Here is a 56,146-nt window from a genome sequence, read left to right on the forward strand (position 1 = left end):
CATTGAGTTCGTTGGCCGGACTGCCCTCGGCCCAGTCGTTCAGGCGCATCCGCTCCGCGTTGCCCAGCATGTCGGGATCGTAGTTGGTCATGATCACCCGGCCCGTGACCTGGCGCGAGACATGGTAGACCCGCTGCGCGGCGTTCCATTCCACCTTGTAGTCGGCGGCCAGCGTGTTCAGGTGTTCGGGCGTGACCTGCTCGCGGCTGAAATCCCAGGACTGCTCGAAGCGCAGCGGCTCGATGTAGAGGGCGTTGCGGTCCTGGATCGAGGAGAGATGCAGCACCAGCCGGCGGAAGACCGAATAGCCCGGATCGGTCGGCCGGTTGTGGTAGACGGTCTCGCCCGCCGCGCCGAGGCTGCGGAATTCCCCGGCGATCAGCCGCAGCGCCAGGTCGACGTCGGCACCCTGGCGGATCAGCAGGGTCATCATGCTCTCCGCCACCGGCGTCAGCAGCCGCTTGGTGAAGGCCTCGCCCTCGATCGGCACGATGGTGATGGTGGGGTTCTCCGCCACGCTGCCGCCGAAGGTCGGCACCAGCATGCCGCCGGAGCTGCCGGTGGCGGCCGGGCCAGCGCCGGCATTGAAGCGGAAGTCGAAGGTCGCGGCGATGTTGGAGACGGCGGTGAAGTGGATCGGCTGGTGATGGCGCGCGCGGGCGATGTTCAGCAGCAACTGCTGGGAGAGGAGGTCGGTGGTCACGCGGTCGTAGCTCATGACCGAAACGTCCAGCGCCGGTGGCGACAGGCAACCGCCCAGGCCGGTGGCCAGCAGCAGCCCGCCGGCGGCCGCCCGGGCCACGCGCCATGCCTGGCGCGGCCACGATGCGGGGCGCCGCGCGCCGGGGGAGTTTTCGTTGCTGGGCATCTGGCGTATCGCGCGGGCAGGCCGGGTCAGGGTGCCGGGATTATGCCCGAAGCCCCCACGCTGGCGTCACCCGCTGGCACGCTGGCTCAAAAGCTCTCCAGCGTCAGCGCCGCCCGGACCTGTTCGTCGGCGGCAATCGCCAGCCTGACCTCGCGCAGGAACAGGCGCTCGTCGGGTACGCCCTCCTCCTCGATCAGATAGCCGCGGATGCTCTCCGCCCGCGCCATGGCCAGCGCGCGCAACGTGGTCTCGTCGACCGGCCATTCGCCCAGGACCTTGCGCTGGGCGGCGTCGAACAGCGGGCCGTCGAGGGTCGTCTGCCGGCGGTCCTCGAGTTCGCGCAATTCCGCCGCGAAGGGATGCTTTTCCCGGTAATAGGTCGTGAACAGCCGCCGGTAATCGGTGTCCGTCAGCTCCGGCACCGCGTCGCTGCGCAGGCGCACGCCCTGGGCACGCAGCTCGGCGCGCCGTGCCGTGATCAGCTGCTCCCGGAGTGCGCGGCCGGCCAGCGCCAGGCGGTCGTGGCGGGGATCGGCGCTGCCTTCGATATCGAGGCTCGCGCCCAGCCGCAGCGCCATCGCCCGGGCCACCTCGGCCAGTGCGGCGGCCCCGGTATCGGTCAGCTCGATCCTGCCGGGCGGGAACGCCACCGTGTAATGCGCGGCCGCCTCCCGGCCGATGACCTCGTCCACCAGCAGCATGGGCGTGTAGTACACCTGCGCGATCAGGTTGGCGAAGACATCGCGGTAGAGCGCCCACAGGCTGAACTGGGGGTTGCTGAGATCGCCGTAGACCGGCAGGTTGACGTCGATCTTGCCGTCGCCGCTCTTCAGCAGCTGGATGGCGAAATCCACCAGCCAGGAGCCGTTGTCGCCGACCCGCTCGCCCAGGGTCAGCTTGTCGAGGATGGCGCGGTTCTCGATCTCGACCTGGCCGGCCCGGAGCCGGTAGCGCAGATCCATGTCCAGTTTGCCGCGTTCCACCCGGTAACCGCCGAACTGGCCGGAATAGGCCGAGAAATTGGTCAGGTTCAGCCCCTTGAACTGCGCCGTGATGTCGGTGTGGTCGCGGTATTCCATGGGATCCAGCTCGCCGAACACCCGCACCGGCGCATTGCCGTTGAGCCGGCCCTCAAGGCTCAGGCTGGCCTTGGCGTCGGCGCGCGAGGACAGGCCGGTGATCGTGCCGTCGAACTTGCGGACCTCGGCGATGAAGCCCGGCTTCATGCTGCGGTCGCTGAAGTTCACGACGCCATCCTTGATGCGCAAGAGACCGATGGAGGCCGACGGCAGCTGGTTCGCGGGCGTCCTTTCGACCTGCAGCGCCTCCAGCCCGGCCGGGATCGCCGCCTGACTGGGCGGCTCCAGCGCTTCCAGCAGGTTCAGCTGGCCGTGCTCGTCCACGGCTACGCGGGCGTAGGGCTTTTCCGCCGTGAGCGCGCGTGCCACGAAACGCGAGGGGCGGTTGCTGATGGCCAGACCATCGACCTTGAGCAGGTCCCATTTCAGCACCGACTGGCGGTTGCCGCGTTCGACGGCGTCCACCTCCAGCACCTCGGCGCCGCCGGCATAATCGAGGTGCAACCCGGGATCTTCGCGCACGACCACATCGCCCCAGAGGCTCAGGTTGCCGCGTTGCAGGTCGACGTTGGTGAGGGGCTTCCAGTAGGGCTCGATGCTGCGCAGGCGCAGCTTGTCCAGACCGAAGCGAAAGTTCAGCTGCAGCGGCCGGAATTGCGCCCGGCCCTCGGCCTCGAAGCGGCTGCTGCTGCCGATCTGGGTGCGGAGCCGGAATTCCGTGGCGTTGTCGCGCTCCGTGGTGAGGTCGTAGGCCTTCAGCGTCAGGCCGTTGAAGCGCAGGCGCACCGGCGGCTCGGTGGTTTCGTCAAAGGCATGGATGGACGAGTCGCCGAGCTGGAACTCGTCGATGGCGAAGCGCCAGGCCGGGCCGGCCGGGCCAAGGGATCCGCGCCCGAAGGCGGGCAGCCCGCGGATTTCGAGGGTCTGCGGATCGCGACGGATGACATCCAGCGCGGTCTTGCCGGTGACGATCCGGCGGATGGCCAGCTCGCGCGGGCGCAGGCCGCCGCGGATATCCTCCAGGCGCAGCTGGCCCAGTCTGGCGCGGCGCGGTTGATAGGGGTTGGCCGCGGCATCGGCCGTTGCGCCGGCGCCGGCCGGGAGCGGCTCGCTCTGCGCCGGCGGCGGGCTGGCGGCCTCGGCCTCGATCCGGCCCAGGGCCAGGGCATCGGTGAGTTCGGCCGCCTGCAGGCGAAAGCGCTGGCCGGCCAGGTCCAGTTCCAGGATGGAGACAGTCAGGCCGGCGGCCTGCACGTCCTCGGTGCGGATATCCCGCGCGCTGGCATCGGCCAGGGTCAGGCGCCGCCCGGCTCCGTCAAGGCGCAGCTGGCTGCCTGTCAGCAGGGCGAGCCGGCCCGGCGCTGCAGTGATGTCCTGGCCGATCAGGCGCCCGGCACTGGCTGAACGGCCGGCCAGGTCCACGCCGAGCTGTTCCAGCGCGAGAGTGTCCACCCGTCCCCAGCTGGTAGCGAGGGCCCGGACCTCAAGGCGGGGTGTCGTCAGCCGCGTCAGTCCCGGGTCCAGCTCGACCGGGTCGACGCGGAGGGTGCCGGCATGGCCCCAGGCTCCCTCGGCGGCGGCGACAACGAGGGGGCCGGTCTTCAGGGCACGTTCGGCCAGGCGGTAGTCGAGCGCTTCCAGCCGGGGCGACGTCAGGCTGCCCCAGGGCGAATCCAGTTGCGCCGCGGACAGGTTGCCGATGCCGAGCCGCCCCGGGTTGGTCTGGTAGCCGATGGCGTCCGCCGCCAGCTGCCGCACCCGTCCGGAGCGGAACTCGGCGCTGTCCGCCTGCAGCGAGCCTGCCCGCAGCCCGGACAGGCGGGCGCCCTCCGCCAGGCTGCCTTGCAGGCCCGCGATCCTCAGCCCCTTCGCGGCGAGGCCGGGCGCCTTGAGGGCGGCGATATCCACGGCTTCCAGGGTGAGCGCGCGGGTCTCGCCCGCGTAGGCCAGCGGGCCGGCCTTGAGTGCCGTGACCTGGGCGGAGGCAAGGTGCAGCTGTTCCAGCTCGATGCTGGCCAGCGTGGCATCGCCGCCGCCGGTACCGGCCAGCAGGTTTTCCGCCCTGAGCCGGTCCAGCCGGCCCCAGGGGGTGGTGGCGCCCGTCAGCGACAGCCAGGCCAGGCACATGCGCCGGGCCGGACCATCCCAGTCGAACGGGCCGCTGTCCAGGCGCTCGATGGCTATCCGCCGGTTTTCGGCCTGGCCCTGGACGGCGACCAGCCCGGCCAGGCTGGCCTGCGACAGGGTCAGCTTCAGGCCCGGTTGGCTGCCGGCCACAGACCAGGCGAAATCGCCCCGCAGTTCGGCGCGGCCGCCGAGCAGTTGCCAGCCGAGCGCCTCGGGCAGCAGGCCGGACCAGCCGGCCAGGTTCATATGATCGGTTTCCAGCCGGCCATCGAGACGCAGCGGATTCCGTGTCAGGGTGCCGGTGACGGCCAGCCGTTCCCCGTCGGGTCCCAGCGCCGTCAGCGCGAAGGCATCCCCGCGACCGGCATGGCCGGCGCCGTCCGCCAAGGTCAGCGTGATGTCGTCGTAGCGGGCCGTCGTCCGCCGGTTGTTGGCGAGATCCTCGAAGACCAGGCTGCCGCCCCGGACGGCCAGCCGGCCGAGGCCGACCGGCAGGCCCGGCGCCGGATTGCCGCTGCCGCTCAGCGGGAAACCGGCGAGGCTCAGCCGCCCCTGCTCGTCGCGCCGCAGCGTCACGACCGGATTTTCCACGCTCAGGCTCATGACCGGGCGGCCCCGGCGCAGCGTGTTCAGGGCCTCGAGGTCCAGATGTGCGTCGCCGAGGGTGAACGGGGCATCGCCCGCCGCGTCGCGGACCGTCAGGTGCCGGAGTTCGAGATCGAGGCGGAAGGGATCGAAGCGCAGCCGCTCGGCTGCGAGCCGCAGGCCGCTGGAGCGTTCCAGTTCCGGCAGCCAGTAGGTCCGGGCCAGATGGGGCAGGCCCAGGAAGCCGGCCATCGCATAAAGCGCCAGCAATGCCAGCGGCGCCAGGATCAGGCGCCGGCGTCTGGCGGGGACATCCGGTGATGGGCGGGGTTCGGGCACGGGAGGGGACAACCAGACGGTCGCGGCCAAAGGCGCCATTCTACGTCAGCCGGCAGCGGCGAAAGCCTGTGCCGGCGGTGGTGGCGACGGGTCGGAAAAGCCTGCCGATCGGGTGTAGACTCCGGGCTCTCCGGGGCCCCGATCCCGGAGCTCACCGAGACCGTCATCCCATGCGCCTGCCCTGCCTCCCCAGCTTCCCGTTGCCTTGCCTGCTGCTGGCGAGCCTGCTGTTCTGCACCGGCAGCGGCGCAGAGGCCGGCGTCTTCCGGCGGGCGCAGCAGCCGGTTGCCGGGCGCTATATCGTGCTGCTGCGGGGGCAGCCGGCCGATGTCGATGTCGATGACGCCCGCGTGGCCGGCCTGTCGGCGCGGCATGCCCTGCGCCCGGGGCGGCGCTGGCGGCAGGCGGCGCAGGGCTTCGTCGCCGAGATGAGCGAGGCCGAGGCGCAGGCGCTGGCGCTGGAGAGCGAGGTCGCACTGGTCGAGGAGGATGGCCGGGTGACCACCGCCCTGGTGCAGCCGGGCGCGCCCTGGGGGCTGGACCGCATCGATCAGGTCAGCCTGCCGCTGGACGGCAGCTACCAGTTTTCCAATGACGGCGCGGGCGTCGCGGTCTATGTCGTCGACACCGGCATCCGCGCCACCCATCAGGATTTCGGTGGCCGGGTGGCGGCGGGCTTCAGCAGCATCGGCGATGGCCGGGGCACCGCGGATTGCGATGGGCACGGCACCCATGTGGCCGGCATCATCGGCGGGGCGCGGTTCGGCGTTGCCAAGGCGGTCCGGCTGGTGCCGGTGCGGGTGCTGGACTGCGACGGCGAGGGCACGGTCTCCGGCGTCATCAGCGGCATCGAGTGGCTGACCGCGGAGGTTCGCCGCCAGGCCGGCCCGGCGGTGGCCAACCTCAGCCTGGCCGCCGGGGATTCGCTGGCGCTGGATACGGCGGTGCGTCATTCCATCGATGCCGGGGTGGTCTATGCGGTCGCGGCCGGCAACAGCGGCGCCGATGCCTGCAAGGCCTCGCCGGCGCGGGTCGCCGAGGCCCTGACGGTCGCCGCTACCGACACCGGCGACCAGCGGGCGGATTACTCGAATTACGGCAGCTGCCTGGATCTGTTCGCGCCCGGCAGCGCGATCCCGTCGGCCTGGGCGAGCGGCGATGCGGCGGCGGAGATGCTGAGCGGCACATCCATGGCCACGCCTCATGCGGCCGGCGCTGCCGCCCGGTTTCTCGCCGCGCGGCCGGGTTCGGCGCCGGCCCAGGTGATGGCCGCCCTGCTGGCTGGCGCCATGCCGGGCAAGGTGCTGGCCGCGGGGCCGGGATCACCCAACCGGCTGCTCAACACCCGCTTCCTGGAGCACCTGCCGGGCGATACCGCGCCGCCCCGGGTCGCGTTGCTGGAGCCCCTGCCCGGTACGGCCCTGTCCGGCCCGATCAGGTTGGTGGCCGAAGCCGCCGACACGGTTGGCGGCTCTGGCGTCGCCGACGTCGCCTTCCTGGTCGATGGCCGGGTGGTGGGCCGCGTGACCGGGCCGCCCTACGCGCTGGCCTGGGATTCCTCGACGGTAGCCGACGGCATGCATGTGCTTACCGCCACGGCCACCGATCAGGCCGGCAACCGGGCGGATGCCGGCGAGGTGAGCGTGACCACCCGCAATCCCGGCGCGCCCGCCAACTGCCAGCCGCAGCCATCTCTGCTGGCGAACGGCGGGTTCGAGGCCGGCGCCCAGCCGCCCTGGCGCGGCCTGCTGGCGGCCATCGCCCGCCCCGGGGCCGGCCTGACTCATGCCGGCGACTGGGCGGCGAGCCTGAATGGCCGTGGCCGTGCCAACCAGCAGCGGCTGTTCCAGCAGCTGACCGTGCCGGCGGATATCTGCGCCGCGGAGCTGCGTTTCTGGCTGCGCATCGATACCGACGAGCCGGCGGCGGCGCCGGTTCGCGACCGGCTCAGCCTGACCCTGCGCACGCCGGCGGGTGCTTTGCGCCAGCGGCTGGCGGTGTATTCCAACCGCGATGCCGGACCCGACTATGTCCTGCGGGCATTCGACCTGAGCGCCTATCGCGGCAGGACCTTGCGCATCCAGTTCACCGGCAGCGAAAACCGTTCGCGGGCCACCCGTTTCCTCATCGACGACGTCGAGCTCATCGTTCGCCGGTGAGCTTGTTGCCGGCACCCCGGGCGTGCCGATGGCGCCCGGACAGAAACCTTGTGGTTTGTACGTAGATTTACGAATTTACGCCGCTGCCGGGAGCCAGTAGGATTTTTCGCACCATGGAGGGTGTGTCTGTATCTCGCTTTCGAAACCCGGCTAGCCCGGGTTTCTTTTTCAAGCCGAGCGCAGTCCAGGATCGATTTTGGAGCCGAATCCGGGCAAGCAAATTCTAATAACGCGGGGGGCGTCCGATCGGCTCGATTGACAGCCATGCCTGGCAAAACCGGCTGCGGCCGGTTTTTTTTGCCTGCGGCAGGGCCGGCGCTGGCCGAGGCCGGTTTTGCCTGGTCCGGCGGTCTGTGGTTCACTACACCCACTTTTCGACCGTCCCTTGCCCATGAAACAGACCTATTTGCCCGTTCTCGCCGTGCTTGTCCTTGGCAGCCTGCTGCAGGGATGCAGCCACCGCAACCGGACCGTGATCGGCGGGCCCGACGCGGAAGAGGCGGCCATCCGCCTGGAAGAATCCGAGCAGGAATACAACGACTGCATCGCCGCGCGCCACGTCGGCGCGGCCAACTGCGACAGCCTCAAGGCTCTGTACGAGAAGGACAAGGCCGAATACGAGGCCCAGGTCCAGTAGGCAGCCCGCCCCTGCCGTCGCCGGGGGCCTGGGCGTTCAGAAGCCCAGCGCCCGGGCGCCCTGGTAGAAGCCGAGGCAGACGATCCAGGCCAGCAGCAGGGACCAGACGATGGATGCCAGCATGAAGCCGGTGCTCTTCGCCTCCTGCCTGAGGGTGGCGATGGTCGACAGGCAGGGTACGTAGATCAGCGTGAACAGCATGAAGCTGTAGGCCTGCACCCAGTCCAGTTTTTGCGCCATCAGGCCCATCAGCGCGTCACCCTCCAGTCCATAGATGGCGGCCAGCGAGCCGACCACGATCTCCTTCGCGACAAAACCGAAGATCAGCGCCAGGCTCAGTTCGGCGTCGATGCCGATCGGCGTCAGCACCGGCGCCAGGAAGCGGGCAATGTGGCCGGCCAGGGTCTCCGCGCTGCTCGGCGGCACGTCCGGCGGCAGGTTGGTCAGCAGCCACACCGCCACTACGCCCGCGGTGATGAACTTGGACGCCCGCCGCAGGAAGTGCCGCACCTCGTGCCAGCCGCGCAGCGCGACCTGACGCCAGGTCGGTAGCCGGTAGGGCGGCAGTTCGATGACGAAGGGCTCGGTGCTCACATAGCGGCGCTTGAACAGCAGCGCCGTGCCGAGGGCGGCGAGGAAGCTCAGCACATACAGGCTGAACAGCACCACCGGCGCCGCCCGGGCGCTGAACAGGGCGGCGGTCATGAACAGGAAGACCTGCAAGCGGGCCGAGCACAGCGAGAACGGCACCACCAGCATCGTCAGCAGCCGCAGGGGACGCGAGCGCATGACCCGGGTGCCCATCAGGGCCGGGACGTTGCAGCCGAAACCCATCAGCAGCATCACGAAGCTGCGGCCATCCAGGCCCAGGCGGGCCATCAGCGCATCCATCAGAAAGGCGACCCGGGACAGGTAGCCGCTGTCTTCCACCAGGGTCATCACCAGGAAAAACAGGATGATGATCGGTACGAAGGACGCCACCGTGCCGACGCCGTTGTAGATGCCGTCCAGCACCAGCCCCTTGAGCAGGGGAGGCCAGCCGCTCATCCAGGGTTCCAGCCCGCGGTCGCGCGCTTCCGTCAGCAGCCAGGCCACTCCGTCCTGCATCGGTTTGCCGAGGGTGAAGATGAACTGGAACAGCAGGAACATGAACAGGAAGAACAGCGGCAGCCCCAGCCAGGGGTGCAGCAGGAAGCGGTCCAGCCAGACCGTCCGGCTGCGTGGAAACTGTCGCGGCAGGTCGACGGCGGCCTTGAGCAGGGTGCCGGTTTCCGTCTCGATGGCGTGATCCTCGGCAAAGACCTGGGTCAATTCCGGCGGTCGCGCCGGCTGGCCGGCATCCAGCGCCTGGCCGATCAGCTGCCGGGCCTCGTTGAAGCCCTGGCCGTATTTCGCGCTCACCAGCGCCACCGGAAAGCCGAGGGCCTGGGCAAGCCGGGCGGTATGCACGCGGATGCCGAGCTGGCGGGCCTCGTCGGCCATGTTCAGCACCATGACGGCCGGCAGGCCCAGCTTGCGGATCTGTAGCGCCAGCGGCAGTTGCCGGTCGATCTGGGTGGCGTTGAGAACGATGACGACCAGGTCGACCGGGTTGTGCTCCAGGAAGTCGCGCACCACCTTCTCGTCTTCCGAGAAGCCGTGAAAGCTGTAGATGCCCGGCAGGTCGACGACCTGGGTCAGCGAGGCGCCGAGCAGGGTCTTCGCCGCCATCAGGTCGACGGTGATGCCCGGCCAGTTGCCGACCCGCGCGCGGGCCCCGGTCAGGCGGTTGAAGAAGGTGGACTTGCCGGTGTTCGGCATGCCCAGGAGAGCCAGGCGCTTCATGACGGCAGGGCAATCTTGATCTTGGCGGCGTCGCTGCGGCGGAGAATCACGTCGGTCATGCCGACACGCACCTGCAGGGGGCCATGGAAGCGCCCACGGCGGATCACCGAGATGGGTTTGCCGGCGCTGAATCCCAGCGCCCTGAGGCGGTGGTGCAGGGCCTCATCGGCCTCGATGGACTGGATCACGGCGGATTCGCCCTCGCCGAGGCAGCTGAGATCGGATTTCACGATGGCAAGTGTGGCAAATGATAGTCATTCTTAATTTATCACAGCTACCGTGAAACCTCGATGTCGCCGCGTGCCGCGCACGCCTGCCCTGTGGCGGCATGGCCGTCCGGGGCGCTGCCCGGACGGGCTGTCGTTACCAGGGGATGCGCCAGCGCCGGGTGGCGAATGACCTGGACCTGGGTGGCGAAGGCCCGGCTGAGCAGGGCCTCGGTCAGTATCGTGGCGGGCGGGCCTTCGGCCAGCAGGCGCTGCTCGGCCAGGATGGCCAGGCGGTCGGCGTACTGGGCGGCGAGATTGAGGTCGTGCAGCACGGCGCAAACGCCGCCGCCCTCGCGCCGGGTGAAGGTATGTGTCACCGACAGCGCCAGCTGCTGGTGGGCGAGGTCGAGGCTGGCGGTGGGCTCGTCGAGCAGCAGCAGGGGCGGTTCGGGCGTGTCGCTGTCGAGTACCTGGCAGAGGGCGCGGGCCAGCTGCACGCGGGCCCGTTCGCCACCGGACAGGGTCGGATAGAGCCGCTGCGCGAGATGCCCGATATCCAGCGACGCCATCAGGCGCCTGGCGAGCTGGCGGTCGGCGGCGCGCGGATAGCCCTGGTGGTGGGCATAGCGTCCCATCAGCACCACGTCCCGGGCGGTGAAAGGGAAGCCGAGCCGCTGGTCCTGCGGCATCACCGCCCGCCGCTTGGCCAGCTCCCGCAGGGGCCAGTCGCCGGCCGGCCGGTCGCCATAGCGGATTTCACCCCCATCGGGCGTCAATTCGCCGCTCAGCATTTTCAGCAGGGTGGATTTGCCGGCGCCGTTCGTGCCGGCCAGTACCAGCAGCTCTCCCGGCCTGACGCGCAGGGAGACATGGCGCAGCAGCCAGCGCTCCCGGTAGCGCTTGTCCACATCGATGGCACTCAACATGATGCGGGTGGCTCCTCAGCGGGTGCGGTCCGGAAAAAATCCGGGGCATCCGCGCCCCGGAACCCAAGGGTCAGGCCAACGCCGTCGCCGCGGGGGACGATCCCCGCCCCGGCACAGCCGCTCATGGCGTCGCTCAAGACTCGAGGCTGCCCGCCTGGCGGCGGATGAGCCAGAGAAAGAAAGGCCCGCCGATCAGCGAGGTCAGCAGGCCGATCGGCAGCTCCGCCGGTGCGGCCAGGGTGCGGGCGCCGAGGTCGGCGCCGCCCAGCAGCACGGCGCCCAGCAGGGCCGAGCCTGGCAGCAGGAAGCGATGATCCGGGCCGATGGTCAGGCGCACCAGGTGGGGCGCCACCAGGCCGATGAAGCCGATGCTGCCGGTCACGGCAACCAATGCGCCGATGCCGAGCGCCGACAGGGTGATGACGCGCTGTTTCAGCCGGGCCACGTCGACGCCGGCATGGCCGGCCTCGGCCTCGCCCAGCAGGATCATGTTGAGCCCCGCCGCCTCGCACCAGAGCAGGGCGGTGGCGGGCAGCGCCAGCAGCGTGACGGGTATCAGCAGCGGCCAGGTGGCGGAGGCGAGACTGCCCAGCGACCAGAAGGTGAAGTTGCGCAGGGCGGTATCGTCGGCGAGATAGGACAGCAGGCCGATGCCGGCGCCGGCCAGGGCATTGACGGCGATGCCGGCCAAAAGGGTGGTGCCGGGCGTCCAGACGCCGGCGCCCCGGGACAGCCCCTGCACCAGCCGGATAGCCAGCAGGGCGCCGGCGAAGGCGCCCAGGGGAACGGCGGCCTGGCTCGCCCAGCCGGTCAGGCCGGCAAGGTAGGCCGGGGCGACGACGATCATCAGCCCCGCTCCCAGCGCCGCCCCGCTGGAAATGCCCAGCAGGCCGGGATCGGCCAGCGGATTGCGGAACAGCGCCTGCAGGGCCGCTCCGCAGAGCGCGAGACTGGCGCCGGCGAGGTTGGCCAGCAGCAGGCGCGGCAGGCGAATGACCCAGAACACGGTCAATGCCTGCCCGGACGGCGCGCCGTCCGGGTGTCCCGTGGCCCAGGCCAGGAGTTCCGGCCAGCCGATCGGTACCGCGCCGATGCCCAGTGCGGCGAGGTTCAGCGACAGCCAGATCAGGCCCAGTCCGAGAAAGAACGGCAGCACCGGCAGCCGGCCGGCCATGTCCGCCGATGCGGCATGCGCGCTCATGATGCTGGCGTGCGCAGGCGGGCGGCGAGTTCGCGCACGGCGGTCGGCAGCCGGGGACCGAAGCCCAGCAGGGTGAGGCTGTCCATGGCCACCGCCCGGCGCTGCTGGCCGGCCGGCGTCAGGCGCAGGGCGGGATTGGCCCACAGCGAATCCCGTCCGCCCAGTTCCTGCATGCCCTCGTCAGTGATCAGGATGACCTCGGGATGGGCCGCGACCGCCGCTTCGGCGGTGAGCGGCTTGTAACCGTCAAAGGTGGCGGCGGCATTCTCGGCGCCGGCGAGGGCGATCATGGCGTCGGCCGCCGTGCCGCGCCCGGCCACCATGGGGCTGCCGCCGGCATGGGCCAGCACGAACAGCACCCGGGGCCGGTCGGCGTAGCCGGCCACGGCCGCTTGCGTGGCCTGCCAGTTCCGGCGGAAGTCGCCGAGCAGCCGTTCTCCGGCTTCCGGTATGTCCAGCGATCGGGCGATGCGACGGATCTTTTCCTCGACGGCCGCCGGCGTGAACCCGGAGGGTACGGTTTCGATCGTCACCCGGCTGGCGCGCAGGTGTTCCAGCGTCGCGGCAGGGCCGGCCTCCGGGGTGGTGAGCAGCACGTCGGGACGCAGGGCCAGGATGCCCTCCGCGCTCAGGGTGCGGAGGTAGCCGATATGAGGCACCTGCGCGACGGCCGGGGGAAACAGGCTGGAGATGTCCACGCCCACCACCCGGTCGCCCGCGCCCAGCGCGTAGACCATTTCGGTCACGGCGCCACCCGCCGTGACGATGCGCGGATCCGCCGCGCTGGCTGGCTGGAGCAGCCCGGCCAGCAGGCCGGCCAGTGCCAAGCGTTGGTAATGCTGTCGTCTGTTCACGAGGCAGGCCCTCCGGCGGTGACGGCCGCCGCGAGCCCCTGGAGCAGCGCGTCCCAGCGGGCGGACGGCTGCAGGCAGGACAGTTGCGCCACAGGCTGGCCCTGACGGTCGGCGAGACCGAGCCAGCGTTTCGGACCTGTGTCCGCGTCCTCCTCGATCACCCAGGCGCTGGCGACCTGCTCGTCTCTCAGATGCAGGTTGAACGACGCGTCCAGGACATTAATCCATGGTCCGGTCCTGCGGATGGCGGTGACCGGCCCCCGGTGAAATTGCAGGGCGCCAGGATTGCCGACGGCGATCCGCAGGGGAATGGCCTGTGCCGATGCCTCGCGCAGGACGATTTCGGCCGCTGTCCGGTCGACCGCGCGGGCGACCGCCGGCGGCCGGATGGCCGCGGGATGTGCTGCGATCGGGTCAGGTGGCGGCGGGCCCTCGACGTCATGGCTGGGCCAGAAACGGGGCTGTTCCGCGGTTGCCGGCACCTCCGGCTGGGCCGCGACCGGGTGGTCGGGCGATTGGTCGGCCGACCGGAACTGTCTGACCAGGGTCTCCAGCGTGCCGGGCAGCGTCTCTTGCGTCTGGTAGATCTTGTGCACCGCGCCGCCCCGCTCGTCGAAGAATTGCAGGCTCTGGCGGACCTGGCCGTGGCCGATCTCCTGGACGGCATAGCCGCTGTGCCAGCGGTCGAGGAACAGCCAGGCATCGAAGCCGGGGCTGCCCACGATCCGCATCCGGCCCTGGCTGGCGAGCCTTTCGTAGCGGCCATGCCGCTCATGCACGGCATGGTCGTTGCGGGTCAGGCCGAGCAGCGGACCCAGGGTATGCAGCTGCCTCAGCAGCGCATCCCAGGGACCGTCCAGGCGGGTTGCCGTGGTGCCGCAGCCCAGTGCCACCAGTTCGGCCTCGGCCGCGCCGAGACGCCCGGCGGCATCGCGGATTCGCAGTTGTGGTTCGCTGGCGAGCAGGGCCTGCCAGTGTTCGCGGAGTGCTTCGGGACGGGATGTGGACATCGTGTAGAAACTCCCGCGGCTCAGGCAGCGCTCAGCGTGTTCATCTGGCTGGCCGTGTCCCGGCTGCCGGCACGGTGCCCCTTGTCGTTCAGATGCCGGATCTGTTCCAGGCGCTCTCCGGTCAGTTCGAAGGCTTCGGCAAAGCCGCGCACATAGCTGGCCCGCTCGGGCACCAGCCGGAACAGGTGGAAGTCCTGGAGGTCGCGCATCATGTCCATGAATTTGCCGTGCTTTTCGGCAAAGCGGTCGAGGATGCCGGCAAAGCGCGCATCCTGGCGGCCGATCCCCTCCACCCGGCAGCTGTAGGTCACCCGCCGGCGCCCGAACAGATGGCGGGCATGGCTTTCATCCTCGATGAACAGGACGCTGGCCCGCGGGTGTTGCTGCAGGTTGGCGGTATGGGCGGCGAGTTCGCTGACGTAGACGTAGAAGCTTCCCGCCGCGTCCGTGACATAGGGCGCATAACTGGCGGTCGGCTCTCCGTCGGCGCTGGCTGTCGCCAGCAGCAGGGATGCGAAGGCAAGGTGGAATTGCCGGGCCTCCAGCAGGATGTCGTCGAGGGCCGGTCTGGCGGTTGCTTGGTTCATCGTCGGGGTCTCCTTGGAAAGTCGGTCGGGGTGCAGGGCCTATGGCTCGGCGCGGCGGAGGCGGGTGTAGTCGCCTTCGCGCAACGCGGGAACACCGGCCTGAATACCCTCGGCGTCGAGGTCGATGTCGCACTGGCCGATGCGTCGCTTGAACCGGCTGGCGGATGTTGCGGGGATTTCCGTCAGTTCCAGGTCCAGCGCATAGCGCGCGGTCCCCAGCCGGACCAGCCGATTGTCGATGTTGACACGGGTCCAGCGGCGTTTCTGGGTGGTTTTCAGCTCGCATTCCGCGATGCGGATGTCGGCGATCGGGTCCTTGCGGTAGATGTCGAGGAAGACCCGGTTGGTGGCCGGGCCCTCGGCGGGATCATGGAACAGGGCCTTGATGCTGCCCTTGAGTCGGCGGCCCAGGCGGGTGCCGGCCTTGTTGACCGACTGCCGGTAGGTCAGCTGGCTGGGCCGCCACTCGGCGGGAAACCACCCCGGCCGCTGGGCATGCAGCGACTGGATGAGGGCGGGTGGCAGGGCTTCGCCGGGCAGGTTGATCAGCCAGCTGGCCGGCACGGGCGCCTGGCCGGGGTCGTCGGTGCTGCCGGAGTTCAGCGGTCCGGCATCGAGCGCGACCATTTGCAGGACGGTATGGGCCTCGGCGGCGAAATCGAACAGCAGCGTTGGCGGCGCGGCGCCGAGGTTCCAGATCGCCAGCTGGTGGAAGAGCCTGGCGGGGCGGCCGTTGATGGTGGTGTCCCGCTCGCGCGTGTTGGCCACCAGGGTCGGCTTGAGGCCATTGAGTCGCAGGCTGTCCGGCATGATGGGGTAGGAGCGTGTCTCGAATTGCAGGACCACCCGGGTCAGGCCCGGGCGCAAGGGGCCCGCGGCATTGATCCGCAAGCTGGTGGTGCCGCCCTGCCCGCCATTGGAGAGGTTGTAGAGATAGTTGCCGTTGTTGTAGGCGAAGGCGGGATTGGCCGCGTCGGTGCTCCAGCCCAGCCAGGCGCTGGTGACCCCGCAGGCGGCGACCTGTTCGGCCGCGCCGCCGGGTGCGGCGGTGCGGTCGTCGGCAGCGCCGTGGGAGGCGTCGTCGAAGATATCCCATTCGGCGAAAAGGGTGCCGCCGTCGCAGCGGTTCCAGCCACCCCAGGCGGCTTCGCCGGGCCGGTCGAAGCCCTGGCCGGGCGCATAGGGGTCGATGCCGATGCTGCCGTCGGCACTGGCGTTGAGGCTGATGCCCAGCAGGGCGCACAGCGGCAGATGCCGCAGGCGGGCCGGGCGAGTGGCCGCGGTTCGTGATGCAGGTCGGTTCATGGTCGTGATGCTCAAGGGTTTGCGGTGACTGGGGTTTCGGGCTGGCCGCGCCGGAGCACGCTGTAGTCGCCCTCGCGGAGGTTCGGCACGCCGGGTTGCAGGCCGGCGGTGGCAAGGTCGATGTCGCATTGGCCGACCTGCCGGGTGAGGCGGGTTCTGGCCGGTTCACCGGCGAATTCGGTGCTTCTGACATCCAGGGCATAGACGGCCGTGCCGAGGCGCTGGCTCCGGTCGTCCAGGATGACCTTTGCCCAGCGGCGGATCTGGGTCGGCTTGAGCCGGCATTCCGCAAGCTTCAGGTCGCCGTTGCCGTCGGGCCGGTAAAGGTCGACGAACAGCGTGTTGACGCCGTCGGCGGCCGCCTCGTCGTAGAACAGCGCCTTGATCTTGCCGGTCAGCTGGCGTTTGGCCTGCTGTCCGGCCTGGCGGGGCGACTGCTGGTAGGCCAGCTGGCGGTCGCGCCAGATCTGCGGGAAATACCGGCGGTTCTGGGCGTACAGGCGGGTTGTCCGCTCGGCGCCGAGATCCTCGGCGGGAAGGTTGATCCAGGTCTTGACCCGCGCAAGGGGTTCGGGGGCTTCCGGGGTGACCGGTTCGCCGCCGGCATGGGGGCCGATGTCCACGGCGATTTGCCGGATGGTGGTGTGCTGCTTCAGCGTGAATTCGATCGCGAAGCTGTCCGGGGCCTGGTCGAAATCCCACAGCGCGACCTGGTGCACCAGGTCGGCGGGGCCCATGGAGGAGGCGTAGGTGCCCCGGTAGGTTTGCAGGATGCGGCTCGCGCCCCGGCCGTTCAGCCGCAGGTATCTGGGGTCCAGCCGGCCCTCGCCCTGCGCCTCCAGCTGCAGGGCGACGCGGGTGCGACCTGCGCCGGGCGGGGCGGCCAGGTTGATGCGGACGGTTTCCGGCACCGAGAAGCTGTAGAGGTTCTGCGTCGAGGAGACGAAGGTGCCGGCATTCCAGCCCAGCCAGGCCGAGGTCGTGCCGTGCCTGCCAAGATCCGGCGCGGCCGTCCGGTCATCGCCCTTGCCGTGGGAGGCATCGTTGAACACGTCCCATTCGGCATGGACGGTACCGGGCGCTGTGCGCTGCCAGCCGCCCCAGCTGGCTTCCTGTGGCGCATCGAAGCCGAAGCCGGGTCCGTAGGGGTTCGGCCCCAGGCTGTTGTCGGCCAGGGCCGGGCCGGCGCCGAGCAGGGTGCCGGCCAGTGCCAGCAGGCATGTGCGGCCGGGTTTGGGACAGGGCTGTTTCGGGATGTTCATGTCGTGCTCCGCCATGGTTTGTCTGAAGGATGGGTGCAGGGTTGCGTGAATGGGCCTAGAACTCGATGCGCAGGGTGACGCCGCCGTTGATGCCGGGACTGGTGTAGCGGTCGCGGATATCGGCCTGCGGGCCGAGGCCGGCATGCGGGTCGTTGCTCGAGCTGCGGGCGTTCTCCCACTCGACATACTTCTTGTTGAGCAAGTTGAAGAGGCCGGCGTTGACCGTGACATGGTCGTTGAACCGGTAATAGGCGGTGGCGTCGAGCAGCACATAGCCTCCGGTGGGGAAGGCGGTGGGGGCGTTCTGGTAGTCGATGTATTGCGCCAGCTTGGGGCCGGTCAGGGACAGGAAGACCTGGGAGCCCCAGTCGCCACCGCGGTCGTCATAGCGCAGCTCGATCACGCCGCGCATCGGGTTGACGTTGTTGATGTAGGCCTGCGTTTCCAGGTTCTGGCCGATGGTCATGCCGTAGTTGCCGATCAGCGAGAGCCCGTCGAGCGTTGGCCAGAGTTTGCCGAGCGGGGTTTCCCCCTTGAACTCGAAGCCTTGCAACTGCACCGTGCCGGGCGTGTTGATGGCCTGGTAGGTCAGCAGGTTGTAGGGCGGGCAGGGCGTTTCCAGGGTCGGCTGGCAGACCACGGCGGTCTGGATGAAGCCGTGGTAGTCGTTGCGGAAGAAGGTGGCGTCGGCAAAGCCATGGGTGCCCTCGAGGCGCAGGCCGATCTCGCCGCTGGCGACCGTCTCCGGTTTCAGCTCCGGGTTCGGAATGGAGGCATAGCCGAAGGCGAAATTGGCGAAGCCGGTGTTGGCGTCGGAGAAATTCGGCGCCCTGGCGCCCTCGGAGTATTGCCCGTGCAGGGCGATGGCGTCGGTGAAATGGAAGAGGGTGCCGAACTTGGGCAGCACCTTGTTGAAGGATTGCGCGATCGGCGGATTGTCCTGGTTGGTCTTGGCGTAGATCGGATCCATCCGCGGATCCAGCCCGTAGTACTCGTATTGCAGCGCCGGCAGCAGCTCCAGCCGCCCGTCGAGGGCGGTGATGCGATCCTGCACAAAGGTGCTGGCGCGCAGCATCGCGCTGAGCGGGAAGTCGCGGACCGGGAAGCTGTCGGGGGTGACGACATTGGTGCAGTCGATGGTGCCCGTGGCGCACAACTGACCATCGCGCAGTTCCTCGATCCCGGTATGGAACACCTCGGCGCCGTAGCTGATGGCATGGCCGGTGGACTGGAACACGAAATTGGTGCCGGCCTGGACCTGGCCGCCGACCAGGGTGGCGTCGTAACTGAAGCGGCGGTCGAGGGTCTGATCGCCGCCCAGGGGCAGGGTGCGTCCCTCCTGCACATTCTGGCGGGTGCGGCTGCTCTGGCCGTATAGCCGCCAGCTGAGGTTTTCCAGCCAGGGCAGTCCGATGCGACGGATCGATTCGTCCAGGCTCACGCGCCAGCGCGACTGGCGGTCCTGGGTGTCGAACTGGTAGACGTTGCGGCCGGTGTAGTTGGTCCCGTAGAGCGAGTAGACGTCGGTGAAGATCTGGTTCTCGGTGGCCTCGCCGGTCAGGCGGATGATGTTGTCTTCGTCGACGTGGTAGAGCACCTTGGACAGCAGGTTGAGCAGCCGCGTGTCCTGGGGGTTGGGTGTGGTCCGGGCGCTGGACTTGCTGTCGTTGCTGCCCATGTTGCCGTACTGGGCCCCGTCGGCGTGGGTGAGCAGCAGCAGCCCGTCCCAGCCCTCGGCGCGGCTGGCAACGGTTCCGGTCTGGAGAAAGCTCTGGTTGGCGCTGTTGTACATCAGCTTTAGCGCCTCGTAGTTGTCCTGGCCGAACAGGTCCAGATAGTCGGCCGGGTCCTTGGTCATGAAGCTGACGACGCCGCCGATGCCGTCGCTGCTATAGAGCGCCGAGGCAGGGCCGCGCACGATCTCCGCCGCCTTGAGCGAGTCGACATCGACGTAGTTGCGGCCGGCGCTCTGGAAGGAACCGATGGCGAAGCTGTCCGGTACCCGGACGCCATCGACCAAGGTCAGGACGCGGTTGCCGCTGACGCCGCGGATGTTGAAGCCGGATTGGCCGAAGCGCTGGGGGTCGTTCTCGACCGAGACATTCGGCTCGTAGCGCACGATATCCTTGATGGTGCGCATCAGGCGGCGCTCGATGTTCTCGGTATCGATCACCGAGGCCGTGCCGGGAAAGTCGCGGTCGCCGCGCATGGGGTGGGTGGCGGTGACGTGCACATCCTCCAGGCTGACGATGGTCTCGGCGGTTGCGGCGGATTCGTTCACGGTTTCCTGCGCCGGCTCGCGGCGGGTTTCCGGGATCTGCGCGGCGGGTTCCTCGGCGGTGACCGGGCGTTGCTCCGGTTCCGCCGGGATGGCGGTGGCAGTTTCGGCGTGGCCGGGGCCGGCAAGCAGCCCGAGACAAACCAGACACCATGTCATTTTCGCCAGCACAGAATCCCCTGGTTGATGGGGTGATGCTGGCTGCCTCGTGCGCGTGGGCACTCGGTGGCTGGCGGTATCCAAAGTGGAGGCGCATCCCGGGATGCGCCCCGAACGATTTATTTGGTCAGGATCAGCTTGTTGTTGCGCGTGATCCGCAACCGGTACGCCTCGCCGTCATGAACGATGACGATTTCCTGACGCTTGCCGAACAACTGTTCGGTTGTCAGGGGCTCCTGTCGCGTGGCGCCCGTGGGCTGGGTGACAGGGAAACCGGGTTTTGCGGGAGGTGAGCGGTTGCTATCCATATACAAATGGTATCAATTCTCATTAGCTGGCGTCAACCATTCCGTGTTCCATGCCGGTCAGTGTCTGGTCTGCAAGGTGAGCTGTGTGATGCCGGCCTGCTGGGCGATGGCGAGGATGGCGGCGGCCTGGCCGTAGCGGACCTGCTCATCGATCTCGAACTGCACGGTCAGGTCCGGCTGGTCGGCCTTGCGCTGGCGGAGCCGGTCCGCCAGGGCGGCGCTGTCGAGTTTTTCCCGGTCCAGGTACAGCTGGCCGGTGCTGTCCAGGCTCACCAGTGTCACCGGCCGCGGCGGTGGCGGTGCCGCCGCCACCGTCTTCGGCAGGTTCACCCCCACCGACTGGGTCAGCAGCGGCGCCGTGACGATGAACACCACCAGCAACACCAGCATCACATCCACCAGCGGCGTCACGTTGATCTCGCTCAGGGCCGCCTGCTCCTCGCGCGGGGAACCGAACGCCATCTCAGGACTCCGCCGGCAGGGCAAAGCCCGTCTTCACGGCCAGATGCAGGAAATCGGTCGCGAAATCCTCCAGCTCCGCCTCGGTCAGCTTCACCTGCCGCAGGAAATAGTTGTACGCCAGCACTGCCGGGATGGCCGAGGCGATGCCGATCGCCGTTGCGATCAGCGCCTCCCCGATCGGCCCCGCCACCACCTCAAGGCTCGCCGAACCGGTCCGGCTGATGTCCTCCAGCGCATGCATGATGCCCCACACCGTCCCGAACAGACCGATGAACGGCGCCGTGCTGCCGATGCTCGCCAGCATCGTCAGCCCCTGCTCCACCCGGTGCCGCTCCTGCTGGATGCGCTGGCGCAGGCAGCGCTCCAGGATATCCTGGCGATCGCCGCTGGACGCCAGACTGGGCGCCGTTCCCGGGGGCGACGCCTGCAGCACCTCGAAGCCCGCCTTGGCGATCCGCGCCAGAGGGCCCGGCAAGCCCCCCAGCGCCGCTGCCGCCCCCAGGCTCGGCGCCCGCCAGAACGCCTGGCTGTAGGCCCGGTTATGGCCCCGCAGCCGCCACTGCTCGAACGCCTTCAGAAAGATCAGCGCCCACACCAGCACCGAAAAGCCGATCAACACCCACAACGTCAGATTGACGATGGGACTCTTGGCAAACTCCATCATGACAAACACACCTCCCACAACGACCGGGCGCCCTACGGCGCCTCCAGCAGATTGAAATTGATCGGCACATTGACCCAACTGTCGACCGCCTGACCGCCCCGTTTTGCCGGCACGAAATGCCACTGGCGTACCGCCTCCAGCGCCGCCTCGTCCAGCACCTCATGGCCGCTGCCGGCCGCCACGCTCACCGCCGCCACCGCCCCGCTGGCCAGCACCTGCACCCGCAGCAACACCTTGCCCTCCCACTGCCGGCGCTTGGCCAGCGGCGGATAGACCGGCTTCGGATTGTGCAGATAGGCCGCATGGGCCCGGGCACTCTCGAACGCCCCGCCGGCAGGGCCAGCGGCCGGCGCGCGGGGCGCCGCCGGAGCGGTCGACGCCGCCCCCGGTGGCGCGTGGCTGGCCGGTGCCCGTGCCGGCGCTGCCGGTGCGGCACTGGTGGCCGGTTCCGGCGCCGGCAATCGCCGCGGCACGGGCCGCGCGGGGGCTGCGGCATTCGGATCTGGTTCCGGCGCCACGCGCGGGCGTGGCTTGGGCGGGACCGGCGGCTTGATCACCTTTGGCGGAGCGGGCCTGGCCGGTGGCGCCGCGGGCGGAGTGACCGGCCTGGGTATCACCGGGGGTGCCGGCGGCGCCGGTGCGGCCGGGCCGGGTGCTGCGGCTGGCTGGGAGGCGGGTACCAGGGTCACCGTCACCGGTGGCCGGGGGACGGGCAGGGTCTCCGGCGGCTGTTGCAGCCAGTGGCGCCCCTGCCAGGCCAGCAGGTGAAGCAGGATCGAAACCGCCAGGACGGCACCGAAGCGGGTCCGTGAGGCGGGCTGTTGGGCGGGATGGCTCGCGAGTGCGGCGGGGGTCGGTCGATTTGCCGGGAGCCTCCTCGGTATCGGGGCCTCATCGGCAGCCGTCCTGCCGGCCGGCTGGCCGAAGGTCTGGCCGAGGTGCGACATGGTTCAGTGCAGGGCGGATGTGCGCCGGCGTCCGGGTGGCGCGGCTTCCGGCTCCGCCGGCCGGCCGCCGACCCGCTGCATGGCCTGATTCATGAGCAGGTGCAACTGGGTGAACTGGGCTGCGGTGAGCCGGAGCTGCACATGGCCCAGTGCCAGATTGAAGGTCCCGCACTCGGGGCACCACGTGATCTCGACTCCGGCCTGCCCGGACAACAGTTCCACCGGGCAGTACGACGGGCTCATGACCGTGCCTCGCCGGCAAATTCGTCCAGCCAGGGCTTGCGCGGCAGGGTTTCGATCAGTGCCTGGGTGGCCATCTGGTGCCAGCGGGCGGCCAGGGTCCGGTACAGCACTTTCAGCTCCGCATCCGGCATGGCCGGGCTTTCGGCAATCAGCCGGAACTGGCGGCTGAGCCAGACGGCGATGCAGGGATCGCTGTGCTCCAGATAGCGCTCCACCAGCAATCCGGCATTGACATGCAATTGCCCGAGATCGGCCGGCTGGCCAGCGGGATCGCCCGGGGGTCGGGTGGAAAGCGGATTGGTCGGATTTGGGGCCGGCATGGGTGTCTCCGTTGGGAATTTCTCTTGCATGAGAATTATTCTCAAATAAGACCGGATTGTCAAACGCTCCCGCCCCGGCCGATTGTCCTTGCTCCGGTGCCGGCAGCGCGACAAGGGATCGCGCTTGGATAAAAAAAGGGCGCCACTGGCGCCCGGAAACTTCACTCAAGAAGCGATGGAAAATCTCATGCCGCGATCCGGCGGCATCCGGCTGTCACCTCAGTACATGAAGGCAATACCCAGGTTGTACTGGTCCGGCAGCGAGCGGGCTGCGGAGTTGAAGTTGCGATAGTCGAACTTGACGGCCACGTTCTCGATCGGTTTGTAGGTCAGGCCGCCCTGGTAGATCCATTGATCGTAGAGCCCATCGTAGTCGTCGAAGCCGTTCGGCACGCTGGCCAGGGTGTTGTAGCGTTCGTAGCGGAAGAACGGCGCGATGTACTGGGTGCTGTCAGCCCAGAGCCAGGGCATCAGGTTGTAGGCGGCCTCGGTATACCAGCCATAGTTCTGGCTGCCGATGGTTTCGCCTTTGGCGGCGCTGAGCTGGGCGGCATTGCCGATGCTGCCGACGGCGCCCAGCGCGCGCATTTCCAGACCCTGCCAGCGCCATTGAACGTGGCCCTCGTAGAGTTGGGTCAGCACATTGAGTCGCTGTGCGCCAAATTCGGGGCTGGCGTATTCGAAGCCCTGACCGGAGTTGCCGACCCAGGCCGAGGCGCCGGCCAGCAGGCCGGGCGCGAAGGGCATGTCGTAATCGATGCGTCCGGCAAAGGCGAAGTCCTCCGCGATGGCCTTGCTGGCGGATTGACGGCCCTCGCGGATGCCCTCGCTGGAGAAGCCCTCGGCGTTCAGGCCGTTCATGGCGTACATGCGGTATTGCAGGCCCGGCGCCAGTTCGCCGAACAGGCCGGCGCCGATTTCACGCCAGGTGGTGGGGATGATGACGCGTTCGACCTGCGGGCGGTAGTTGCCGTGATAGGTCGGGCCTTCGTGGATTTCGTTGATGAAGCCCATCGGCACCAGGGTCAGACCGGCGCGGACGTTGGCGTAATCCTTGAGCAGGAAGTCCAGGTAGGAGAATTCGACCGAGACCTCGCCCTTCTCCTCCGCGCCCTCGCCGGTGGTGCCGTGCTCGAACTCGAATTCGTTGTTGAGGATGATCCAGTCGTTGAATTTGTAACCGGCATAGATGACCGCCCGGACATTGTCGGCGGTCGACTTCGCATCCTTGCCATTGTCGCTGTAGACCCACTCGCCGTAGCCACCGATGGAGAGACCCTGGTTGACGCGGTAGATCTCGGAGGCTGCCGGACCGTAACCGTACTGCACCTTGTACTCACGCTTGTCGGGAATGTAGAGCTGCGTCTTCAGTTTCTCCACCTCGGCGGACAGGATATCGGTCTTGCGCTCGGCTTCGGTCTTGGCTTTCTTGCTGCCGCCAGCGGCGGGTTTATCCGCCGGGTTGGCGTTCCGGGCAGCGCTTGTCTCGCCGGCGGCCACGACCTTGCCGTCTCCGCTCGCCGGGTTTTCCTCGTTCTTGCTGATGCGGGCCTTCAGTTCCTCGATCTGCTGCTGCTGCTGTTCGATGATGCGCCACATCTCGTCGATATTGGAGGGCCTGCTTTTCTTGGCCTCAACCCCAGATGCGTACAGCCCCAGGGCCAAGGTGGACGAGATGCACAGACAGAGCAGGCGTTTTCTGGGGGGCATGTTTCAACCTCAAATACCATGTCCTTGTTAACAAGGATCGGCATCATACGCGATCTGATATGATATGCAACTGATTCGCAAATGCCTTTTATGTCTCGATGTGTCCTTGCTTGTGTTCTGGTTGGCCGCCCAGCGGGCGCCATCCGGGTGCCGGCATGCTTCCCGGTTTGCCGATGGCGCAATGGCACGAGGGCGTTGACGGTTCGCTTGTTCCATCCCGTTGAGGTTGTCTAGATGTCGGTATCTGCTCCCGCGCTGTCGCGCATTCGTTGGTTCCTTCTGGTGGCATGGCTGCCGATGCTGATGTCGGCGCCGTCGATGGCAGACCTGTCACGCAAGGCGCGCTTGGGCGAGCAGCTGTTTCTCGATACCAGCCTGTCCGAGCCACCGGGACAGGCCTGTGCCAGTTGCCACGATCCCGAACGCTTCTTCACCGATCCGGACGATCACGAGCCGACTTCCGAAGGCGTCATTCCCGGACGCTATGGCAAGCGCAATGCGCCTACCCTGATGTATGCTGCGCCGACACCGGTGTTTCATTTCGACAGGCAGGAAGGCCTGTTCATCGGCGGGCAGTTTCTTGATGGCCGGGCACCCGGCTTGAAGAGCCAGGCGAAGCAACCCTTCCTCGAAGCGCTGGAGATGAACAACCCCGATCCGGAGAGCGTGGTTGCGAAAGTGCGGGTGGCCGGCTACGCCGATTTGTTCCGGCGTGTCTATGGCAAGGGCTCCCTGGACGATGGCCCGGCGGCCTTCGCCCGGATTGCCGATGCCATCGCGGCCTTCGAGCGAACCTCCCGGTTCGCGCCGATGACCTCGAAGTACGATTACTACCTGATGGGCAAGGCGCGTTTCACGGCCCAGGAGCGGCGCGGCCGGGAGCTTTTCGAGTCCGAGGACAAGGGCAACTGCGCGGCCTGCCATCCCAGCCGTCCCGCCAACAACGGCGCGAACTGGCCGCTGTTCACGGATTTCACCTATGACAATCTCGGCGTCCCGCGCAACCGGGCAAACCTGTTCTATACCCAGGCTCCCGAGTTCAATCCGCAAGGGTTCGGTTTCGTCGACGCCGGTTTGGGCGATCACGTCAAGGATCGCCTTGAGGATGGCAAATTCAAGGTGCCGACCCTGCGCAACATTGCCAGGACCGCGCCCTACATGCACAACGGCTACTTCAAGACCTTGCGGGGCGTGGTCGACTTCTACAACACACGGGATCTGAAGCCGCGCTGCCGGGACGATTGGGCAACCGAGGCACAAGCCCTGCGCGAGGGCTGTTGGCCCGCTCCCGAAGTGGCCGCCAACGTCAACCATGACGAACTGGGCAAGCTGGGGCTGACCGAAAGGGAGATCGATGATCTGGTGGCCTTTCTCATGACCCTGACGGATGGCTACCAGCCCTGATCCGGCGCCGGCATTTGTTTCTTATATGTTTACAGATATGCCATTTTGCATGGGATTGTCGGCATTTCTTGCTCGAGTAAAATTTCACTCCTATCGCGCATGCAACGTGTCGCGTCCTGTTTCAGTGTCTTGCTCCTCCTTCAAATCACTTGGGCCCGCCATGCGCGGGTCTTTTTTTGCCCGCCATCCGGCGCCACCGCCGGGTGGGGCGGTCTCAGGCCATGGGCGAGGATGGCTGCCGTTGCCGCGACGTTGAGCGATTGCACGCCGCCCGCACCCGGCAGGGTAAGAACGGTTTCCGCCGCGGCCAGGGTGGCGTCGGGCAGCCCCTGTTCTTCGTTGCCCAGCAGGATCAGTCGAGGCCGTGGATCGGGGCTGGCCAGCAGCGCCTCCAGTGGCTGGCCGCGCTGGCTGAGCGCGGTGGCAACGATGTGGAATGCCGGCCGCAACTGTCGCAGCAATCCCGGCAATTGCGGCGCACGGTACACCGTCAGCCGGTCGAGGCCGCCCTCGGCGACCCGGTAGGCGGCATCGGACAGCCCCGCCTGCTGCGGATGGTCGGAAAGCGTCAGATGACGGAAGCCGAAGAAAGCCAGGCTGCGGGCAATCGCACCGACATTGTGCGGATTGCCGATGCCGTCGAGAACGAACAGGGAGTCCTGGCTCGCCGCTAGCCGTCGGGCCTCCGCGAGGCCGAGCCGACCGGGCGGGCAGGGTTCGGCGATGGCGACCACGCCGCCATGGCGCACGGTCCCGGCGATCCTCTCCAGTTCCTCGGGGCTCACCTGGCGATAGGGGCGGCGGGTCTGTGCCAGGCGTGCGCAGTAACGGCCGACGTCGTGCGTGCGCCGGGCTTCGTAGAACAGTCGCAGCACCCGCTCGGGCGCACGCTCGAACAGGGCGGTGACGGCGGACAGCCCGCAGATGCGTAGCAGGGATGCCGGTTTTTCCGCACCGGGCTGGCTGGCGATGACCGGGGGGTTGACCCGTTTCGCTGGACCTGGGCGAGCGGGAGGCTGACGGGGCGGGCGGCGGTTGCTCACGGTGAAGGCCGGATCGAATGGTAGACTCGCCATTCTACAGGCGCGCCGCCGGCCGCCGCGACATGCCGTTTTTCCCGCCGGTGCCGATGGCCGAACTGATCCTCTTCAACAAGCCCTATGGCGTGCTGTCCCAGTTCACCGACCGCGAGCAAGGACGCCCGACCTTGGCGGATTTCATCGCGATTCCCCGGGTGCGGCCGGCCGGGCGGCTGGATTTCGACAGCGAGGGCCTGCTGCTGCTGACCGACGATGGTGCCTGGCAGGCCCGCATCGCCGATCCGCGTCACAAGATGGCCAAGACCTATTGGGTGCAGGTCGAAGGTGTGCCGGATGAGGCGGCGCTGGCAGCCCTGCGCCGGGGGGTGCGGCTTGGCGACGGACCGACGCGGCCGGCCGAGGCCCACCTCATGGGTGAACCCCCGGGACTCTGGTCACGTAACCCGCCCATCCGGCACCGCCTCTCCGTGCCGGACAGCTGGCTGGCGCTGACGATTCGCGAGGGCCGCAACCGCCAGGTCCGGCGCATGACCGCCGCTGTGGGCCACCCGACGCTGCGCCTGATCCGCTGGTCCATCGGCGCCTGGACGCTGGCCGGGCTGGCGTCCGGTGAGTGGCGGCGGGTCTCCCTCGGCGACGGCGAGCGGCGGTGCCCCGCCCCGCCGGGCGGTCGCCGGCCCCGAGTTGCGGCGCGTCGTCGCTAGCGGCGGCGCGGGGCGCGCCTGGCGAGCGCTTTCGGCATCAACGGCAGCTTGGCGTGCAGCCTGACGTCGAAAGCGCCGTTCCAGGCGCTTTCCAGCTGCACGAAGCGGGCGGCGATGCCCTTGGAGAGGGCGGCGGCAACGCGCCGATAGTATTTTTCCAGCAGATCGATCTGTTCCCGCTTGGCCGCCAGCGACTCACGCACCAGATGGTCGGCCTGGCTTTCGGAGAGCTCGGGATAGGCATCGGCATATTGCGCGATCAGGGCAAACTTGCGGTCGTAGATGGGGATCAGCTCGGCCTGATAGGCGTAATAGATCGGCCAGAAGCGATCGCCCTGCGCGGGTGACAGCGCCAGCGCCGCCTTCAGCATGGCGCGCTTGTCCATCCGCTGGCTGGCCATGAGCAACTCCAGGCTGCGGGCTTCGTCCGCGGGCGGTGTCGGCGCGGCGGCGGGCGCCTCGGCCGCGCAGACCGGTCCCGCCGGCAGCAGGCAGGTCGCGAGCAGCAGCGCAGCGGTGGATGGCGTGGGATTCTTCATGATCGTGATCCTGCTTCAGCTGAACAGCCAGGCCAGTGCCTCGCGCTGGTTCGTGTGCTCGCAGCGGTCGCGCTCGAATTCTGTGCTGAGCCCCGCTTCATCCAGCGCCATGAGGCCTGCGGATGCCGGGATGAACAACAGCTTGTCCAGCATCGCCTTGTGCCAGAGCTGGCCGACGTCGAGCAGCAGCAGATTGTAGGCCGATCGGGGCATCTGGATACGGTCGGGCCAGTGGCCGTGCATTTCCCGGAAGCGCTGCAGGGTCTTGGCCAGCCGCCAGGCCATGCGCATGTCCGGGTATGTGGGCATGGCCTGGCTGACCTCGTCCTCCAGTTCGATCAGATCGCGCCAGACTTTCGCCTAGATGCGCGCCCGGTGAGGGCCTTGCTGGTTGAACACGGCATTCTTGAAGTTGCCGTAATCGATGGCCAGCGCCAGCCGCTTGAGACCTTCGGCGAATGCCTGGCGTTCGATGCGGGCGCGAAACGGGTAGTCGCTGCCGTCGCCGGACTGGACGGCGCCCAGTTCGGGCATGAACCATTCCCGCAGGGTCTCCAGGTCGGTCCGGGCACGGGCGCGCAGGGTCACCGTGCCTGCCGCCTCGTCGTCGGGCTTGACGGCAACGCTGTAAAAACCGCAGGTCGTGAAGAACCACATGGCAGGCCCCTGATGGAAGTGGACGGTCATTATAAGGATTCATCAGGGCGATCATCCGTGCGGCCGGGAACTGCCGTGCTACAGGCGCCGGCAAGCCGGTATGATGCGGCGTGTACCCCCTGTCCCCCCTGTCCGGCGAGAAACCCCGATGCCCGATTTGACGCTGCATTTCGAAAGGCCCGACGGATGGGCCGATACGCTGTACCTGCATTACTGGGGAACCCATCCTCATGGCGCGGAGACCCGCTGGCCGGGGGTTCCGCTGGCTGCCGCCGGGGCGGGCTGGTATCGCCTCCGCCTGCCAGGCCTGGTGGCGGCCCACTGCGTACTGCATGACGGGCAGGGCCGGCAAACCGCCGATGAGTTCCGCGACCGGGACGGCTGGCGGGATCGGCATGGCCACTGGCATCAGCGGCCGCCGGCAACGATGGCGGGCACCGCTGCCGCCATGGATTCGCGGGTAGGCTCGGTGCCTACGCTATCCCCGGGGCAGATGCCAGCGGCCGGAGATGCGGCCGGCGCGATCCGGCCGTTGGCGCAGCGCCGCGATTTCCGCGAGGAAACCATCTACTTCCTGATCACCACGCGCTTTTACGACGGTGATCCCTCCAACAATTTCTTCTGCCGCGACCGCATCGAGTTCGATGCCGCCGGCCGGCCGGTCGACCCGCACTGGCGCGGCGACTTCAAGGGGCTGATCGAGCGGCTGGATTACATCAAGGATCTGGGTTTCACCGCGATCTGGATCACGCCGCCGGTGGAGAACCGCTCGGGACTGGACTATCACGGCTATCACGCCTACGACTGGACCCGCATCGACCCGCGCCTGGAGTCGCCGGGTGCCACCTACCAGGATCTGATCGACGCCGCCCACGCCCGCGGCATCAAGATCATCCAGGACGTGGTAGTGAACCATGCCTGCCAGTTCGGCATTCGCGGGAAGGTGCACATCGAGCATCTGCCGATCAAGTATTACGTGCCGCAGGGCTCGGCGCCGGGCCGGGTCGATCATGGCCCCTATCAGGGCAATCTCGGCAACTACGCCTGGCCGAACCGGGATGACATCGACAACCCGGTGGCGCCGGACTGGTGGCGGGAGCGCTACGGTCGCGACCCGGCAGGCATCGAACCGCTGGTCGACCCCGGGACCGGCGAGACGGTCCCGAAATCCGGCTACCACCCGGGCCGCTTCTTCGGCATCGACGCCAACACGCTGGACCCGGACTGGTTCCATCAGGAGGGCTTCATCTGCGGCGGCGACTGGGAAAGCGCCCATCCGCTGCAGCAGAAACACCTGGCCGGCGACTGCATCGATCTGGCCACCGAGCGACAGAACGTCAAGGACTACCTGATCGGCGCCATCAACCGCTATCTCGACATGGGCGTCGACGCGCTGCGCATCGACACGGTGAAGCACGTCGAACGCGGCAACCTGCTGGAGTACGTCAACGCCTGGAAGGCGCACAAGCCGGGGCTGTTCGTGTTCGGCGAGAACCTGGTCAAGGGCTACGGCTGGGGCGATCTCGGTGGCGGCGACAACGGCCCCTCGCAGATCCGGCCCTGGTGGTACACGCGGCTGGGCGACGACCCGCGCGACCCGTTGTCGGGCGGCGATTCCGGCTTTCCGCAACTGGATTTCGGCCTGTTCTCGACCTTCCGCGACACGGTCAGCAAGGGCACCTATGGCGGCACCGGGCAGATCCTGTCGATGGACTGGATCTACGGCGACGTCACGCGGATGGTGACCTTCCTGCAGAACCACGACGTCGGCCCGGACAACGACTTCAAGTACCGCTTCAAGGGCGAGCAGTGGATGGCGGCGGCCGCCTACAACCTGATCTGGACCGCGCGCGGCATTCCCTGCCTGTATTACGGCGAGGAGATCGAGTTCATGAAGGGCGCGCCGCAGGACGTCGAAGGCGAAAAGGACACCCTGAGCCAGACCGGCCGCGCCTACTTCGGCGATCATCTGACCGACGAACGTATCGGCACGACCCAGGCGCATCCTCTCTACCGGCATATCCAGCGGCTCAACCAGATCCGCCGGGCGATACCGGCCCTGCAGAAGGCGCCGATGAGTCAGGTCAGCGAGTGGGGCAGCGGCATGAGCTTCGTCCGCGACTGGCCGGCGGAAAACAGCTATGTCGCGGTCGGCCTCGCCATCGGTGGCGACCAGTCGGTGACCGTGACCGGTGTGCGCAACGGATTCTACCGCGACGCCATCAGCGGCCGCGAAGTGGAGGTCGGCGACGGCGTGCTGGCATTCCGGGTGCTGGCCAACTCGGCCGGCATCTATGTGCTGGGCGGGCCCGGCAGGATCGGCGAGGACGGGGTTTACCTGCGCTGACGTCGGGCAGGGCTGCCACTTTCCCGCCAGCCTGCCCCGGTCCGCCCGGGAGGTTTTGTTTTCGGCCGCATGGGCTAAGGTGATAGTGAAGGGCAAACAACCGGTTCGGTGGAGCCGCCCTTCGCCAGCTCCCAGGTTCCCCGGATCGTCCAGATAAAGGAGAGCCGTCATGTCCACGATGCCTTATCGACGGGCGCCGCAGGGTCATCCGATTCGGTTGCTCCCCGAGTGGCAGCACGATCCTTACCATGCCCGCCGCAAATGGGCCGAGCCTACCCGTTGCCCCGATTGCGGCGCGGTCTTCCGGCGTGGGCGCTGGCAGTGGGGCTTGGCACCCGCCGAGGCGGCGGAACACCGCTGCCCGGCCTGCCAGCGGCTTGCCGATCGCAATCCCGCCGGCTATCTCGGTTTACGCGGCGCCTTTCTCCAGGCCCATCGGCGGGAGATCGAGCATCTGGTGCGCAATCTCACCGGCCGGGAACAGACCGAGCATCCGCTCAAGCAGCTGATGGGCGTGGAGGAGACCTCCGAGGGTGGCCGCGAATTCACCTTTACCGACCCTCATCTCGCGCGGAGTGCGGGCGAAGCCATCCAGAGTGCCTACGCAGGCGAGCTCGATTACCACTACCAGGACAGCGAATACCTGCTGCGGGTGCGCTGGCAGCGCGACCATTGACGATACCCGGCGCCGCGCGGGTTTCGCCGGGTGGCGGCTGCCACCATCCAAAGGCGGCGGGCTACCTCAGGTCAGGCCCTGCGCGAGCATCGCGTCGGCGACCTTGACGAAGCCGGCAATGTTGGCGCCGTCGATATAGCTGACGGTGCCGTCGGCGCGCTTCCCGTACTGGAGGCAGGCGGCATGGATGCCGCGCATGATGCCAAGCAGGCGGCTGTCCACCTCATCGCGGGGCCAGGACATTCGCTCCGCGTTCTGGCTCATTTCCAGGCCCGAGGTGGCGACGCCGCCCGCGTTGCTGGCCTTGCCCGGGGCATAGAGCACGCCGGCGGCCTCGAAGGCCTTGGCGGCGGCGATGGTGGCGGGCATGTTGGCGCCCTCGGCGACGCAGATCACGCCATTGCGGATGAGGGTCGCGGCGTCATGCTCGTCCAGCTCGTTCTGGGTTGCGCAGGGCAAGGCGACATCGACCGGCACCTGCCAGGGACTCGCGCCGGCGGCGAAGCGGACCCCCGTCCGCTCGGCGTAATCGCTCACCCGCCCATAATGGTGATTCTTCACATCCATCAGGATTTCCAGCTTCTCGGGCGTGAAACCTTCCTCGTCGACGATCGTGCCGCTGGAGTCCGACACGGTGACGACCTTGGCGCCGAGCGCCATGGCCTTTTCCACCGCATACTGCGCGACGTTGCCGGAGCCGGACACGCTCACGCGCAGGCCCTCGAAGGAGCGCCCGCGGGTCTTCAGCATTTCCTCGGCGAAGTACACGGTGCCGTAGCCGGTGGCCTCGGGCCGGATCAGCGAGCCGCCGAAGCTCAGGCCCTTGCCGGTGAAGACGCAATCCGAGCGGTTGCTGAGCTTCTTCATCATGCCGGTCATGTAGCCCACCTCCCGCGCACCGACGCCAATATCGCCGGCGGGCACGTCGGTATGCGCGCCCAGGTGCCGGAACAGTTCGGTGACGAAGGCCTGGCAGAAGCGCATGACCTCGGCCGGGCTCTTGCCCTTGGGGTCGAAGTCGGAGCCGCCCTTGCCGCCGCCCATGGGCAGGGTGGTCAGGGCATTCTTGAAGGTCTGCTCGAAGGCCAGGAACTTGAGAACCGAGAGATTCACCGAGGGATGGAAGCGCAGCCCGCCCTTGTAGGGACCGATGGCCATGCTGTGCTGGACGCGATAGCCACGGTTGACATGGATGGTGCCCTTGTCGTCCATCCAGGCGACGCGAAACATGATGATCCGCTCGGGTTCGACCAGCCGGTCGAGCAGGCCCTGGCCGACGTATTTCGGGTTTCTCTCGATGAAGGGCCAAAGGCTTTCCATCACCTCGGTGACGGCTTGCAGGAATTCGGGCTGGCCGGGGTTGCGCTCGCTGACGTGGCGCAGAAAATCGGGGAGGGAGGTATGTTTCACGGATGTCCTGGAGGGTCAATGAAAGATCGACCCGAAATTTTATCATGCGGTATATCCATTTCGGATCGAGCGCAATGTTCGGGCATGGACGGGCAGGCCGGTGCGAGTCTTGCCCCCGGGCGGCAGGCAGCGCTCATGAATTGGGTGATAATGCGGCCATCCGTGAATCCGCATGCGAGGATTGCTGCATGAACCTTCCACAACCGCTGCCGACCCTGCCGATGCTGCTGAGCGCAGCGGCCTTGCTCTTGCTGGACGCGGGTGCCGTCGCTGCCCGCGATCGGGGTGTGAATCAGCCCGGCGCGATCGGCAATCGTCCTCCGGCGGCCGCTACGCCGGGCATCGATCCCGGCGTGAATCAGCCGGGTCGGCTGGGCAACCGATCGCCGGGGCCGCGGCGTGCCGATCCGGGGATCAACCCGCCTGGCGCCCTCGGTAACGCACCGGCTCTGCGCCATCGTGACCCCGGCCTCAACCAGCCGGGCGCGGCCGGCAACCGTCGCCTGCCTTGACGCGGCAGGCTGGCATCGCGGCACCCCGCCCGGGAAAGCGACAGCGCCCGGGGCATCGACCGCAACCGACCGTGTTTTCCTGAAGCATTACCCGTATCCCCCCCCGGAGAATCCTCATGCGAATCGCCCCGCTGACCGCGTTCGGCACCATCCTGGCCGTGTCCGTCGCGATGGCCGGCTGCGCCAAGACGCAGGCGCTGAATGTTCTGCAGGCCAGCCATGTGGCCATCGCCAGGCCCGCTCATGTCCTGATCCAGGACTTTTCCGCCGATACGGGCACGATCAAGGCCAGCACCAGTCCCCTGGCGAAGCTGGAGGACCTGGTCGGTGACGATGCCGCGGAGCAATCCCGGCAACTTGGGCAGGAGGTCCGGGAGGCGCTGTCGGCGGAACTGGTTGAAAAAATCCGTGCCCTGGGTTTCACGCCTGTGCGGGTCGGAGCCAGCCAGGCACCTGCGGCGGGCGATGTGATGATCGCCGGGCGATTCGTCAATATCGACGAGGGCAATGCCGTACGGCGGGCAGTGGTCGGTTTCGGCGCCGGCCAGTCCAGCGTCGACAGCGAGGTCCGGATTCTGGCGCCGGGCAATCGGACGCTGCTGTCCTTCGAGGTGCATGCCGACAGCGGCAATACGCCGGGCGCGGTGGCCACGGCGGGCGTCGGTGCGGCCGCGGAAGCCGGTACGGCTGCCACGGCCGCCACCAGCGTTGCCCGCGGTGGCGCGAGCGCCTACAGGTCCGCTTCGGCGCATCAGGCGGCGGAGATGGCGGACAGGATCAGCGAGCAGTTTGCCGGCTATGCCGCCAGGCAGGGTTGGGTCGTCTCGTCCGGCCACTGACCGGGGGCGTCGCTAGCCGCCATCCGGGCCACCCGGGGTCAGGCGCGGTTCCGGGGTCCGTCGCGCGAGCCTGCCCGCCGTTCCGGGCGGGCTGCGCCGCATCCGGGGAATCTGGCGGTCGGGAACTTGTCAGTAGCGCTGGCGCAGGCGTTCCCGCCCGGGCCGGATCATGACACCAGTTTGATGGAGGAGGATGCTTGAAACGCTCGAATCGTATTTTCACCAGGTGCCTGGCGCTGATGGCCGTATCGGCCGCGCTGCAACTGTCCCCGGCTGCCCGGGCGGAGACGGACATGCAGATCCAGGAGAAGGCGCTCAGGGCTCGCGAGCAGAGCCAGCTCGGTGATGGCATGGATCACTCGGCGCATGGCGCTTCCCGGACGGCGGGCAGGTTCCGGGGTGTCTTCTACGGCTATCTGCCGTGCCAGGAGAAAGACTGCGACGGCATCAAGATGACCCTGTCCCTGAATGCCAAGAACAACTATCTGCTGGTGATCCAGCCCGCCAAGCCGCTGAACCGGGAATCCTTCGAGAAAGGCAAGTACCAGTGGGACGACAACGAGGGCATTCTCCTGTTGGCGCCCAACCGGGAAGCCCCGCAGCGGCGGCTCGCCATCAAGGATGAAAGCACCCTGCTCTACCTCACCGGCGACGGCAGGCACCTGTCCGGCGAACAGGACCGGTACCTGCTGCGGAGAAGCGACCAGGCAGACCACCGGGAAGTGCATATCCATTGACGCGTCGCGTGGCTACCGGCGTTGCCGCCGGAGCGGCGGCCGCAGGTCCGCCACGCACGCCACCCCCAGGAACGCGGCCAGCAGCGCCGCACCGGTTCGCATGGCATCCCAGCCGCAGAACCCGACCAACTCGCGGTCGGCCAGGTACAGGACCAGCCCGAACGCGAGGTAGGCGGCCATCCGCCACACGGGATAAGGCACCGGGTAGTAATGGCGGCCGAGCTGCCAGGAGACCAGCGCCATGCTTGCGTAGCAGGCCAGGGTCGCCCAGGCCGAGCCCTCGTAGCCGAGCGACGGGATCAGCCAGAGGTTCAGGCCTACCGTCAGCACGGCGCCGAAAACCGAAACCCAGGCGCCCATCCCGGTGTGGTCGGTCAGCTTGTACCAGATGGACAGGTTGACATAGATGCCGAGGAAGAGATTGGCCATCAGCAGGATCGGCACGATGCCGAGTCCCTCGCGATACTCCTCGCCGATGAAATGCTGGAAGACTTCGATGAACAGCGTGACCAGCAGGAAGATGAAGACACAGAAGATGACGAAATAGCGCATCACCAGCGCATAGGCCCGTGGTGCGTCGGCGCGGCCGGCGTAGGCGAAGAAGAAGGGTTCGCCGGCGTAGCGGAAGGCCTGCACGAACAGGGTCATGAGGATCGACAGCTTGTAGCAGGCGCCATAGATGCCCAGCAGGCGCAGGTTGGTCGGCAGATCGTAGGGCAGCAGGTACTTGAGGATGGCGCGGTCGAGCATCTCGTTGACCATGCCGGCCAGGCCGATGACGACCATCGGCAGTGAATAGGCCAGCATCGGCCGCATGACCGCCAGGCCGGCCCGCCAGCGGATACCGCGGAACTGCGGCGTCAGCAACAGCAGCTTGCAGGCGCTGGCGATCAGGTTGGCGAGAAAGATGTAGCCAACACCGAGGTTCGGGTCGTAGAGCCGGGCCAGCGGCGCCTGCGGCCATAGCGCGAGGATTTTCGGCAGGCCCACGAGGAACAGCAGGTTGAGGCCGATGGCGAGGATGATTTCCGCCAGCTTGATGCCGGCGAACCGCCAGGCGCGGTTCTCGGCCCGCAGGCGCGCGAACGGCAGGGCCGACGCCGCATCGGCGGCCAGAATCAGTCCGAACCAGAGCAGATATTCCGGATGCTCCGGGTAACGCAGCAGATCCGCCAGCGGCTGGCGGAAACCGGTCAGGAGCGCCAGGAACACCAGGTTCGCCAGCAGCAGGAAACCGAGCGCCGCCGGATAGGCCGCGCCGGCGGGGATGTCGTCGCGGTGGCGAAAGCGGAAGTAGCCCGTTTCCAGGCCGAAGGTCAGGAACACGGCGAAGAAGCCGGCATAGGCGTAGAACTCGGAAACCACACCATAGGCCGCCGCCGGGAAGGTGTAGGTGTACAGCGGCACCAGCAGGTAGTTGAGAAAGCGGCCGACGATGCTGCTGAGGCCGTAGACGACGGTCTGGGAGGCGAGTTTGCGCAGGGAATTCAAGGCGGTTCGGCAGGTGGTGGACGAAAGGCTGCCGGCATTGTAAGGGGACCGGCGGGCACGGCCCAGAACCGCCATCTTTTTTGCCAAGACTTGGCGCGAGTGGATACCATGGGTTTACCCAACGGCCTGCCAGCCCCGCCTCAAGCCCGCCCGCATGATCGAGTTCAAGCAAGTCACCAAGCGCTATCCGGAAAGCGGCGAGGCCCTGTCCGAGGTCAGCTTCCGCATCGAGCGCGGCGAGCTGGCGTTCCTGACCGGCCATTCCGGCGCCGGCAAGAGCACGCTGCTGCGGCTGATCCCCGCCATGGAAAGGCCCAGCCGCGGGGAGATCACCATCGACGGCGTTCCCGTGCATCGGTTGCCATCCCGGCAGATTCCCTACCTGCGCCGCAAGCTCGGGCTCATCTTCCAGGACTACCGGCTGCTCAATGATCGGACGGTGTTCGACAATGTCGCCCTGCCGCTCCTCATCACCGGGCATAATCCGCACGATGTCGGCCGCCGGGTCCGGGCCGCGCTGGACAAGGTCGGCCTGTTGAAGAAGGAGAAACGCTTGCCTCTGGCGCTGTCGGGGGGCGAGCAGCAGCGGGTCGGCATCGCCCGGGCGATCGTCCACAAGCCGCCGCTGATCCTGGCCGATGAACCCACCGGAAACCTGGATGCCGAACTGGCGGACGAGATCATGCGCATGTTCCGGGATTTCAACGACGTCGGGGTGACGCTGCTCATCGCCAGCCATGACATGGGTCTGGTGCGCCGGTTCAGCCGCCGGACCCTGCGGCTGGAGCATGGCCACCTGGACGGGGTCGCCTGAGCCATGGCGCCAACCCGCAGATCGGGGCCGAGGCGCGGCATCTTCCGGCCTTCGCTGGAATCCCAGATCGGCCTGTCCGAGCGTCTTGGCGCCTACTGGGTGTTGCAGCTGGATTCGCTCAAGGCCAGTTTCGGGCGGATCTGTGAAACGCCGATCGCGAGTCTTCTCACCATTCTGGTGGTGGCCATCGCCCTGGCCCTGCCCGCCAGCTTCCATGCCCTGATCCAGAATGCCCGCCAGCCCATCGAGGCGCTGGAAACCACCAGCCAGATTTCCCTGTTCCTGAAGCCGGAGCTGGGCAACGAGGTCGGCCGCAAGGTTGCGGAGCAGTTGCGCCAGCGGCCCGGCATCGGCGGGGCCACGCTGGTCAGCAAGGAGGATGGGCTGAAGGAGCTGACCGCCTACAGCGGATTTGGCGAGGCGCTGGAAGCCCTGAAGGACAATCCCTTGCCCGTGGTCGTCATCGTCCAGCCGGCACGGACGGATGCCGACGCGGTTGCCGCCCTGCTGGCGGAACTCAGGCATCTGCCGGAGGCGGACAAGGTGCAGTTCGACAGCGAATGGCTGGAGAAACTGCGATCCCTGCTGGCCATCGCCCAGCGCAGCACCCTGGCCTTCAGCGTGCTGCTCGGCTTCGGGGTACTGTTCATCGTCGGCAACACCATCCGCCTCGAGTTGCAGAATCGGCGCGAGGAAATCGCGGTGGCGAAGTTGCTCGGGGCCACCAACCACTTCATTCGCCGGCCCTTTGTCCACGCCGGGTTCTGGTATGCCCTGCTGGGGGCGGTGCTGGCCTGGATGCTGGCCAACCTGCTGGTCCTCGGCGTCCGCGCGCCCGTCAACCAGCTGGCGGAGCTCTATGGCAGCAGCTATCGGCTGGCATTCATGGGGCTGACCGATACGGTCGTGCTGCTGGGAAGCGCGGTGTTGCTGGGCGTCACCGGGGCCTGGATCGTGGTTGCATACTTCCTGCTCGAAATCGAGCCTGAATGAGGGAACCGCCATTAGCACTCGCTGTCACAGAGTGCTAACATGATCCGGTCACTCCACATGACGAGGGCGAAAAGAATGACTCAAGCCTTGACCTTGCCACCAAGCCTGTCGCTGGGTTCCATTGATGATTACATGGCGGCCATCAATCGCCTGCCGCGGCTGGATGCCGAAGAGGAGCAGGCGCTGGCCGTGCGCTTCCGCGAGCAGGGCGACCTCCAGGCCGCCCGCCAGCTGGTGCTCGCCAACCTGCGTTTCGTCGCCCATGTCGCCCGGGGCTATCTGGGTTATGGCCTGCCGCTGCAGGACCTGATCCAGGAAGGCAACATCGGCCTGATGAAGGCCGTGAAGCGTTTCGACCCCGGCGTCGGCGTGCGCCTGGTGTCCTTCGCCGTGCACTGGATCAAGGCGGAAATCCACGAATTCATCATCCAGAACTGGCGCATCGTGAAGGTTGCGACCACCAAGGCGCAGCGCAAGCTGTTCTTCAACCTGCGCAAGTACAAGAACCGCCTTGGCTGGCTGAACCCCGAGGAGGCCAGCATCGTGGCCGAGGAGCTGGGTGTGGAGCTGGACACGGTCTACGAGATGGAGGGCCGCCTGAGCAGCCAGGATCTGGCCTACGATGCCGCCGACGACGGCGAGGATGGCGAGCGGGACTTCTCGGCCCCGGTGCACTACCTGCGGCAGGCCAATGCCGACCCGGCCGACCTGCTGGAGAGCGAGGACTGGGAAGCGCACGAGCAGAAAAAGCTCATCCATGCCATCGAGCAGCTCGACGACCGCAGCCGCGACATTGTCCGCAGCCGCTGGCTGAGCGAGGAGAAGCTGACCCTGCACGATCTCGCGGCTCGCTACAAGGTCTCCGCCGAGCGCATCCGGCAGCTTGAGAACTCGGCCATGAAGCGCCTCAAGCAGTCCATGGCGGCCTGACACAGGCTACCGATGGCCACCAGGGCGGCCTGCCGGCCGCCTTTTTTGTGCCGCTGCCGCGTGCGGTCCGCTAGCCTGGCGGCGCCACCGCTCTCCGCTTTCGTTTAAGATTCCGCAGCTTCAAAACGGACAGGGAGCCACCCGCCATGAGCAAATCCTTCGAAGTCAAGTTGAAGAGCGATCCCGACGAGGTGATCGCCAGGGCCCGCCTTGCCGCGCGGGACAATGGCGTCCGCTTCGAGGGCGACGGCCAGACCGGCCGCTTCTACGGACACGGCATCGAGGGCAGCTACCTCATCTTGGAGGACACGCTCTCGGTCAAGATCTCCAAGAAACCCTTCATCATGCCCTGGGGGATCATAGAGTCCACCTTGCGCAACTACTTCGCCTGACGTCGCCGCGCAGTCGCCCCCAGGGAGTCGTCCCATGACGCGTACCGTCAAGCCGGCCCCCGTGGGCGCCCTGGCGCCGGTGCAATTGCGCCGGCGCTGCGAGCCGGCGAGTCTCGGCTTCGAGACCACCGCGGGGCTCGCCGACATCGACCTGGCGGTGGGCCAGGCGCGGGCGCTGGAGGCGTTGCAGTTCGGTCTCGGCATCGATCGGTCCGGCTTCAACCTGTTCGTCCTGGGGCCGGCCGGGATCGGCAAGGACAGCGTGCTGCGCGAGGTTGTCGGCCGCCTGGCGGCCCGGCAACCGGCGGCGGACGACTGGTGCTATGTCCACAATTTCCGCGAGCTGAACCGGCCCCGGGTCCTGCGCCTGCCGGCCGGCATGGGCCGGCGGCTGGCGGATGCTGTCGACCGCCTGCTGGAGGCCCTGCTCGGTGCCATTCCTGCCGCCTTCGAGCAGGAGGGCTACCGCGCCCGCGCCGAAGCCATCGAGCGGGATGTCAAGGAACGCGAGGCGGCGACCATCAATGCCCTGCGGGTCGCCGCCCAGCAGCAAGGCATCGCCCTGATCGAGACCCCGACCAGCTATGCCTTCGCTCCGGTGAACGCGCAGGCCGAGCTGTTGAAGCCGGACGAGTTTCAGCAGCTCCCGGAAGCGCGCCAGCAGGCGATCCGGGCCGCGATCGACGCCCTGCACGAGGAGTTGCAGAAGCAGCTGCGCCAGTTTCCGCTCTGGCGGCGCGAGTCCCAGGAGCGGCTCCGGGCGCTGAACCGCGAAACGGCCGCGGCCGTCGTCACCCAACTGCTCGATGAACTGCGGACCGGCTACCGCGACTGCCCCGCCGCGCTCGCGCACATCGAGGTTCTGCAGGAGGCGCTGATCGACCATGCGACGGATTTCCTGCCGCAGGGTGAAAACAGCGTCCAGGCCCTGTTCGGGCACACGGGGCTGCCGCTGCCCGGCCAGCGCTTCCGCATCAACGTCCTGGTTTCGCACGCCGGGACCGAGGGGGCCCCGCTGATCTTCGAGGCCCTGCCGCACCATGCCAACCTGGTCGGCCGGGTCGAGCATCAGGCGCACCTGGGCACCCTCATCACCGATTTCGGCATGATCCGTCCGGGCGCGCTGCATCGGGCCAATGGCGGCTATCTGGTGCTGGACGCGCTCAAGTTGCTGACCCAGCCCTTCGCCTGGGAGACCCTCAAGCGCGCCCTGCGCGCCGGCGCCATCGCCATCGAGCCGCTGGAGCGTACCCTGAGCCTGATCAGCACCTCGCCCCTGGAGCCCGAGCCCATCCCGCTGCGGCTGAAGGTCATCCTCTGCGGCGACCGGCTGCTCTATTACCTGCTGAGCCTGCACGACCCGGAATTCCAGGCCCTGTTCAAGGTGCCGGCGGACTTCGAGGACACGCTCGACCGCGACGAAACCGGGCAGGTCCGTTTTGCCCGCCTGATCGGCACCCTGGCCCGGCGCGACGGGCTGCGCGCGCTGGATCGCGAGGCCGTCGCGCTGGTCATCGAGCAGTCGGCGCGCGGCATCGAGGATGCCGAAAAACTCGACGGCCATCTAGGCCGGCTGACGGATCTCCTCAAGGAGGCCGACCACTGGGCCGGCGAGGCCGGGCACGCGGTCATCGGTCGGGTGGCTGTGCAGACCGCCATCGACCGACGGACCCGCCGCGCCAGCCGCATCCGCGACGAACTCTACGAAGCCATCCGGCGCGGGACCCTGCTGATCGATACCCGGGGGCGCCATATCGGCCAGGTCAACGGCCTGTCGGTGATCCGTCTGGGCGAATACAGCTGCGGCCATCCCGTCCGCATCACCGCCACCACCCGCCTCGGCAGCGGCAAGATCGTCGATATCGAGCGCGAAACCGAACTCGGCGGCGCCCTGCACAGCAAGGGTGTCATGATCCTGTCGGCCCTGCTGGCCTCCCGTTACGCCCGCGCCCAGCCTCTGTCCCTGTCCGCCAGCCTGGTGTTCGAGCAGTCCTACGGCGAGGTGGAGGGCGACAGCGCGTCGCTGGCGGAGTTGTGTGCGCTCATCTCCTCGCTGGCGGAACTGCCGGTGCGCCAGGACATCGCGGTGACCGGCTCGGTCAACCAGTTGGGCCATGTGCAGCCGATCGGCGGCGTCAACGAGAAGATCGAAGGCTTCTTCGATGTCTGTCGCGCCGCCGGGCTCACCGGGGGCCAGGGCGTCATGATCCCGGACGCCAACCGCCCGCATCTGATGTTGCGCGAGGATCTGGTCGAGGCCGCGACGGCCGGGCGCTTCCATATCTATGCCGTGGGCACCGTCGACGAGGCACTGGCCGTGCTGCTGGATACCGCTGCCGGCGAGCGCGACGAGGCCGGCGAGTTTCCTGCCGGCACCGTCAATGGCCGGGTCGAGCACACCTTGCGCACCTGGGCCTTGCTGGCCTTGCAGATGAACCAGGGCGGAAACGGCGAATAGGTCCGGCGCCGCTAGAGGGCGATGGTTGCCCCCGGCTCGGCGATTTCCGTCTGCATCCGCTGCGCCAGGAGCCGCTCGCGCAGGGCCGTCATGGCCTCTACCTCGCCATGCACCAGATAGACCCGCGGCCGGGCAGGTTGCAGGCCCAGCGCCCATTCGACCAGCTCGCTCTGGCCGGCATGGGCGGAGAAGCCGCCCAGCGTGTGGATGGTGGCCCTGACGGCGATGTCCCCGCCCAGGATCGACAGGCGCCGGGCGCCGTCGACCAGCCGGCGTCCCAGGGTGCCGCGCGGCTGGAAACCGGAGATGATGACGTGGGTATCGCGCTTCCAGAGGTTGTACTTGAGGTGGTGGCGGATGCGGCCGCCCTCGCACATGCCGCTGCCGGCGATGATGATGGCGCCCTGGACCTGGTTGAGCGCCATGGAGTCCTCGGTGCTGCGGGAGTAGGACAGGCACGGTAGCCAGGCCTGCCAGCCATGCCCGATCAGTCGGTTGAAGTCCGGATCGTCGCGGTTGAACAGCTTGGCGTGACGGACATAGATCTCGCTGGCCTCGATGGCCATCGGGCTGTCGACGAAGACCCGCGACTGCGGCAGGTCGCCCTCGCGGTGGAAGCGGCCCAGCCAGTAGAGGATGTCCTGGGTCCGGCCGACTGCGAACGAGGGAATCAGCACGTTGCCCCCGCTGCGCGCGGCCGCCTGCAGCGCCTGCCGGAATTCCGCCAGGGTGTCGGGCAGGGAGCGGTGATCGCGGTCGCCGTAGGTGGATTCGAGCAGCAGCACGTCGGCGTGGGCGAGCCGCTCGGGATCGCGCAGCAGCGGCGAGTAACGGTTGCCGAGATCGCCCGAGAACACCAGCGTGCGGCGGCCGTCACGGGTGTCCAGCCCCAGCTCGACGATGGCAGCGCCGATGATGTGGCCGGCATCGTGGAATCGCAGCTGCACGCCCGGCAGCGGTTGCGCGAGTTCGGCATATGGCAGCGGCCGGCGCATGGCCAGAACCCGCTCGACATCCTCCAGGGTGTACAGGGGCTCCAGCAGCCGCTTGCCGGCTCGCTGGCGGCGCTTGTTTTCCCATTGGGCATCCTTCATTTCCAGATGCGCGGCGTCCTTGAGCAGCAGTTCCAGCAGGTCATGCGTCGGCGGCGTCAGGTAGATCGGTCCGGTGTAGCCGGCCCTGACCAGCTTGGGCAGCAGGCCGGAATGGTCGATGTGGGCGTGGGAAACGACAACCGCGGCCAGCGAACGGGGATCGAAGGGGAAGTCGAGGCGGTTGCGTTCGGTGGTCGCTGGTGGGCCCTGGAACATGCCGCATTCCAGCAACAGCCGGCCGCCCCGGGTCTCCAGCAGGTAGCAGGAGCCGGTGACCTGGCGTGCCGCGCCATGGAAGGTCAGCCGCAGGTCGGCCATGGAGATCGCGGGGGTGTTCATGGTGTGCTCCTGATGGATATCGGTATGGCCGGGACTGGTGCCGGGCCGGATGCCGTGGAACCGCGCCCGGTCTAGCCGCAACCGCCCACGGCGCCGCAGGCGCTGCAGAAGTCGCAGCCGTCCCTGCGGATGACGGCATAGTTGCCGCATTCCGGGCAGCGCTTGCCGGGGCGGACTTCCATGGCGCCGGCCGAACGGGCGCGCAGGGGGATGACGTTCTCGGCATCGTAGGCGACGATGCCCATGTCCTCCATCGGGTAGCCGTCCTCGTCGAGGATGCCCAGCAGGGCGTAGCGGTGGATCATCAGCCGCACCAGATAGGCGACGGTCGAGGGGTAGTTGGTCTTGCGCTGCTCGCCCGGCACCCAGGCCAGGAAGTCGCCCCGCGGCTCGGGGAAATCGACCAGCTGCCGCAGCTTGGCGCCGATCCAGGCGGGATCGATCACGCGCATGTCGTAGGACAGGGATTTGCACAGCCCGTCCAGCAGCCGCGGATACTCGCCCGACAGCCAGACCGAGTAGGGCCGGCGCTGGCCGTTGGGCAGCACCAGCTCCTTGAGGCCCATGACGAAATCGTCGCCGGTCGCCGGGTTGTAGATGTCGACGGTCCAGGACAGCGTGCCATCCGGGCCGGTCTTCGGTTCCTTGGACGACATGAGGGCGTGCAGGACGGGCGTGTCGGCGATGGTGTCGAAGGCGCCCAGCTCCTGGCAGCGCAGGGACACCAGCCGGGCGAAGCCGGCCACCAGGCTGGGTACCCGGAAGGGCTCGCCCGCGGGCGGCAGCGGCAGCTCGAAGCCGTCGTCGCCGGAGGCCTTCATCAGGCTTTCCAGCTTGGTCTTCAGCCAGCCGCGATCGTTGGAGCGCATGTCCATGGACAGCGACTTGGCCAGCGCGCCCAGGCCGCGCGGCTGCTCCGCACCGTTGATCCAGACTTCGAAGGGCTGGCGCTGTCCATTTTGCGGCAAGCTCTCTGGCAGGGGCTCTCCGCGTTCGGTGGCACGCCTGGGAGCATGGTCCAGATGGCCGACGAAGACGGCGAAGGAGCCATGCGGGTGGTCGACCATGTAGCACCAGGCCGGGTTGCCGCCGGGCGGGCGTGGCCGCCGGCGCCAGCGCAGCGAGGCGAGGGTGGGTTCCGGCACCTGCTCCAGCCGGAGCCGACGGTTGGGGTCGGAAACATCGAAATCCGGCGCGCTGCTCCCGCCCTGGATGGCCTGGGCGTCGGTGGTCTCCAGCACCGCGCCGGTGATGAGGTTGGGGCGGTAGGTGGCGAGTCCCTTGAGGCCGTGGCGCCAGGCCTCGAGATAGAGGTTCTTGAAGGCCTCGAACGGATAGTCGGCCGGCACGTTGACGGTCTTGGAGATGCTGGTGTCGATATAGGGCTGTACCGCCGCCAGCATCTGCATGTGGTCCAGTGCGGCGATCTCCAGCGCGGTGACCCAGTGCGGTGGCAGGTGGTCGACATCGCCGCCCTCGATGCGATGGCGGCGCCAGGCGTGATCCTCGACGGGGTAGTCCTGCACGCCGCCGTCCGGGGTGCGCTTGCGGCGGGTGTAGCGCCAGGCGAAGGGCGGCTCGATGCCATTGGAGGCGTTGTCGGCGAAGGCCAGGCTGATGGTGCCGGTCGGCGCGATGGCGAGCAGGTGGCTGTTGCGCAGGCCCTGTCGGCGGATGCGCTCGCGCAGCGTCTCCGGCAGCCGGTGGACAAAGGCGCCGGCGAGATAGGCGTCCGGGCGGAACAGCGGGAAGGCCCCCTTCTCGTCCGCCAGTTCCGCCGAGGCCTGGTAGGCGGCGTCCCGCAATGCCTCGGCGATGCGGCCGGCCATGGCCCGGGCGGCATCCGTGTCATAACGCAGGCCGAGCATGATCAGGGTATCACCCAGGCCGGTGAAGCCGAGCCCGATGCGACGCTTGGCCATGGCCTCGGCGCGCTGGGCCTCGAGCGGCCAGTAGGTCAGATCCAGCACGTTGTCGAGCATGCGCACCGCCAGCCCCGCGAGTGCCGCCAGTCCGGCAAGGTCGAAGCGGGCTTCCGCCGTGAATGGCGCCTCGACCAGCCGGGTCAGGTCGATGGAGCCAAGGCAGCAGCAGCCGTAGTCGGGCAGCCACTCCTCGGCGCAGGGGTTGGTGGCCTCGAACGTCTCGCAGTAATGCAGGTTGTTCTCGGCATTGGCGCGGTCCACGAACAGGATGCCGGGTTCGGCATGGTCGTAGGTGGAGGTCATGATCTGGTCCCACAGCACCCGTGCGGGCAGGCTGCGGTAGATCCAGGCACCGTCTTCCCGGCGGCCGGTGGCATGTCCTGCCTGGCCTTCACCCGGCTCGGCCCGGTGGACCAGCGCCCAGTCGGCGTCGCTTTCCACGGCGTGCATGAAGGCGTCGGTTACCGCGACCGACAGGTTGAAATTGGTCAGTTCGCCCGGCCGGTCCTTGGCGTGGATGAAGTCCTCGATGTCGGGATGGTCGCAGCGCAGCACGCCCATTTGCGCGCCCCGGCGGCTGCCGGCGGATTCCACGGTCTCGCAGGACCGGTCGAAGACGCGCAGGTAGGAGATCGGTCCCGATGCGCTGGAAGCCGTGCCTCTGACCCGGGCGCCCCTGGGTCGGATGCGGGAGAAGTCATAGCCGACGCCGCCGCCACGGCGCATGGTTTCGGCGGCTTCCTGCAGGGCGATGTAGATGCCGGGTTTGCCCTCGGCGTCCGGCTCGGAGATGGCGTCGCCGACAGGCTGCACGAAACAGTTGATCAGCGTGGCCCGGATATCCGTGCCGGCCGCCGACATGATGCGACCGGCCGGTATGAAGCCCTGACGCAGGGCCGCCAGAAACCGTGGCTCCCAGGTATCCGGCGCGGCCTCCACCGAGGCCAGCGCCCTGGCGACACGACGAAAGACATCCTCGGCCGTGGTCTCGCCCTGCTTGGCGTATTTCTCCCGCAGGACATCATCCGAAATGGGCTGGGTCGGCATCGGCGGTTCTCCTCTCCGGGATGCCCCATTCTAAGGCCGCCGCCGGGGCATTTCATGCCGAATGCCCGGAACGGCCGGCAGTCTCAGGCCTTGTGGTAAATCTCCGCGCCGCCCTTGACGAATTCCCCGGCCATTTCCTCCATGCCGGCTTCGAGCGCCTGGTCATCGTCCAGCCCATGGTTCTTTGCATACTCACGCACATCCTGGGTGATCTTCATCGAGCAGAAATGCGGGCCGCACATGGAGCAGAAGTGGGCCAGCTTGGCGCCTTCCTGCGGCAGGGTCTCATCGTGGAATTCCAGCGCCTTCTCGGGATCGAGGCTGAGGTTGAACTGATCGGCCCAGCGGAATTCGAAGCGCGCCTTGGACAGGGCGTTGTCGCGGGCCTGGGCGCCGGGATGGCCCTTGGCCAGGTCGGCGGCGTGGGCGGCGATCTTGTAGGCGACGATGCCGTCGCGCACATCCTGCTTGTTCGGCAGGCCCAGGTGCTCCTTGGGTGTGACGTAGCAGAGCATGGCGGTGCCGTACCAGCCGATCATGGCGGCGCCGATGGCGCTGGTGATGTGGTCGTAGCCGGGCGCGATGTCGGTAGTCAGCGGGCCCAGGGTGTAGAAGGGTGCCTCGTGGCAGTGCTTGAGCTGCTCCTCCATGTTGGCCTTGATCATGTGCATGGGCACGTGGCCGGGCCCTTCGATCATCACCTGCACGTCGTGCTTCCAGGCGATCTCGGTCAGCTCGCCCAGGGTGCGCAATTCGGCGAACTGGGCCTCGTCGTTGGCGTCGGCGATGGAGCCGGGGCGGAGGCCGTCGCCCAGCGAGAAGGCCACATCGTAGGCCTTCATGATCTCGCAGATGTCCTCGAAATGGGTGTAGAGGAAGCTCTCCTTGTGGTGCGCGAGGCACCACTTGGCCATGATCGAGCCGCCGCGGCTGACGATGCCGGTGACGCGCTTCGCCGTCAGCGGAATGAACGGCAGGCGGATGCCGGCGTGGATGGTGAAGTAGTCGACGCCCTGCTCGGCCTGTTCGATGAGGGTGTCGCGGAAGATTTCCCAGGTCAGTTCCTCGGCGCGGCCATCGACCTTTTCCAGCGCCTGATAGATGGGCACCGTGCCGATGGGGACCGGCGAGTTGCGGATGATCCACTCGCGGGTCTCGTGGATGTTCTTGCCGGTGGAGAGATCCATCACCGTGTCGCCGCCCCAGCGGATCGACCACAGCATCTTCTCGACTTCTTCCTCGATGGACGAGGTGACGGCGGAGTTGCCGAGGTTGCAGTTGATCTTCACCAGGAAGTTGCGGCCGATGATCATCGGCTCGGATTCCGGATGGTTGATGTTGTTGGGGATGATGGCGCGGCCGCGGGCGACCTCGTCGCGGACGAATTCGGGGGTGATGATCTTGGGAATGGCGGCGCCGAAGGCTTCGCCCGGATGCTGGCGCTGGTACAGCTCGGCCAGTGCCTCCAGTCTCTGGTTCTCGCGGATGGCGATGAATTCCATTTCCGGCGTGACGATGCCCTTCCGCGCATAGTGCATCTGGGTCACGTTGGCGCCGGGTTTGGCGACGCGAGGCTTGCGGATGTGTTCGAACCGCAGGGCGCTCAGCGCCGGATCGCTCTGGCGGGCCTGGCCATAGCGGGAGGACGGGCCGTCCAGTTCCACGGTGTCGCCGCGCGCCTCGATCCAGGCTTTGCGGAGGGCCGGCAGACCATGGCGCAGATCGACTGTCACGGCCGGGTCGGTGTAGGGGCCGGAGGTATCGTAGACGTAGACCGGCGGGTTCTCCTCCGCGCCGAAACCGGTGGGGGTGTCGGACTGGCTGATTTTCCGCATCGGCACGCGTATGTCGCGCCGGCTGCCCTCGATATAGACCTTTTCGGAAGCGGCGAAAGGCTGGATGGATGCCTGCTTGGCGGTGACGGCATCGTGCAGGACGGTTTTGGGGACGGCGCTCATCGCTACTCCTCGACGGTTGATGGGGCGGTCCGGCAAGGAGTTCCAGCGTCGTCCGGCGGCGGCTGCGCACGGCCGGCGGGACAGGCTTTCCTACGCCGGTTCTAACCGGGTCAGGTTCAAAGGGTGTGTCTCAGCCCGGGCGGCGATCCACGGGATCGCCCTGGGCACCCCTAGCCCTAGGTGCGGGCTAAGCTAATGCATGGCCGCGGCTTTGGCAAGCCGCGGTCCGGTCAGCGGGCATCGCGGGTGATGGGCGGGCCGATGGTCAGGCTGGTCTGCCACTGGCGGGAGGGATCGCGCTCACGGTAGTAGCGGATCTCCACGGTGGTGGGGCTGTCGCTCCGGGCGAAGCGGCTGGCCTCGCCGGACTGCCCGGCGGGATGCGAAACCTGCCAGCCGGAGCCCAGGCAGCGGCTGACGAGCCCCAGTCCCGCGTCGTAATCCGCGCGGGCCGTGGCTTCGTTGCCCTTGTCCCAGGTGCAGCCATAGTGGGTGCGGCCGCCGCCCCAGGCGACGATGTCGCAGTCGGTGCCGGGCAGGATGGGTTTGGTGTCCCAGCGGGTGTGGTCGTAGTCCTGGCTGGCGGAGCCCCGCAGGGACTGGAAGCCGGTGCCGGCATCGGCGATGACGGTTTTCAGCGCTGCGCAGGCCGCTGCGTCGCCGATGTTCTCCGTCTTGGTCGCCGCGTGCTGCGCGCAGCCCGCCGCCAGGCAGGTTGTCAGCAGTCCGGCCAGGGTTGCCCGAAAGGTTCGGAAATGGGTGTTGTGACCATCACATTGCATGGAAATCGGTCCTGCGGGGAAGAATGAAAGGAAGCTGCGTCGATCGCCGATGCCGGCGCCGGAGGATGCTAACACCGCTGTCAAGGCTGAAAAAGCGGGGGACTCGTCCGGGGTGCGGCGGGCGGGAAAGACATATAACCAGATGTTCTATCCTTCTGCCAATCCATTCTTACAGCGGATGCCGCCGGCTTGCTAGGATGCCCGCCGCGACCGGGAGCGGGCCGGGCTGTCATGGCGGTTCGCACCCTAGCCCCCGGATTTTCAGACTTTCCAAGCGGATGATGACATGAGCTTTGATCTGGCACAGATCGTTTCGGGCCTGCTGGTCGGGCTGCTGGTCGGGCTGACCGGTGTCGGCGGCGGTTCGCTGATGACGCCCATTCTGGTGTTTCTGTTCGGTTACGCGCCAAAGGCGGCGGTGGGGACCGATCTCCTGTTCGCGGCGATCACCAAGTCCGGCGGTGTGTTCGTCCATCATGGCAAGCATCGTTCGGTCGAATGGACGATTGTGATGAAGCTCTGCCTGGGCAGCATTCCGGCGGCTTTGCTGGTGATCTACCTGCTGGAGAAGGTCTTCACCAAGGATGAGGCGGTGACCTCGGTGATCACTTTCAGCCTCGGGGTCGCGCTGATCTTCACGTCGCTGGCCCTGTTCGTCAGGAACCGCCTGATTTCCCGTCGATTGCAGGACGATGTCGCGCGGGAGCGTCTGCTGCACCAGGAGCGTTTCGGCCGCTGGCAGGACGCGCTGACCGTGCTGGTCGGTCTGGTGCTGGGGGTTCTGGTGACGCTGTCCTCGGTGGGCGCGGGCGCCCTCGGCACCATCGCGCTGCTGTTCCTGTATCCGCGGCTGCCGACCGTGCGCATCGTCGGTACTGACCTGGCCCATGCGATCCCCCTGACGGCGGTTGCCGGACTGGGGCACCTGCACATGGGCAATGTCGATTTCGGCCTGCTGGGCAGCCTGTTGATCGGTTCGCTGCCGGGCATCTACGTCGGCAGCCATCTCAGCGCGAGGATCCCGGAGAAGGTGCTGCGTCCCATCCTGGCCACCCTGCTGATGCTGATCGGCATCAAGTTCGTGCTGTGATGAGCCGGATCCGGCTGGTCAGCGCGTGTCGCTCGCCAGCCGGAAGCAGCCGGTGAGGTGGTCGTTGACCAGGCCTACCGCCTGCATGTACGAGTAGCAGATCACCGGTCCGACAAAGACGAAGCCGCGCGCCTTGAGGTCACGGCTGAGCTGTCCGGATACGGGCGTTTGCGCCGGCAGTTCCGCCAGGCTGGGCCATTCCCGGGTGGCCGGCTGGCCGTCGACGAACCGCCACAGGTAGGCGTCGAAGCTGCCGAAGGCTTCCTGCACCTCCAGGAAGGCCCGGGCGTTGGCAACCGCCGAACCGACCTTGAGCCGGTTGCGGATCAGGCCGGGGTTTTCCAGCAGTCTGGCGATGTCGGCGGCCCTGAAACGGGCCACGCGCTCCGGGTCGAAATCGGCGAACGCCGCACGGTAGGCCGCGCGCTTGCGCAGCACCGTGACCCAGGACAGCCCGGCCTGCGCGCCCTCCAGGAGCAGGAACTCGAACAGCCGCCGATCCTCGTGCTGGGGTACGCCCCACTCCGTATCGTGGTACTGGCGCTCCAGTTCGCTGCGTTCGGCCCAGGCGCAGCGGTTCATGGCCATGGCCGGGGTGCGGGCGGAGGGCTGGCGGCGTGCCAGCACTCCCAGACCGGCGTCAGTCCGGCCGGCAGGGCCGGCAGACGGCCCAGCTTGGGCCAGGCCTCGTCGGGGCCGTGAAAATCGGAGCCGCAGGAGGCCAGCAGGCCGTGACGCCGGGCCAGGTCGGCGCTGGCCTGGACGTCGCCCGGTGCGGCCGTGCCGGAGAGCACTTCCACCGCCTCTCCGCCCATGTCTCGGAATTCGCCCGCCAGCCGCCGCAGCCAGCCGCCGGACAGCTTGTAGCGCTGGGGATGGGCCAGCACGGCGATGCCGCCGGCCCCGCGAATCCAGCCGATGGCGGTCTCCATGGCCACCCAGCAGGTCGGGACATGGCCCGGCTTGCCGGTGGTCAGGTAGCGGTTGAAGACATCCCGCATGTCGGCGGCCAGGCCGCGCCGGGCGATGCAGGCGGCGAAGTGGGTGCGCGTCATCATGCCGTCTCCCGCCAGCCGGCAGGCTTCCTCGTAGATGCCGGGCAGGCCGGCCTTCTCCAGCCGCTGGCCGATGGTCCGGGCGCGCTGGGCGCGAATCTGCTGCAATTCGAGCAGGCCCGCCGCCAGCGGGGCATGGGTCGGGTCGATGGCCAGCCCGACCAGATGCAGCGTGCGCTTTTCCCAGGTCACCGAGATCTCGACGCCGGCGACGAGTTGCAGGCCGTGCTGGCGGGCGGCGGCCTGACCTTCCGCCAGTCCGGCCGTGGTGTCGTGGTCGGTCAGCGCCAGGGTCCGGATACCGGCGGCTGCGGCCCGCGCGACCAGTGCGTCGGGCGCGTAGACGCCATCGGACGCGCGGGAGTGGGTGTGGAGGTCGTAGCCCGTCACGGCGCGGGGCTGGCGAGAGCCGGCCCGGAAACGTCGCGCCGGGGCGCGTGCCGCTTGCCGGGGGCGCCGTAAAGCCGGGCATAGAGCCCGCCCTGGGCCATCAGGGCGTCGTGGCTGCCATCCTCGACGATGCGGCCATCCTCGAAAACCAGGATGCGGTCGGCATGGGTGATTGCGCTCAGCCGGTGCGCGACGATCAGGGTCGTGCGCTGGGCCAGGAATTCGTCCAGCGAACGGTAGAGATTGGCCTCGGTGACGTTGTCGACCGCCGAGGTGGCCTCGTCAAGGATGACCACCCTGGGGTTGGCCAGCACCATGCGGGCGATCGCCAGCCGCTGCCGCTGCCCGCCGGAGAGGCGCACGCCCGCGCGGCCGACCAAGGCATCGAGCCCTTCCGGCGCCTCGGCGATCGTCTCCCGCAGCTGCGCGATTTCCAGTGCGCGCCACAGCGCGTCGTCCGACGCCGGACGACCCATGGTCAGGTTGGCGCGCACGGTGTCGTTGAACAGCACCGGGTGTTGCAGCACCGTCACGACGTTTTCGCGCACGATGTCCATGCCGATCTGGTCCATGGGCACGCCGTCGAAATGGATCATGCCGCGCGTCGGCGGGTAGAGTCCGATCAGGACCTGCACCAGGGTCGATTTGCCGCCGCCGCTGGCGCCGACCAGGGCGACCTTCTCGCCGCGGCGGATGTCCAGCGATATGCCCTGCAGGATGTCGCCGCCACTGGGGTAGGTGAAGTGGAGGTCGTCGATGTAGACATCCACCGTCTGTTTGCCGGCGAAGGGATTCCGCCGGTGTGGATAAACCGGTTCCTGGCGGCGGTCGCAGAACTGATTGAGCCGGTCGAGCGCCGCGCGCGCCCCATAGAAGGCGTACTGCATGCCCAGCAGTTCCTGGACCGGTGCCATCATGAACCAAAGGTAGCCGGAGACAGCCATCATCTCGCCGATGCTCAGATCCGAGTAGACGACCATGAACAGGGACAGTCCCCGGAACAGGTCGAAACCGGTCAGGAACACCAGGAAGCTCATGCGGCTGGCGGCATCGCTGCGCCAGGCATAGGCGGCGGCGTGTTCGCGGACCCCGCGCGCGGCGTCGACCAGGCGGCCGAGGTAATGTTGCTCCCGATTGCTGGCGCGGATCTGATGGATGGCGTCCAGCGTTTCGGTCAGCGCCGCCTGGAAGGCGCCGATGGCGGTGTTTTCCTGGCGCTTCAGGGCCTTGACCTGCTTGCCCATGGCCTTGGTGAAGAAAATCACCACCGGATTCAGCAGCAGGATGAACAGGCCCAGGCGCCAGTTCATCCACAGCAGCACCGCGGCGGTGCCGGCCAGCGTCAGCAGCGCCACCAGGCTGCGGGCGATGGTGGTGCCGATGAAGGTGTCCAGCGTGTCGAGATCCGTGACCATGTGCGTGACCACGGCGCCGCTGCCCAGGCTCTCGTATTCCGCCATGGAAATCCGTTCCAGGCGATGGATCAGGTGCGCGCGGATGCGGAAAATGACGTCCTTGGCGATCAGGCTGAATTCGCGGGTCTGGAGGATGTTGCACAGGGCTGCCAACAGCCTGAGCAGCAGCGTCAATCCCAGCAGGGTGGTGATGTAGAGCGGTGGCCCGTGCCAGTCCTCGGGGAACATCCGGTTCATCCAGTGCATGGCCAGGCCCGGCTGGCCGAGCAGCACCTCGTCGACCAGCTTGGGCAGCAGCAGGGGTACCGGTACCGCCGCCAGCGCGGCCAGTATGGCGACCAGCTGCGCCAGCACGAGTTCGCGCCGGTGGCGAAGAACGATGGTTCGGATATAACGCCAGTCCAGCCGGTCGGGCGGGGGAGTCGCGTCGGGCGATTTCATGGATAAACGGTTGCTGTGGCAGCCGGCCCCGGGGCGGCGGTGTCGTTGCCCGGCGGCTGGTCGACGGTCATGGGTGGCAAAGGGATGGCAGGATCGCCTGAAACAGGCATCTGCTACAATATTCCGCTTTTTGCTGAAGCCGTGCCTGCATCCAGCGGCCCGACGACCCCCGCCGCTGGCGGGATGGTCGGCAGCCGGGACGGATGCGGTCGACGCGCTTCACGGAAGCCTGGCGGACGCCAAAAAATAGCACAAACCCGGTCCCCATCATGACACTCCAGGAAACACCCCCAGTCCATACGCGCCAATCCAGCTACAGCCGGGAGGATCTCCTGCGTTGCGGCAACGGAGAGCTTTTCGGCGCCGGCAATGCGCAGCTGCCATTGCCGCCGATGCTGATGTTCGACCGCATCACACATATCGCCACGCAAGGCGGGCTGTTCGACAAGGGACAGATCACGGCGGAACTGGACATTCGCCCGGACATCTGGTTCTTCGACTGTCACTTCCGCAGCGATCCGGTGATGCCGGGCTGCCTGGGGCTGGATGCCATGTGGCAGATGGTCGGCTTCTACCTGGGCTGGCTGGGCGGACCCGGTCGGGGCCGAGCCCTTGGCGTCGGTGAAGTCAAGTTTCGCGGGCAGGTGTTGCCGGAAAACCGGCTGGTCACCTACCGGATCCACCTCAAGCGCGTGATGATGCGAAAATTGGTCATGGGTATCGCCGACGCGGAAATGGATTGCGATGGCCGCGTAATCTACGAGGCCAGCGATCTGCGGGTCGGTCTCTTCACCTCCACAGACGATTTCTGAGGAGCAGCAAACATGAAGCGTGTTGTAGTTACCGGTATCGGTATCATCTCCAGTCTCGGGAACAACAAGGAGCAGGTGACGGACTCGTTGCGGCTCGGCCGGACCGGCGTCCGTTTCAGCGAGGAGTACGCCGAGCTCGGCTTCCGCAGTCATGTGCATGCGCCGCTGGATGTCGATCCCGATGCGCTGATCGATCGCAAGATCCGGCGCTTCATGGGTGATGGCGCCGCCTACAACTATCTGGCCATGCAGGAGGCCATTGCCGATGCCGGCCTGGCCGAGCACGAGGCTTCCAGTCCGCGCACGGGTCTGATCATGGGCTCTGGCGGGCCTTCGACCTCCAATCTTCTGGGGGCCTGGGATACCTTCCGCGAGAAGGGGCTGAAGAAGGTCGGGCCGTACATGGTGCCCCGGACCATGTCCAATACCAATTCCGCCTGCCTGGCCACACCGTTCAGGATCAAGGGCGTCAACTACTCCATCAGCTCGGCCTGCGCCACCAGCGCCCACTGCATCGGCAATGCCGCCGAACTGATCCAGCTCGGCAAGCAGGACGTGATCTTTGCCGGCGGCGGCGAGGAGCTGCACTGGACGCTCACGGTGCTGTTCGACGCGATGGGCGCCCTCTCGTCCAAGTACAACGCCACGCCCGGCAAGGCCTCGCGGGCCTACGATGCCGACCGCGATGGCTTTGTCATTTCCGGCGGTGGCGGGGTGCTGGTGCTGGAGTCGCTGGAGCATGCCAGGGCCCGCGGCGCCAGGATCTATGCCGAACTGGTCGGCTACGGCGCCACCTCGGATGGTTACGACATGGTCCAGCCTTCCGGCGAGGGCGCCGCACGCTGCATGCGGCAGGCGATGGAGGGGCTCGACCGGCCGATCGACTACATCAATGCCCACGGCACCAGTACGCCGGTCGGCGACATTCGCGAGCTGGAGGCGGTCAAGGCGGTTTTCGGCGACCAGGTGCCCAGGATCAGCTCGACCAAGTCCCTCTCCGGCCACTCGCTGGGCGCGGCCGGCGTGCACGAGGCCATCTACACCTTGCTGATGCTCCAGCATCGCTTCATTGCCGCCTCCGCCAACATCGAGAACCTGGATCCCGGCGCGGCTGGCGTGCCGATCGTCCGCGAGCGCCTCGATGATGCCGTCATCGATATCGCCATGTCCAACAGCTTCGGGTTCGGCGGCACCAACGCCAGCCTGGTGTTCCAGCGGTATGACGGATAGCGCCACGATCGGGCTGAGCGAGAAGCAGCGCTACCATTTCAACAAGCTGCAGAAACGGCTTCGCCGGCTGACCGGCGAGGCCATCGCCGACTTCGGCATGATCGAGGACGGCGACAAGGTCATGGTCTGCCTGTCGGGCGGCAAGGATTCCTACACGCTGCTCGACATCCTCCTCAGCCTTCGTCTCAACGCGCCGGTTCATTTCGATATCGTCGCGGTCAATCTGGACCAGAAACAGCCGGGCTTCCCCGAGCAGGTGCTGCCGGATTATCTGACCGCCCGCCAGGTGCCCTTTCACATCATCCAGCAGGACACCTACAGCATCGTCAAGCGGGTGATCCCCGAGGGCAAGACGACCTGCGGTCTCTGCTCCCGGTTGCGGCGCGGACTCCTGTACCGCCATGCCGCCGAGCACGGCATAACCAAGATTGCCCTGGGACATCACCGCGACGATATCCTCGAAACCTTTTTCCTCAACCTGTTTTATGGCGGCACCCTCAAGGCCATGCCGCCCAAGCTGCTCAGCGACAACCGCGAGCACGTGGTGATCCGGCCCCTGGCC

Annotated in this window: 50 protein-coding genes and 1 riboswitch (2 of these 51 running past the window's edge); of the genes, 18 read left to right on the top strand and 32 right to left on the bottom strand. The window is 67.6% G+C overall.

Features of this window, described 5'->3' with window-relative positions:
* Nucleotides 1-868: the 5' portion of a hypothetical protein gene (locus tag ACH5N8_RS00780; RefSeq protein ID WP_483282126.1), read on the bottom strand. 371 nt of this gene lie to the left of the window's left edge; 868 of the gene's 1,239 nt are visible here — the first part of the coding sequence; it begins with the start codon at nucleotides 866-868; the stop codon falls past the left edge of the window.
* Between the two features lie 86 nt (nucleotides 869-954).
* Nucleotides 955-4,998: a DUF748 domain-containing protein gene (locus ACH5N8_RS00785; protein ID WP_483282127.1), complete on the bottom strand. Its 4,044-nt coding sequence runs from the start codon at nucleotides 4,996-4,998 to the stop codon at nucleotides 955-957.
* 170 nt (nucleotides 4,999-5,168) lie between these two features.
* Here ACH5N8_RS00785 and ACH5N8_RS00790 point away from each other — a divergent pair, with 170 nt between their 5' ends.
* Both ACH5N8_RS00790 and ACH5N8_RS00795 read left to right on the top strand, forming a co-directional pair.
* Nucleotides 5,169-7,157 (top strand): S8 family serine peptidase, encoded by a 1,989-nt coding sequence (locus tag ACH5N8_RS00790; RefSeq protein ID WP_483282128.1) that lies wholly within the window; start codon nucleotides 5,169-5,171, stop codon nucleotides 7,155-7,157.
* 391 nt (nucleotides 7,158-7,548) lie between these two features.
* On the top strand, nucleotides 7,549-7,794 hold the full coding sequence (locus tag ACH5N8_RS00795; RefSeq protein WP_460028134.1) for a hypothetical protein: 246 nt from the start codon (nucleotides 7,549-7,551) through the stop codon (nucleotides 7,792-7,794).
* 36 nt (nucleotides 7,795-7,830) lie between these two features.
* Here the strand turns inward: ACH5N8_RS00795 and feoB are convergent, their stop codons facing one another.
* From feoB to ACH5N8_RS00880, 17 genes are all read right to left on the bottom strand, one after another.
* Nucleotides 7,831-9,618 carry a ferrous iron transport protein B gene (gene feoB, locus ACH5N8_RS00800; protein ID WP_483282129.1) on the bottom strand — a complete coding sequence of 596 codons (1,788 nt, stop codon included), beginning with the start codon at nucleotides 9,616-9,618 and terminating at the stop codon, nucleotides 7,831-7,833.
* Entirely contained in the window at nucleotides 9,615-9,848 is a 234-nt protein-coding gene (locus ACH5N8_RS00805) for a FeoA family protein (protein WP_460028132.1), read from the bottom strand. Before ACH5N8_RS00805 ends, feoB begins: the two co-directional genes overlap by 4 nt.
* Before the next feature lie 44 nt (nucleotides 9,849-9,892).
* A complete protein-coding gene (locus ACH5N8_RS00810) occupies nucleotides 9,893-10,750 on the bottom strand; it encodes a heme ABC transporter ATP-binding protein (protein ID WP_483283159.1) in 858 nt (285 codons plus the stop codon).
* A gap of 136 nt (nucleotides 10,751-10,886) precedes the next feature.
* Nucleotides 10,887-11,954, bottom strand: coding sequence for a FecCD family ABC transporter permease (locus ACH5N8_RS00815; protein ID WP_483282130.1), 1,068 nt, complete (start codon nucleotides 11,952-11,954; stop codon nucleotides 10,887-10,889).
* Entirely contained in the window at nucleotides 11,951-12,808 is an 858-nt protein-coding gene (locus ACH5N8_RS00820) for a heme/hemin ABC transporter substrate-binding protein (RefSeq protein WP_483282131.1), read from the bottom strand. Before ACH5N8_RS00820 ends, ACH5N8_RS00815 begins: the two co-directional genes overlap by 4 nt.
* Nucleotides 12,805-13,818 carry a ChuX/HutX family heme-like substrate-binding protein gene (locus tag ACH5N8_RS00825; RefSeq protein ID WP_483282132.1) on the bottom strand — a complete coding sequence of 338 codons (1,014 nt, stop codon included), beginning with the start codon at nucleotides 13,816-13,818 and terminating at the stop codon, nucleotides 12,805-12,807. The genes ACH5N8_RS00820 and ACH5N8_RS00825 overlap by 4 nt, the downstream gene beginning before the upstream one ends.
* 20 nt (nucleotides 13,819-13,838) lie before the next feature.
* Nucleotides 13,839-14,405, bottom strand: a complete 567-nt coding sequence (locus ACH5N8_RS00830) for a HugZ family pyridoxamine 5'-phosphate oxidase (RefSeq protein WP_483282133.1) — start codon at nucleotides 14,403-14,405, stop codon at nucleotides 13,839-13,841.
* A gap of 39 nt (nucleotides 14,406-14,444) precedes the next feature.
* Nucleotides 14,445-15,710, bottom strand: coding sequence for a hypothetical protein (locus ACH5N8_RS00835; protein WP_483282134.1), 1,266 nt, complete (start codon nucleotides 15,708-15,710; stop codon nucleotides 14,445-14,447).
* Between the two features lie 11 nt (nucleotides 15,711-15,721).
* A complete protein-coding gene (locus tag ACH5N8_RS00840) occupies nucleotides 15,722-16,972 on the bottom strand; it encodes a hypothetical protein (RefSeq protein ID WP_483282135.1) in 1,251 nt (416 codons plus the stop codon).
* Nucleotides 16,973-17,027: 55 nt separating this feature from the next.
* Nucleotides 17,028-19,409 (bottom strand): TonB-dependent hemoglobin/transferrin/lactoferrin family receptor, encoded by a 2,382-nt coding sequence (locus ACH5N8_RS00845; RefSeq protein ID WP_483282136.1) that lies wholly within the window; start codon nucleotides 19,407-19,409, stop codon nucleotides 17,028-17,030.
* A gap of 119 nt (nucleotides 19,410-19,528) precedes the next feature.
* A complete protein-coding gene (gene hemP, locus ACH5N8_RS00850) occupies nucleotides 19,529-19,717 on the bottom strand; it encodes a hemin uptake protein HemP (RefSeq protein WP_483282137.1) in 189 nt (62 codons plus the stop codon).
* Between the two features lie 57 nt (nucleotides 19,718-19,774).
* On the bottom strand, nucleotides 19,775-20,179 hold the full coding sequence (locus tag ACH5N8_RS00855; RefSeq protein WP_483281257.1) for an ExbD/TolR family protein: 405 nt from the start codon (nucleotides 20,177-20,179) through the stop codon (nucleotides 19,775-19,777).
* 1 nt (nucleotide 20,180) lies between these two features.
* Entirely contained in the window at nucleotides 20,181-20,843 is a 663-nt protein-coding gene (locus tag ACH5N8_RS00860) for a MotA/TolQ/ExbB proton channel family protein (RefSeq protein WP_483281256.1), read from the bottom strand.
* Between the two features lie 32 nt (nucleotides 20,844-20,875).
* Nucleotides 20,876-21,316, bottom strand: coding sequence for an energy transducer TonB (locus ACH5N8_RS00865; protein WP_483282138.1), 441 nt, complete (start codon nucleotides 21,314-21,316; stop codon nucleotides 20,876-20,878).
* A 477-nt stretch (nucleotides 21,317-21,793) separates the two neighbouring features.
* Complete coding sequence (locus ACH5N8_RS00870) at nucleotides 21,794-22,033, bottom strand: hypothetical protein (protein WP_483282139.1); 240 nt, start codon at nucleotides 22,031-22,033, stop codon at nucleotides 21,794-21,796.
* Nucleotides 22,030-22,353, bottom strand: coding sequence for a hypothetical protein (locus ACH5N8_RS00875; RefSeq protein WP_460028069.1), 324 nt, complete (start codon nucleotides 22,351-22,353; stop codon nucleotides 22,030-22,032). The genes ACH5N8_RS00870 and ACH5N8_RS00875 overlap by 4 nt, the downstream gene beginning before the upstream one ends.
* Before the next feature lie 219 nt (nucleotides 22,354-22,572).
* Nucleotides 22,573-24,063 (bottom strand): hypothetical protein, encoded by a 1,491-nt coding sequence (locus ACH5N8_RS00880; protein WP_483282140.1) that lies wholly within the window; start codon nucleotides 24,061-24,063, stop codon nucleotides 22,573-22,575.
* A 234-nt stretch (nucleotides 24,064-24,297) separates the two neighbouring features.
* Between ACH5N8_RS00880 and ACH5N8_RS00885 the strand changes: the two genes are divergently transcribed.
* Complete coding sequence (locus tag ACH5N8_RS00885; protein ID WP_483282141.1) at nucleotides 24,298-25,467, top strand: cytochrome-c peroxidase; 1,170 nt, start codon at nucleotides 24,298-24,300, stop codon at nucleotides 25,465-25,467.
* 140 nt (nucleotides 25,468-25,607) lie between these two features.
* Here ACH5N8_RS00885 and ACH5N8_RS00890 read toward each other — a convergent pair whose 3' ends face one another.
* Nucleotides 25,608-26,510, bottom strand: coding sequence for a TrmH family RNA methyltransferase (locus tag ACH5N8_RS00890; RefSeq protein WP_483282142.1), 903 nt, complete (start codon nucleotides 26,508-26,510; stop codon nucleotides 25,608-25,610).
* A 17-nt stretch (nucleotides 26,511-26,527) separates the two neighbouring features.
* Between ACH5N8_RS00890 and ACH5N8_RS00895 the strand changes: the two genes are divergently transcribed.
* Entirely contained in the window at nucleotides 26,528-27,211 is a 684-nt protein-coding gene (locus ACH5N8_RS00895; RefSeq protein WP_483282143.1) for an rRNA large subunit pseudouridine synthase E, read from the top strand.
* Here the strand turns inward: ACH5N8_RS00895 and ACH5N8_RS00900 are convergent.
* The 3 genes from ACH5N8_RS00900 to ACH5N8_RS00910 are packed head-to-tail and all read right to left on the bottom strand — an operon-like array spanning nucleotide 27,208 to nucleotide 28,437.
* Nucleotides 27,208-27,750: a hypothetical protein gene (locus ACH5N8_RS00900; RefSeq protein WP_483282144.1), complete on the bottom strand. Its 543-nt coding sequence runs from the start codon at nucleotides 27,748-27,750 to the stop codon at nucleotides 27,208-27,210. The genes ACH5N8_RS00895 and ACH5N8_RS00900 overlap by 4 nt on opposite strands.
* Nucleotides 27,751-27,765: 15 nt before the next feature.
* Entirely contained in the window at nucleotides 27,766-28,059 is a 294-nt protein-coding gene (locus tag ACH5N8_RS00905) for a hypothetical protein (protein ID WP_483282145.1), read from the bottom strand.
* A 51-nt stretch (nucleotides 28,060-28,110) separates the two neighbouring features.
* Nucleotides 28,111-28,437 (bottom strand): hypothetical protein, encoded by a 327-nt coding sequence (locus ACH5N8_RS00910; RefSeq protein ID WP_483282146.1) that lies wholly within the window; start codon nucleotides 28,435-28,437, stop codon nucleotides 28,111-28,113.
* A gap of 118 nt (nucleotides 28,438-28,555) precedes the next feature.
* Between ACH5N8_RS00910 and ACH5N8_RS00915 the strand changes: the two genes are divergently transcribed.
* Both ACH5N8_RS00915 and ACH5N8_RS00920 read left to right on the top strand, forming a co-directional pair.
* Entirely contained in the window at nucleotides 28,556-30,754 is a 2,199-nt protein-coding gene (locus ACH5N8_RS00915) for an alpha-amylase family glycosyl hydrolase (RefSeq protein ID WP_483282147.1), read from the top strand.
* A gap of 169 nt (nucleotides 30,755-30,923) precedes the next feature.
* The gene (locus ACH5N8_RS00920) at nucleotides 30,924-31,430 is read left to right on the top strand and encodes a BCAM0308 family protein (RefSeq protein ID WP_483282148.1); all 507 of its coding nucleotides are present in this window, start codon (nucleotides 30,924-30,926) and stop codon (nucleotides 31,428-31,430) included.
* 66 nt (nucleotides 31,431-31,496) lie between these two features.
* On the opposite strand, the gene gdhA is transcribed toward ACH5N8_RS00920, so the two are convergent.
* Nucleotides 31,497-32,840, bottom strand: a complete 1,344-nt coding sequence (gene gdhA, locus ACH5N8_RS00925; RefSeq protein WP_483282149.1) for an NADP-specific glutamate dehydrogenase — start codon at nucleotides 32,838-32,840, stop codon at nucleotides 31,497-31,499.
* Between the two features lie 188 nt (nucleotides 32,841-33,028).
* Here gdhA and ACH5N8_RS00930 point away from each other — a divergent pair, with 188 nt between their 5' ends.
* From ACH5N8_RS00930 to ACH5N8_RS00940, 3 genes are all read left to right on the top strand, one after another.
* Complete coding sequence (locus tag ACH5N8_RS00930) at nucleotides 33,029-33,352, top strand: hypothetical protein (RefSeq protein WP_460027983.1); 324 nt, start codon at nucleotides 33,029-33,031, stop codon at nucleotides 33,350-33,352.
* A 116-nt stretch (nucleotides 33,353-33,468) separates the two neighbouring features.
* Entirely contained in the window at nucleotides 33,469-34,191 is a 723-nt protein-coding gene (locus ACH5N8_RS00935; RefSeq protein ID WP_483282150.1) for a DUF4410 domain-containing protein, read from the top strand.
* 197 nt (nucleotides 34,192-34,388) lie between these two features.
* On the top strand, nucleotides 34,389-34,928 hold the full coding sequence (locus ACH5N8_RS00940; RefSeq protein WP_483282151.1) for a copper resistance protein NlpE N-terminal domain-containing protein: 540 nt from the start codon (nucleotides 34,389-34,391) through the stop codon (nucleotides 34,926-34,928).
* A gap of 12 nt (nucleotides 34,929-34,940) precedes the next feature.
* On the opposite strand, the gene ACH5N8_RS00945 is transcribed toward ACH5N8_RS00940, so the two are convergent.
* Nucleotides 34,941-36,419 (bottom strand): lipopolysaccharide biosynthesis protein, encoded by a 1,479-nt coding sequence (locus tag ACH5N8_RS00945; RefSeq protein ID WP_483282152.1) that lies wholly within the window; start codon nucleotides 36,417-36,419, stop codon nucleotides 34,941-34,943.
* 154 nt (nucleotides 36,420-36,573) lie between these two features.
* On the opposite strand from ACH5N8_RS00945, the gene ftsE reads away from it, so the two are divergent.
* From ftsE to ACH5N8_RS00970, 5 genes are all read left to right on the top strand, one after another.
* Nucleotides 36,574-37,233: a cell division ATP-binding protein FtsE gene (ftsE, locus tag ACH5N8_RS00950; protein ID WP_460027979.1), complete on the top strand. Its 660-nt coding sequence runs from the start codon at nucleotides 36,574-36,576 to the stop codon at nucleotides 37,231-37,233.
* Between the two features lie 3 nt (nucleotides 37,234-37,236).
* Nucleotides 37,237-38,226 (top strand): permease-like cell division protein FtsX, encoded by a 990-nt coding sequence (gene ftsX / locus ACH5N8_RS00955; RefSeq protein ID WP_483282153.1) that lies wholly within the window; start codon nucleotides 37,237-37,239, stop codon nucleotides 38,224-38,226.
* Nucleotides 38,227-38,301: 75 nt separating this feature from the next.
* Nucleotides 38,302-39,156: an RNA polymerase sigma factor RpoH gene (gene rpoH, locus ACH5N8_RS00960; RefSeq protein WP_483282154.1), complete on the top strand. Its 855-nt coding sequence runs from the start codon at nucleotides 38,302-38,304 to the stop codon at nucleotides 39,154-39,156.
* A gap of 146 nt (nucleotides 39,157-39,302) precedes the next feature.
* Entirely contained in the window at nucleotides 39,303-39,548 is a 246-nt protein-coding gene (locus tag ACH5N8_RS00965; RefSeq protein ID WP_483282155.1) for a hypothetical protein, read from the top strand.
* Between the two features lie 34 nt (nucleotides 39,549-39,582).
* Nucleotides 39,583-42,006, top strand: coding sequence for a Lon protease family protein (locus ACH5N8_RS00970; RefSeq protein ID WP_483282156.1), 2,424 nt, complete (start codon nucleotides 39,583-39,585; stop codon nucleotides 42,004-42,006).
* Between the two features lie 11 nt (nucleotides 42,007-42,017).
* Here the strand turns inward: ACH5N8_RS00970 and ACH5N8_RS00975 are convergent, their stop codons facing one another.
* The 4 genes from ACH5N8_RS00975 to ACH5N8_RS00990 all read right to left on the bottom strand — a co-directional run bounded on the left by ACH5N8_RS00975 (nucleotide 42,018) and on the right by ACH5N8_RS00990 (nucleotide 49,151).
* The gene (locus tag ACH5N8_RS00975; protein ID WP_483282157.1) at nucleotides 42,018-43,439 is read right to left on the bottom strand and encodes an MBL fold metallo-hydrolase RNA specificity domain-containing protein; all 1,422 of its coding nucleotides are present in this window, start codon (nucleotides 43,437-43,439) and stop codon (nucleotides 42,018-42,020) included.
* Nucleotides 43,440-43,510: 71 nt separating this feature from the next.
* Nucleotides 43,511-46,411, bottom strand: a complete 2,901-nt coding sequence (locus ACH5N8_RS00980; RefSeq protein ID WP_483282158.1) for an adenosylcobalamin-dependent ribonucleoside-diphosphate reductase — start codon at nucleotides 46,409-46,411, stop codon at nucleotides 43,511-43,513.
* A gap of 83 nt (nucleotides 46,412-46,494) precedes the next feature.
* The gene (gene thiC, locus ACH5N8_RS00985; RefSeq protein WP_483282159.1) at nucleotides 46,495-48,369 is read right to left on the bottom strand and encodes a phosphomethylpyrimidine synthase ThiC; all 1,875 of its coding nucleotides are present in this window, start codon (nucleotides 48,367-48,369) and stop codon (nucleotides 46,495-46,497) included.
* Between the two features lie 70 nt (nucleotides 48,370-48,439).
* Nucleotides 48,440-48,551, bottom strand: a riboswitch (TPP riboswitch).
* Between the two features lie 48 nt (nucleotides 48,552-48,599).
* Nucleotides 48,600-49,151 carry a hypothetical protein gene (locus ACH5N8_RS00990; RefSeq protein ID WP_483282160.1) on the bottom strand — a complete coding sequence of 184 codons (552 nt, stop codon included), beginning with the start codon at nucleotides 49,149-49,151 and terminating at the stop codon, nucleotides 48,600-48,602.
* 286 nt (nucleotides 49,152-49,437) lie between these two features.
* Here ACH5N8_RS00990 and ACH5N8_RS00995 point away from each other — a divergent pair, with 286 nt between their 5' ends.
* Nucleotides 49,438-50,241 (top strand): sulfite exporter TauE/SafE family protein, encoded by an 804-nt coding sequence (locus ACH5N8_RS00995; protein ID WP_483282161.1) that lies wholly within the window; start codon nucleotides 49,438-49,440, stop codon nucleotides 50,239-50,241.
* An 18-nt stretch (nucleotides 50,242-50,259) separates the two neighbouring features.
* Here ACH5N8_RS00995 and ACH5N8_RS01000 read toward each other — a convergent pair whose 3' ends face one another.
* The 3 genes from ACH5N8_RS01000 to ACH5N8_RS01010 are packed head-to-tail and all read right to left on the bottom strand — an operon-like array spanning nucleotide 50,260 to nucleotide 53,542.
* Nucleotides 50,260-50,823 (bottom strand): DNA-3-methyladenine glycosylase I, encoded by a 564-nt coding sequence (locus tag ACH5N8_RS01000; protein ID WP_483282162.1) that lies wholly within the window; start codon nucleotides 50,821-50,823, stop codon nucleotides 50,260-50,262.
* Nucleotides 50,820-51,686 carry a PHP domain-containing protein gene (locus ACH5N8_RS01005; protein WP_483282163.1) on the bottom strand — a complete coding sequence of 289 codons (867 nt, stop codon included), beginning with the start codon at nucleotides 51,684-51,686 and terminating at the stop codon, nucleotides 50,820-50,822. The genes ACH5N8_RS01000 and ACH5N8_RS01005 overlap by 4 nt, the downstream gene beginning before the upstream one ends.
* A complete protein-coding gene (locus ACH5N8_RS01010) occupies nucleotides 51,683-53,542 on the bottom strand; it encodes an ABC transporter ATP-binding protein (protein ID WP_483282164.1) in 1,860 nt (619 codons plus the stop codon). Before ACH5N8_RS01010 ends, ACH5N8_RS01005 begins: the two co-directional genes overlap by 4 nt.
* Nucleotides 53,543-53,811: 269 nt before the next feature.
* Between ACH5N8_RS01010 and fabA the strand changes: the two genes are divergently transcribed.
* The 3 genes in view from fabA to ttcA are tightly spaced (at most 12 nt apart) and all read left to right on the top strand, a layout consistent with a single transcriptional unit that may run on beyond the window.
* Nucleotides 53,812-54,354: a 3-hydroxyacyl-[acyl-carrier-protein] dehydratase FabA gene (gene fabA, locus ACH5N8_RS01015; RefSeq protein WP_483282165.1), complete on the top strand. Its 543-nt coding sequence runs from the start codon at nucleotides 53,812-53,814 to the stop codon at nucleotides 54,352-54,354.
* A 12-nt stretch (nucleotides 54,355-54,366) separates the two neighbouring features.
* Nucleotides 54,367-55,584, top strand: a complete 1,218-nt coding sequence (fabB, locus tag ACH5N8_RS01020) for a beta-ketoacyl-ACP synthase I (RefSeq protein ID WP_483282166.1) — start codon at nucleotides 54,367-54,369, stop codon at nucleotides 55,582-55,584.
* Nucleotides 55,574-56,146, top strand: partial view of a tRNA 2-thiocytidine(32) synthetase TtcA gene (ttcA, locus tag ACH5N8_RS01025; protein ID WP_483282167.1) — the 5' portion only. 300 nt of this gene lie beyond the right edge of the window; 573 of the gene's 873 nt are visible here — the first part of the coding sequence; it begins with the start codon at nucleotides 55,574-55,576; its stop codon lies beyond the right edge, outside the window. Before fabB ends, ttcA begins: the two co-directional genes overlap by 11 nt.

It is taken from the genome of Methyloparacoccus sp. NF-16, assembly GCF_056880625.1.

Bases quoted from the DNA above. Each gene is read 5' to 3' on its own strand.
- ACH5N8_RS00790 (WP_483282128.1), top strand. From the start codon at position 5,169: ATGCGCCTGCCCTGCCTCCCCAGCTTCCCGTTGCCTTGCCTGCTGCTG.
- ACH5N8_RS00795 (WP_460028134.1), top strand. From the start codon at position 7,549: ATGAAACAGACCTATTTGCCCGTTCTCGCCGTGCTTGTCCTTGGCAGC.
- feoB (WP_483282129.1), bottom strand. From the start codon at position 9,618: ATGAAGCGCCTGGCTCTCCTGGGCATGCCGAACACCGGCAAGTCCACC.
- ACH5N8_RS00815 (WP_483282130.1), bottom strand. From the start codon at position 11,954: ATGAGCGCGCATGCCGCATCGGCGGACATGGCCGGCCGGCTGCCGGTG.
- ACH5N8_RS00825 (WP_483282132.1), bottom strand. From the start codon at position 13,818: ATGTCCACATCCCGTCCCGAAGCACTCCGCGAACACTGGCAGGCCCTG.
- ACH5N8_RS00830 (WP_483282133.1), bottom strand. From the start codon at position 14,405: ATGAACCAAGCAACCGCCAGACCGGCCCTCGACGACATCCTGCTGGAG.
- ACH5N8_RS00835 (WP_483282134.1), bottom strand. From the start codon at position 15,710: ATGAACCGACCTGCATCACGAACCGCGGCCACTCGCCCGGCCCGCCTG.
- ACH5N8_RS00840 (WP_483282135.1), bottom strand. From the start codon at position 16,972: ATGAACATCCCGAAACAGCCCTGTCCCAAACCCGGCCGCACATGCCTG.
- ACH5N8_RS00845 (WP_483282136.1), bottom strand. From the start codon at position 19,409: ATGACATGGTGTCTGGTTTGTCTCGGGCTGCTTGCCGGCCCCGGCCAC.
- hemP (WP_483282137.1), bottom strand. From the start codon at position 19,717: ATGGATAGCAACCGCTCACCTCCCGCAAAACCCGGTTTCCCTGTCACC.
- ACH5N8_RS00855 (WP_483281257.1), bottom strand. From the start codon at position 20,179: ATGGCGTTCGGTTCCCCGCGCGAGGAGCAGGCGGCCCTGAGCGAGATC.
- ACH5N8_RS00860 (WP_483281256.1), bottom strand. From the start codon at position 20,843: ATGATGGAGTTTGCCAAGAGTCCCATCGTCAATCTGACGTTGTGGGTG.
- ACH5N8_RS00870 (WP_483282139.1), bottom strand. From the start codon at position 22,033: ATGAGCCCGTCGTACTGCCCGGTGGAACTGTTGTCCGGGCAGGCCGGA.
- ACH5N8_RS00875 (WP_460028069.1), bottom strand. From the start codon at position 22,353: ATGCCGGCCCCAAATCCGACCAATCCGCTTTCCACCCGACCCCCGGGC.
- ACH5N8_RS00880 (WP_483282140.1), bottom strand. From the start codon at position 24,063: ATGCCCCCCAGAAAACGCCTGCTCTGTCTGTGCATCTCGTCCACCTTG.
- ACH5N8_RS00885 (WP_483282141.1), top strand. From the start codon at position 24,298: ATGTCGGTATCTGCTCCCGCGCTGTCGCGCATTCGTTGGTTCCTTCTG.
- ACH5N8_RS00895 (WP_483282143.1), top strand. From the start codon at position 26,528: ATGGTAGACTCGCCATTCTACAGGCGCGCCGCCGGCCGCCGCGACATG.
- ACH5N8_RS00900 (WP_483282144.1), bottom strand. From the start codon at position 27,750: ATGAAGAATCCCACGCCATCCACCGCTGCGCTGCTGCTCGCGACCTGC.
- ACH5N8_RS00905 (WP_483282145.1), bottom strand. From the start codon at position 28,059: ATGCCCACATACCCGGACATGCGCATGGCCTGGCGGCTGGCCAAGACC.
- ACH5N8_RS00910 (WP_483282146.1), bottom strand. From the start codon at position 28,437: ATGACCGTCCACTTCCATCAGGGGCCTGCCATGTGGTTCTTCACGACC.
- ACH5N8_RS00915 (WP_483282147.1), top strand. From the start codon at position 28,556: ATGCCCGATTTGACGCTGCATTTCGAAAGGCCCGACGGATGGGCCGAT.
- ACH5N8_RS00920 (WP_483282148.1), top strand. From the start codon at position 30,924: ATGTCCACGATGCCTTATCGACGGGCGCCGCAGGGTCATCCGATTCGG.
- ACH5N8_RS00930 (WP_460027983.1), top strand. From the start codon at position 33,029: ATGAACCTTCCACAACCGCTGCCGACCCTGCCGATGCTGCTGAGCGCA.
- ACH5N8_RS00935 (WP_483282150.1), top strand. From the start codon at position 33,469: ATGCGAATCGCCCCGCTGACCGCGTTCGGCACCATCCTGGCCGTGTCC.
- ftsE (WP_460027979.1), top strand. From the start codon at position 36,574: ATGATCGAGTTCAAGCAAGTCACCAAGCGCTATCCGGAAAGCGGCGAG.
- ftsX (WP_483282153.1), top strand. From the start codon at position 37,237: ATGGCGCCAACCCGCAGATCGGGGCCGAGGCGCGGCATCTTCCGGCCT.
- rpoH (WP_483282154.1), top strand. From the start codon at position 38,302: ATGACTCAAGCCTTGACCTTGCCACCAAGCCTGTCGCTGGGTTCCATT.
- ACH5N8_RS00965 (WP_483282155.1), top strand. From the start codon at position 39,303: ATGAGCAAATCCTTCGAAGTCAAGTTGAAGAGCGATCCCGACGAGGTG.
- ACH5N8_RS00970 (WP_483282156.1), top strand. From the start codon at position 39,583: ATGACGCGTACCGTCAAGCCGGCCCCCGTGGGCGCCCTGGCGCCGGTG.
- ACH5N8_RS00975 (WP_483282157.1), bottom strand. From the start codon at position 43,439: ATGAACACCCCCGCGATCTCCATGGCCGACCTGCGGCTGACCTTCCAT.
- ACH5N8_RS00980 (WP_483282158.1), bottom strand. From the start codon at position 46,411: ATGCCGACCCAGCCCATTTCGGATGATGTCCTGCGGGAGAAATACGCC.
- thiC (WP_483282159.1), bottom strand. From the start codon at position 48,369: ATGAGCGCCGTCCCCAAAACCGTCCTGCACGATGCCGTCACCGCCAAG.
- ACH5N8_RS00990 (WP_483282160.1), bottom strand. From the start codon at position 49,151: ATGCAATGTGATGGTCACAACACCCATTTCCGAACCTTTCGGGCAACC.
- ACH5N8_RS00995 (WP_483282161.1), top strand. From the start codon at position 49,438: ATGAGCTTTGATCTGGCACAGATCGTTTCGGGCCTGCTGGTCGGGCTG.
- ACH5N8_RS01000 (WP_483282162.1), bottom strand. From the start codon at position 50,823: ATGAACCGCTGCGCCTGGGCCGAACGCAGCGAACTGGAGCGCCAGTAC.
- ACH5N8_RS01010 (WP_483282164.1), bottom strand. From the start codon at position 53,542: ATGAAATCGCCCGACGCGACTCCCCCGCCCGACCGGCTGGACTGGCGT.
- fabA (WP_483282165.1), top strand. From the start codon at position 53,812: ATGACACTCCAGGAAACACCCCCAGTCCATACGCGCCAATCCAGCTAC.
- fabB (WP_483282166.1), top strand. From the start codon at position 54,367: ATGAAGCGTGTTGTAGTTACCGGTATCGGTATCATCTCCAGTCTCGGG.